This window comes from Dapis purpurea BLCC-M126 (assembly GCF_050015975.1).
Lineage (GTDB): Bacteria > Cyanobacteriota > Cyanobacteriia > Cyanobacteriales > Microcoleaceae > Trichodesmium.
This window is the reverse complement of sequence record NZ_JBNHER010000003.1, coordinates 1-57,671: the sequence shown is the minus strand read 5'-3', so window position 1 is coordinate 57,671 and position 57,671 is coordinate 1. Positions and strand designations below refer to the sequence as shown.

28 protein-coding genes and 2 pseudogenes (1 of these 30 running past the window's edge) are annotated in these 57,671 nt (G+C 38.3%); 3 read left to right on the top strand and 27 right to left on the bottom strand.

Going from position 1 to position 57,671, the window contains the following annotated elements; all coding sequences use genetic code 11:
- The 20 genes from ACP6PL_RS00830 to ACP6PL_RS00735 all read right to left on the bottom strand — a co-directional run.
- On the bottom strand, window positions 1-657 hold the 5' portion of the coding sequence (locus ACP6PL_RS00830; RefSeq protein WP_426541540.1) for a CmcI family methyltransferase. Its footprint begins 120 nt before the window's first position; only the first 657 of its 777 coding nucleotides appear in the window; it begins with the start codon at window positions 655-657; its stop codon lies beyond the left edge, outside the window.
- A 116-nt stretch (window positions 658-773) separates the two neighbouring features.
- A complete protein-coding gene (locus tag ACP6PL_RS00825; RefSeq protein WP_426541538.1) occupies window positions 774-2,087 on the bottom strand; it encodes an NAD(P)-dependent oxidoreductase in 1,314 nt (437 codons plus the stop codon).
- Between the two features lie 750 nt (window positions 2,088-2,837).
- Window positions 2,838-3,899, bottom strand: coding sequence for an alcohol dehydrogenase family protein (locus ACP6PL_RS00820; RefSeq protein ID WP_426541536.1), 1,062 nt, complete (start codon window positions 3,897-3,899; stop codon window positions 2,838-2,840).
- A 65-nt stretch (window positions 3,900-3,964) separates the two neighbouring features.
- Entirely contained in the window at window positions 3,965-5,029 is a 1,065-nt protein-coding gene (locus tag ACP6PL_RS00815; RefSeq protein WP_426541534.1) for an alcohol dehydrogenase family protein, read from the bottom strand.
- Between the two features lie 1,135 nt (window positions 5,030-6,164).
- Entirely contained in the window at window positions 6,165-7,235 is a 1,071-nt protein-coding gene (locus ACP6PL_RS00810) for an alcohol dehydrogenase family protein (RefSeq protein WP_426541532.1), read from the bottom strand.
- A gap of 40 nt (window positions 7,236-7,275) precedes the next feature.
- On the bottom strand, window positions 7,276-7,899 hold the full coding sequence (locus ACP6PL_RS00805) for a class I SAM-dependent DNA methyltransferase (protein WP_426541530.1): 624 nt from the start codon (window positions 7,897-7,899) through the stop codon (window positions 7,276-7,278).
- Window positions 7,900-8,080: 181 nt separating this feature from the next.
- On the bottom strand, window positions 8,081-8,779 hold the full coding sequence (locus ACP6PL_RS00800; RefSeq protein ID WP_426541528.1) for a glutamine amidotransferase-related protein: 699 nt from the start codon (window positions 8,777-8,779) through the stop codon (window positions 8,081-8,083).
- Between the two features lie 24 nt (window positions 8,780-8,803).
- Entirely contained in the window at window positions 8,804-9,517 is a 714-nt protein-coding gene (locus ACP6PL_RS00795) for a glutathione S-transferase family protein (protein WP_426541526.1), read from the bottom strand.
- A gap of 16 nt (window positions 9,518-9,533) precedes the next feature.
- Window positions 9,534-10,286 (bottom strand): O-methyltransferase, encoded by a 753-nt coding sequence (locus ACP6PL_RS00790; RefSeq protein ID WP_426541524.1) that lies wholly within the window; start codon window positions 10,284-10,286, stop codon window positions 9,534-9,536.
- 265 nt (window positions 10,287-10,551) lie between these two features.
- Window positions 10,552-11,256: a class I SAM-dependent methyltransferase gene (locus tag ACP6PL_RS00785; protein WP_426541522.1), complete on the bottom strand. Its 705-nt coding sequence runs from the start codon at window positions 11,254-11,256 to the stop codon at window positions 10,552-10,554.
- Between the two features lie 421 nt (window positions 11,257-11,677).
- A complete protein-coding gene (locus ACP6PL_RS00780) occupies window positions 11,678-12,604 on the bottom strand; it encodes an isopenicillin N synthase family dioxygenase (protein WP_426541520.1) in 927 nt (308 codons plus the stop codon).
- Window positions 12,605-13,011: 407 nt separating this feature from the next.
- On the bottom strand, window positions 13,012-13,692 hold the full coding sequence (locus ACP6PL_RS00775; RefSeq protein ID WP_426541518.1) for a class I SAM-dependent DNA methyltransferase: 681 nt from the start codon (window positions 13,690-13,692) through the stop codon (window positions 13,012-13,014).
- A gap of 291 nt (window positions 13,693-13,983) precedes the next feature.
- A complete protein-coding gene (locus tag ACP6PL_RS00770) occupies window positions 13,984-14,280 on the bottom strand; it encodes an HIBADH family dehydrogenase (protein WP_426541516.1) in 297 nt (98 codons plus the stop codon).
- Between the two features lie 199 nt (window positions 14,281-14,479).
- On the bottom strand, window positions 14,480-15,766 hold the full coding sequence (gene eno, locus ACP6PL_RS00765) for a phosphopyruvate hydratase (RefSeq protein ID WP_426541515.1): 1,287 nt from the start codon (window positions 15,764-15,766) through the stop codon (window positions 14,480-14,482).
- A gap of 576 nt (window positions 15,767-16,342) precedes the next feature.
- Window positions 16,343-16,792, bottom strand: a complete 450-nt coding sequence (locus ACP6PL_RS00760; RefSeq protein WP_426541513.1) for a hypothetical protein — start codon at window positions 16,790-16,792, stop codon at window positions 16,343-16,345.
- A gap of 1,584 nt (window positions 16,793-18,376) precedes the next feature.
- Complete coding sequence (locus tag ACP6PL_RS00755) at window positions 18,377-19,624, bottom strand: FtsX-like permease family protein (protein WP_426541511.1); 1,248 nt, start codon at window positions 19,622-19,624, stop codon at window positions 18,377-18,379.
- Window positions 19,625-19,821: 197 nt separating this feature from the next.
- Entirely contained in the window at window positions 19,822-20,634 is an 813-nt protein-coding gene (locus ACP6PL_RS00750) for a class I SAM-dependent methyltransferase (RefSeq protein WP_426541509.1), read from the bottom strand.
- Window positions 20,635-20,809: 175 nt separating this feature from the next.
- The gene (locus ACP6PL_RS00745; RefSeq protein WP_426541507.1) at window positions 20,810-21,784 is read right to left on the bottom strand and encodes a polysaccharide deacetylase family protein; all 975 of its coding nucleotides are present in this window, start codon (window positions 21,782-21,784) and stop codon (window positions 20,810-20,812) included.
- 347 nt (window positions 21,785-22,131) lie between these two features.
- Window positions 22,132-23,688: a bifunctional pantoate--beta-alanine ligase/(d)CMP kinase gene (locus ACP6PL_RS00740; protein WP_426541505.1), complete on the bottom strand. Its 1,557-nt coding sequence runs from the start codon at window positions 23,686-23,688 to the stop codon at window positions 22,132-22,134.
- Window positions 23,689-25,155: 1,467 nt separating this feature from the next.
- A complete protein-coding gene (locus ACP6PL_RS00735) occupies window positions 25,156-26,187 on the bottom strand; it encodes a septal ring lytic transglycosylase RlpA family protein (protein WP_426541503.1) in 1,032 nt (343 codons plus the stop codon).
- Between the two features lie 453 nt (window positions 26,188-26,640).
- On the opposite strand from ACP6PL_RS00735, the gene purM reads away from it, so the two are divergent.
- Window positions 26,641-27,636: a phosphoribosylformylglycinamidine cyclo-ligase gene (gene purM, locus ACP6PL_RS00730; protein ID WP_426541570.1), complete on the top strand. Its 996-nt coding sequence runs from the start codon at window positions 26,641-26,643 to the stop codon at window positions 27,634-27,636.
- Between the two features lie 1,283 nt (window positions 27,637-28,919).
- Window positions 28,920-30,713: an ABC1 kinase family protein gene (locus ACP6PL_RS00725; RefSeq protein WP_426541501.1), complete on the top strand. Its 1,794-nt coding sequence runs from the start codon at window positions 28,920-28,922 to the stop codon at window positions 30,711-30,713.
- A 713-nt stretch (window positions 30,714-31,426) separates the two neighbouring features.
- Here ACP6PL_RS00725 and ACP6PL_RS00720 read toward each other — a convergent pair.
- Window positions 31,427-31,765, bottom strand: coding sequence for a hypothetical protein (locus ACP6PL_RS00720; protein ID WP_426541499.1), 339 nt, complete (start codon window positions 31,763-31,765; stop codon window positions 31,427-31,429).
- A 373-nt stretch (window positions 31,766-32,138) separates the two neighbouring features.
- On the opposite strand from ACP6PL_RS00720, the pseudogene ACP6PL_RS00715 reads away from it, so the two are divergent.
- Window positions 32,139-32,741 (top strand): annotated as a pseudogene (locus tag ACP6PL_RS00715) (IS5 family transposase); the annotation flags it as partial.
- 57 nt (window positions 32,742-32,798) lie between these two features.
- Here ACP6PL_RS00715 and ACP6PL_RS00710 read toward each other — a convergent pair.
- The 6 genes and pseudogenes from ACP6PL_RS00710 to ACP6PL_RS00675 all read right to left on the bottom strand — a co-directional run.
- Window positions 32,799-33,215 (bottom strand): annotated as a pseudogene (locus tag ACP6PL_RS00710) (IS1634 family transposase); the annotation flags it as partial.
- Window positions 33,216-33,337: 122 nt separating this feature from the next.
- A complete protein-coding gene (locus ACP6PL_RS00705; protein WP_426541497.1) occupies window positions 33,338-34,837 on the bottom strand; it encodes a group II intron reverse transcriptase/maturase in 1,500 nt (499 codons plus the stop codon).
- An 857-nt stretch (window positions 34,838-35,694) separates the two neighbouring features.
- On the bottom strand, window positions 35,695-42,039 hold the full coding sequence (locus ACP6PL_RS00700; protein WP_426541495.1) for an amino acid adenylation domain-containing protein: 6,345 nt from the start codon (window positions 42,037-42,039) through the stop codon (window positions 35,695-35,697).
- A complete protein-coding gene (locus tag ACP6PL_RS31185; protein ID WP_473965210.1) occupies window positions 42,036-46,718 on the bottom strand; it encodes an amino acid adenylation domain-containing protein in 4,683 nt (1,560 codons plus the stop codon). The genes ACP6PL_RS00700 and ACP6PL_RS31185 overlap by 4 nt, the downstream gene beginning before the upstream one ends.
- On the bottom strand, window positions 46,715-56,785 hold the full coding sequence (locus tag ACP6PL_RS00680; protein WP_426541493.1) for an amino acid adenylation domain-containing protein: 10,071 nt from the start codon (window positions 56,783-56,785) through the stop codon (window positions 46,715-46,717). The genes ACP6PL_RS31185 and ACP6PL_RS00680 overlap by 4 nt, the downstream gene beginning before the upstream one ends.
- Window positions 56,782-57,671, bottom strand: an 890-nt coding sequence (locus tag ACP6PL_RS00675; RefSeq protein WP_426541491.1) for a beta-ketoacyl reductase, incomplete at its 5' end; no start/stop codon positions are given. The genes ACP6PL_RS00675 and ACP6PL_RS00680, both read right to left, overlap by 4 nt.

Genomic DNA, 57,671 nt, shown 5'->3' with positions numbered 1-57,671 from the left:
TGCTAATTTATTGTCTCCTCTCTCAAATTCTTCATTACTGATCCATCCTGCTTTTGGCTCTCCTGGTCTTTCTTCTCTCCAATGATTCCAAACAATAGGATTAGTATCTTCTATAATTAAATAGTCACCAGCCTGTAACCCATTGTTATGAAAATATTCACATAATCCGGCAGTGTCTGCATGGGTATCGTCAATTAACAACCAGGGATGAGGTAAGCTTTCTAAAAGCTCGGGAGGTAACACCTTCTCTATTTGGGTACAGTCACCTTCTATAAAATGAATCCTTTCATCCGATTTAGCTCTTTCATCGAGAAGAGATAAATCGATATCTACTGAATAAATTTCAGTTTTAACTCCAACAACTGATAAAACATCGGCGAACCAAACAACAGTACCTCCGCTTAACGCACCCAGTTCAATAATTGTTCTAGGTTGTAATTCATGGAGCAACATTTCATACATTGTTCTTTCGGCAATACCTTGATTAGAAAGAATACCTTTCCAAGTTGTTATATAACTGTTGCTACCGTATAAAACAGCCCATCCAGTTTGGTCGATATCGCTTCTGTCTTTTCTCTGAGAAATTTCAACAAAGCGATCTGGTCTCGATAAAACAGTTTCGTGTTTTTTGGCCTTAATTATCTCAATGTAACCCATTGTCAATATTCCTAGGGAACTGTAGAAGAAGATTTATTCGTTAAGGTTTCATGGTTGGCTATTTTTTTTATTGTTGAATAAGCCAACCACGATCTTAAAGTCTTGGAGAATTTTTTTTAATTACTCAGATGTGCCAGCATCTTTGTCATCACTGGAAGTTTTACTTTACTGCCAAAATCAAAGGATTTAATCTTCTCTACAATCTCTGGGTTTAGTTGATAAGTATCAGTATTATCAGATACCCAACAGGTTCCAACACTCCAACGAATCACATCTTCTAATAACTCATCAGTTAATCCCATACCTCTCCCTAGATCGTTAGCTTCTCCTAAGACTAAGTAATTGATATATGCCATAAAATCTGTGAGAGATTTAGCAATATCCATCAATTTCTCATCTTGTAATGGTTTCGGTGCTGCATATTGTAGTTGATAGGGAAGAGGTTTAATCCGCCCAAAACCATCAGTTACTCTTTCTTCCGAATGAATGTAACTCCGATCTAAACCATAAGGAGAAGGAGCCGTAAAATCAGGCAACCGCAAATCTAAATTATTGTCTTCTTCAATTAATTTTGTGACTTTCACATGATTATCATGGGCATCGTATTTTTGCCCGGCTTCTCGATATCTTTCTTCAACAATACGCCCTATAGGTAATGGAATATTTAATTCATCGGCTAATTTGACTGTTAAATCTGTGTCTTTCACCGTAATTTCCAAAGAACAGGAATAATCATAACTGCCGTCAAAAATAAAAGGGGTTACTTGTTCTGTTACCACACTATTACCTATAGAAGCTCGGATATAATCCCACATCCATAGCATAGGAATGCCATATATTTTACATATCATCATCGTTTCCCCTAATACCAACATTTGTGAATAAAATAACAAGTTGGTTAGGAGTTTTACTGTTTGGGCTTCTCCGATAGTGTTACTAACAAAAAAGGAAATTTTGCCGATCGCATCCAGGGTTTCTTTACTTAGATCGTAGCCTTCCCGATCTCCACTAACATAGTAACTAACATTACAAAAATCTACACCCATGTGAGAGAGATTACTCACAGGAGATTCTAAACTGAATATTCCTTTTTTGGCAGCTTCTCCTGCTATATGTTGGGTATTATGGTAGTCAGTTGTAGAAAAATCCATCCAAGTTGCACCAGTTCTCATCCCTTCTGCTGCTCCAGTTTCTCCCAACATATTTTCTAGTACATGATGGGGCAAGGGTAAATTGGTAATCACCAGATCTGCACCTTGGGCAGCTTCCTTGGGAGTATCTTTCCAAATTGCCCCTTTGGCAATAACTGGTTTTGCTGCTTCTGGATACTTATCATAAACTTGGACTTCATACCCATCCTTAAGCAGTTTATAGATGTTTTGTTTGCCCATCGCACCCGTACCGATGTAGGCAACTTTCTGTTTAGTCATAATTTTCTCTGTAGTTTGAATTTTTTCAGATATATGTCACTTTATCATGTAAAGTGACCTTAGTTTTCATTTGTCAATAGACTTCTTGCATAAGTCAGGGAATAGGGAATGAAATTGTTGATTTCAGAGCTGGCATTGATTTCATTTTTGATTTTTGGAGATGTCTAATACCATTTCTCAAAAACTTTTCTACATTTGATTGAAGTAGGGGAGTAGGGGAGTGGGGGAGTAGGGGAGAAGTAACAACAAGAATAATTAATGTTAAACTTGCTCAAACTAACAAAAAAGTAATTACCTTAGTTTAATTACTTAATAACTGAAGTGTTATCCAAGTATAGCGTTACTTTTGGGAATTGGTATAATATAGAATCGGGTTATATAGTAATTGCAAAATTACTTTCTCTTAATACAGATGTTCTACTGAATACAAATTTAAAAATTCAATAGTTCCAATCTTTTCTTTTTCCTGACTCCTGACTCCTAGAGCGATACGATAACTAATTCCCCGGATTCTATAGAACCCATTTGGGATCTATTTAGAGATGGGGAGATGGGGAGATGGTGAAGCAAGAAGCTGTTTTTCTACCTTTTTCCCTCCAACTGTTTCTCAATCTCCTGACGAACCGTTCCCTGACTCGGATTTGCTCGGGGTAGATTAACTCCTGACTCCTGTCTCCTGACTCCTGTCTCCAATGCCCAAAAATTCTCATTTTTGCTTAAAGATACACTTAGGGCTTCTATATAATACTTTTACTCAGGCGTAATTACAACTTTTCCAAAAAAGCTTTTACTTTGAAAAAATTTCTGAGCTTCTTGCATTTGACTCAAGGGGAAAATTTTAGCAACTGGAGGATTCAATAAACCTCGTTCAATATATCCGAGCAAGTTCTGAAACACTTCTGGTTCATAACGGTTGCCTCCTTTCATCTCCACATCCTTGTAAATCAAATCTCGCAAATCTAACTCAACCAGTGGACCAGCGATCGCCCCAGAAGTCACATATCTTCCCCCCACAACGAGACTTTTGAAGACTAGACTAAAATATTCTCCTCCCACCACATCAGCGCTCACCGTAATTTCATGCTTCGCCAAATTATCAGCGAGTTTTTCATCTCGAGGATAAACATAATCAGCACCCAACTCCTTAGCTAAATGTTCTTTGTTCGCTCCCACAATAGCAATAACTACTGCCCCCCGAATTTTGCATAATTGAATTGCTGCACTACCCACACCACCAGATGCTCCCGTAATAACTACTGTATCTCTAGCTGCAACTCTAGCTTTAGTTAACATATTTTCGGCTGTGGAATAAGCGCAGGGCAAAGTTGCTAATTGAGTATCGGGTAAATCAGAATTAATAGGATAAGCATTTGTTGCCGGAACCACAGCATATTCAGCAAAACCTCCATCAAGTTCGCTGCCCACATACTGATATTCTGCAAATTTAGCAGTACGCACCCAAGGATATACAATCACTCGTTGCTCCAGTATCTCTGGCGTAACACCTTCACCAACTTCGAGGACTTTTCCCACAATATCTGCTCCCTGAATTCGAGGAAATGTCACACCCAACTGATTCCAGGTTGCTTTTCCTCCCTCGTTAGTCTTAGTATCTTGCAAGATTTCTTGAAATCCTTCATCTGCGGCATACCATCCAGTGCGAGTATTTATGTCTGCATTATTGATGGAACAAGCTCCTACTTTGATTAATATTTCTCCTTTCTGGGGAGTAGGTTTAGGAACTTGAGTATAAACTAATTTTTCAGGTCCACCATATCCATTAAGGACAACCGCATTCATTAATTCTGTCATTGTTTTTGATTTTCTGAATTCAGGATAGTTGCTTCTATTTTAGCAAATTTACTATAGAGTTTAGATTAGCATATTGTAATCACAACTTTACTAAAAAAGTTTTTGTTTTGAAAAAAATTCTGAGCTTCCTTAACTTTACTCAGGGTACAAACTTTAGCTACTTGAAGTTTCAACAGACCTTTTTCAATATACTCAAGCAAATTCTGAAACACTTGAGGTTCAAAGCGAGTTGCTACGATCATTTCTGTATTTTTGTCAATCAAATTTCGCAAGTCTAGCTCAACTATAGGAGCAGCGATCGCTCCTGCTGTTACATACCGTCCCCCAATACTCAAAGCTTTAAAAATTATCTCAAAATATTCTCCGCCTACCATATCTAAGGAAACAGTAATTTGATGCTTCGCCAAATTTGATGCTAACTCATCGTTTCGAGGATAAATATAATCAGCACCTAACTCCTTAACTAAATGTTCTTTATTTTTACCAACAATTGCTATAACCGTTGCCCCTCTTATTTTAGCTAACTGAACGGCAGAACTCCCGACACCCCCAGAAGCACCCATAATTAAAACAGTATCTTTATCATCAACTCTTCCTTTTGTCAAGAGATTTTCTGCGGTAGAATAAGAACAAGGTACCGTTGCTAACTCCACATCTGACAGGGATGAATTTATCGGACAAATATTTATCGCAGGAATAGCAACATATTCGGCAAAACCGCCATTCAATTCGCTGCCTACATATAGATATTTTTCCAGATTTTCTCCTCGAATCCACGGGTCAACAATTACCCTTTGATTAAGAAATTTAGGCTCTACATCTGTACCTATTTCTACAACTTCACCGACAATATCCGCACCCTGAATTCTGGGAAATTGTATCCCAGTCTGAGACCAACCTGTAGATTTTTCCTCATCATTTTTCTTCGTGTCCTGGAGGATTTCTTGAAACCCTTCATCTGCTGCATACCATCCTGTACGGGTATTTATGTCTGTATTATTAATAGAACAAGCACCCACTTTAATTAAGACTTCTCCCTTCTCAAATGTAGGTTTAGGAACTTGAGTGTAAACTAATTTGTCTGGTCCGCCATATCCAGTGAGAACAGCAGCACTCATTAATTCTGTCATTGTTTTTTATTTTCTTAACTTTAGGATAGTCGTTTTTATCTCAACGTTGGTTGAAGACCCGCGCTCTCCATCCCCCCTAACCCCCCTTAGAAAGGGGCAGGGCTGTTTCATTCTTGATAGACACGGGGACACGGGGACACGGAGACACGGAGACAGGGGGATGGAGGCTTTTAAGCGGCGTTGAACCAAATATTCTCTCAGAGCTTAAAGACGCTTATTGGCTGAAAAATAGGCCAATTTTGGCAAATTTCACTGTTCCACTATCCCCATTACTCCTGTTCTCCTGCTCATCCTTAATCTACAATACTTTGAAACAGCCCTGCCCTTAGAAAGGGGGGGGAGCGACGCAATTGGAAAACCAATCAATGTTGCGGTTTTTCCAAAGCGTGTGCTCTGCTATCTAAAGGCTGCTGGGCTAGCAGTGTCAGCGCCAGTCGCTCATGGGGGAGACCCCCAAGACCGCGCTGTCTTGTCTGTGGAGCGACCGTAAGACCGGAAAGAGGCTTGACCTTGGAGGCTGGTGCATTGTTAGCGCAGCTCCTCTGTTAGCGTAGCTCCTCCGTTTGCGCAGCATTCCGCAGGAAAGGAGGCAAGAGGCAGCAGAAAGCCCAAATAGCGCGATGGTTAGGAATCCCTCGCTGTCACGCCAGTGCAGCGTCGGGAGGATGTCAATTGTGCAATTTTCTACAGAGTTATATCATGTCCGGATAAGAGCGTGATAAAAAAACTTTCTTCTTTTGATACTTTCTTTCTCCTCTCTTCCCTCCTGACTCCTGTCTCCTGTCTCCTGACTCCTTTCTCATTTATTTATAACTATTCAAGCGGACATGATATTATATAGAATCCTGATAATTACTATAGCTTACGTCATTGCGATTGGAACGGAGTGAAAGGAAGCAATCTCGGGAGTCTAGGAGATTGCTTCCTTTCATCGCAATGACAAGTGTTCAATTGGATTTTATATAATGTTCGGATAATCTACTTATAAAAAAACTTTTGGCCTTGAACCTTTCTTTCCCTTCTGCCTTCTACCTTCCTTCCTCCAAAGTGTAAGTATTCAACCGAACATGATATTATATTAGATTGAAGTTGAGAGATTGTTATAGTCATTAATAAATCATTTAATTTTCACTTATCAAGATTTGATTTTAGGTGTGATTACAACTTTGCCGAAAAAGTCTTTACTTTGAAAAAATTTCTGAGCTTCTTTAATTTCACTTAAAGGAAAAACTTTAGCTACTGGAGGCTTCAATAGACCTTTTTCAACATACCCCATCAATTGCTCAAATACTCCTGGATCGAGGCGAGTTGCTCCGATCATTTCTGTATCTTTGTAAATTAAGTCTCGCAAATCTAAGGAAGTTATCGGACCTCCTATTGCTCCACAACTCACATACCTTCCTCCAATACAAAGGCTTTTAAACATAAGATTAAAATACTCTCCTCCCACTGTATCTAAGCTAACAGTAACTCTATAATTCTCCAAATTTGTAATTAGTTGCTCATCTCGACGATAAACGTAGTCAGCTCCTAGCTCCTGAGCCAAATACTCCTTGTTCGCTCCCACAATAGCAATAACTTTAGCTCCCCGAATTTTGCATAGTTGAATTGCTGCAGTGCCTACACCACCGGAAGCTCCCATAATTAATACTATATCTTCTGCCGATACTCTTCCCTTGGTCAACATATTTTCCGCTGTAGCATAGGAACAGGGTAAGGTTGATAACTCCACGTCAGATAGGGGTGAATTAATCGGGTAAATATTAGTAGTCGGAACTACTGCGTATTCAGCAAAACCACCATCAAATTCACTACCTATATATTGGTAGTCTGCTAATTTTTCAGCACGAATCCAAGGATCGACAATTACCCGTTGCTTGAGTATTTCTGGATTAACATCTTCCCCAATTTCAACTACTTCCCCAACTATATCCGAACCTTGAATTAGAGGGAATTTGACACCTGTCTGATTCCAAGTTGCCGTTTTTTCATCGTTACTTTTAGTATCTTGGAGAATTTCTTGAAACCCTGAATCTGCTGCATACCAACCAGTGCGGATATTCAAATCTGCATTGTTAACCGAACAAGCTCCCACTTCGATTAAGACTTGTCCTTTCTGCACTTTGGGCTTAGGGACTTGAGTATAGACTAATTTTTCTGGTCCCCCATGCCCAGTAAGAACAACAGCATTCATTAATTCTGTCATTGCTTTTAATTCCGTTACAAATTAAGCTATCTGATTTCTATTAAACCTGATAAACCCACGCTTTTACATATACATCTGGTTCAGTTTTCGCAAAACATTTAGATGCTTCACTAATTTCAACCAGTTTCCACTTGCCAAATTCTTCTAGTGCAGACATTTTGGCTTTAAAATCACTCTGTTCATAAAAGTCAAGACGTAAGATAAAAATAATGTATCCGCTTGGTTTAGTAATCCGAATCAATTCATCAAAAGAGTTGCTTGGAGCGTGATTGTAAGTGAATGTACCAACGCTGATGATGGCATCAAAGGAGTCTGTAGCAAAGTCCAAGGATTCTCCTAAAACCATCTGGTAGAGACCATTGTAGACATTCTTGCTACGGGCTTCCTCCAACATTCCTAGGGATAAATCAATTCCTTCGATGTTGTTATAACCGCGCTGATTTAGAAGTTCCCCTATTAAACCTGTACCTGCACCAGCATCTAAAATTTTAGCAGGTTTAGGCACATATTTGACTAATAATTCTATGGCTGGCAGAGGAGCTAAATAACCATATTTTTCTTCCAATTCTCGCTCGTAATCCTTTGCCCACAAATTGTAATTTTCGCCTAATTCCTGATTATTTTGAGAATTATAAACTAATTCTACTTTGTTGTCTTCATTCATATTTTTTTGACTACAAGTTATGGGTGATTAATTAATAATTAATAATTAGGGTTTGCTGATTAAATATCAAAGCATTGAACAAAAAAATCAATGGGCAAAAGATCCGATTACCTCCTCTATAATTCCCATTTATCCTGACTCCTCCCTTCACTAATAAGACTTTTTCAGCAAGCCCTAATTATTAAACCAACCAAATAGAAAAAAAACGATCTAGCCAATTTTCCACCAATGGAGCATACTTTAAATGGTTTTGCATCTGCTGTGGCCATAATTGACCTCCTGGTGAATTCAATAATTTTTCTGTTTCTGGGTCTGTTGTTTCTATCCATTCGGTCAAAGTTTCTAAAGCCATCTCTGGGTGAAATTGTACGCCATAGACATTTTGACCATAAGAAAATGCTTGATTTTCAAATAGAGCGCCGGATGCTAATTTAATAGCACCAGCAGGAATTTCAAAACCTTCGGAATTCCAATGATAGAAACACAAATCAGAGTCAAAATACTGACTTCCAGTTGAGGTGGGTTGAACTGGATGATAGCCTATTTCCCTTATACCATGAGAATGTTTTACCACTTTTGCCCCTAATACTCGTGCTAACAATTGAGCGCCTAAGCAAATACCAAAGAAAGGTTTGCCCGAACTCAGAACTGTAGAAATCCAATCTAGTTCGTGACGAATAAATGGTAAATTTTCACTATCGTTAGCACTCATTGGCCCCCCAAAGCTGATGGCAGCTTCATAATCATCCATAGTTTCGGGCAGTAAATTTCCCTCACTTATTACTCGCACATCAATTTGATAACCCCGTTGACGTATAAGTTTGGCAACTGGACCTGGATTAGTGGTAGATTTATGGAAGACAAAGAGAATTTTTTTCACCGATTTTCTTAGGTTTACTATTTACTATAGAATATAGTTCTGTGCCACTCTCTCATAAAATCCAATTAAATCTTCAATTGGGTAAAGCTTCATAACTTTTTGTACTGCTGGACGTTCAGCAACTTTGGCTGCTACGCGGGTAATGTTTGGGAATTGCTCAAAGAAATCATCATAAAATAATGACGGTAAGTTGGGGATTTCATATTGGCGAGGGATGTGCCAGCGTGTCATCATAAACATATAAATATCGCAAGCACTAAAGCGATCGCCAATTAGCCAAGCTCGATCTTGCAGAGCATCATCAATGATTTTCCAATATTTTTGTAAATCTTGCGCCCCCAAATCTCTAATTCTCCCTCCATCAGCCTCGTCAGGCGAAAATTTTGCACTGTCATAACAACGAGTGTAAGTCTGATAAATTTGAAATGGAAGATAAAAAAGCCACTGGTTATAAAGATAACGATCTGGATCGGAAACTGCTGGAGCCAAACCTGAGGATGGATAGCGATCTGCCAGATACATAACCATACCACCAGATTCGTACATTGGACTTCCATCTTCTAACAACAATACTGGTAGAAAGCCATTGGGGTTAATCTGAAGAAAGCTTTCACTTTTCTGTTCCTTACCCTCAAAATCTATCCATTTTGCTTCATAATCTATCCCTATTTCTTCAAGAACTGTATGTGGAGCAAACGATACAGTAAAAGTATTCCAATATATTGTATAAGTTGCCATCTATGTTTTCTGAATTTTATTTTTTTTTCAAAACTGAATTCCAATTCTTTGAGCCGTTGTAACCATACATATCTAAATAATATGTATCTACCAAATATTCATCTTCATGGTTTGTTAACCAAGCTCTTAACTTAGGCATTTTCTGCCTGCCGTTTTCCATTTCTTGCTGATTTTCCCATCCTCCTCCCCAAGAATCCCAGACCCATTTGTTGGTATCTTCAATAATTATGTAATCTCCACTTCTTAATCCATTGTTGTGGAAATATTCTAGTAATCCTGTCACATCTACCATAGCAGTATCTTGGGTCACAAGCCAAGGATGTGGCAACTCAGAAAGCTTTTCTGGTGGCAACACTGTACCAAGGTTGTTGCCATCTCCTTGAATAAAATGAATCCGTGAATCATTTTTGGCTTTCTCATCCAGCATGGAAAGATCGATATCAACAGAGTAAACAGTTCCTTGAATTTTAAATATTTCCAAACAATCAGCTAACCAAATTGCGCTTCCACCTGTGAATGAACCGATTTCGATAATTGTTTTCGGTTTAAGTTCGCACAATAGCATGGGATAAATCCCTATTTCAGTAACTCCTTTGTTGAGAGCTATTCCATTCCAACTTTGTAAGTAGGAATTTGCCAAAAGAGGTTGCCAAATTGAATTAGGAAGATCTGATTTGTCTTCTCGCTCAGAAATTTTGGCAAAGCGATTTGGTTTTGAGAGTTCCTGCTGGTGTTTTGCTTGTTGTGCAATTATCTGATAGTCATTCATAGTTAAATTTGCCAGTTTATTAAGTTTTTACTCAACTCAAGAATGGGTTTTATATAGAATCCGGATAATTACTATAGCCAAGTCATTGCGACTGGAACGGAGTGGAAGAAAGCAATTTCATGGGTTTGCGAGATTGCTTCCTATCGTCGCAATGACGACTTTTCAACCGGATTCTATATTAGTCGTTGGGTATATTCCAATTTTTCTATTCTCCCATACCCAGTGATGAAAAACACCATTTATTTATTATTTCATAATTGCCGTATTATTTGTAGCTAACTAAAAACTTGCCATCAATAATCTGATATCCTTGCTTAAATCCAGCATTAGTCAGGATTTTATTTGTCTGTCGTCCATCAAAAACATAAAAGCGGCAAAATTGTTCGCTGATAATTTCTCCATTAGCTTCAGAAAACACATACCACTTATCAACATAATTTCCCTGTTTCTTGATTTTCTGCTCATAAAAAATCCCATCTTTGATTTCTTTTTTATAATTTGTATGAGTTCCCTGGATTCCTAATACTAATAATCCACCGTCATCTAACTGACTGTGTAACTTTGCCAGCAACTGCTTATTTTTTTGTGGATCGGTTATGTGGCTATAAATTCTATATTCTCCTTCTTCTTCCACTACGCAAATAACACCTCCAGTTGAAACTATAGCTTCAAACTTTTCTTCAGTTTCAAATTCTGTAATATCTTGACAAATCAACTTGACATCTGAATTTACTAATCTCTTCTTAGCAATTTCTAACATTCGTGGAGAAAAATCAACACCAATAATCTGATAGTTTGCCAAAGAAAGCATTTTTTCAGTAAGTAATCCAGTTCCTACACCAATATCTAAAACTTTTCTTCTAGTACCAAGTAAGTTGTACAAGGTATTGCTCAGGGAATCAAAGTCAAAGTATCCACTTGTTAATAAGTTGTCATAATAATTGGCTATCTCAACATATTCGTTAATCATTTATTCTCATTAATTATGTTGAATCTAAGCAAATTTATAGATAGGCATAATTATTAAAGCTTCAATAAATTAGTTTTAAGTAGTTTATTAAAGCTTTATTTGTAGAAACTCTTGAATTTTTACCCAATTAATTATTAATTAATTCTGGTTTAAAGCCTCCCCTTGGATAGGGGAAAAAAGCGGTCAAGGGATAGCGAGGTCTCCCGAAGAGTACGCTTTTCATGTCGGCGACATCCGTTTCGCGTTCCTACGGAATGCTAACGTAAACACGATATGAAAAGCGTTTGCGCCAGCAAAACGCCATATCCAATTGACCAACAGAAGAAATGATATTTCCTGATATTCAATTCCCGAACGGTTTTAACCAGAGGTAATTATCCATTATCAATTATCAATTATCAATTAATGAACTATCTCTAAATTAGACTAATTCTTTAGCCCTACCTGCTCCTTCACGGGTTTCCCAAATTGACACAAAGTTCTTCAACATTACTTCTTTTAAAATAATTTTTTCGCTCGTACCTAATGGTTCAATTATTGCATCAATATTCGGATAAACAAAGAAGGGAATTGATATTCTAGTTGCCTCAGAATTACGATGAATTACTTCATGGGGCGTACTGACAAACAAGCCATTTGTCCATGTTTGTAACATATCTCCTAAATTAATCACAAACGCATCTTCTACACAGGGAGCATCTATCCATTCTTCTTTAGTATGAACTCTCAAGGAAGGCTGAGGAAAATATTCTTGAATTAAAACTGTAAATATACCATTATCGGTATGTTTTCCTGCTTTTCCCATCCCTGACGGATAATAAATTGTGCGCTGGATTAATGTTGGATCTGTAAAAAATCTATCGAACCAACTGGCTTCTAATCCTAAAGCTAAGGCTAATCCTTTTAATAATTTAGGAGTTACCTTTGTCATAATTTCATTTTGTAGCTGATAATGAGAACTGGCAAAACCTGGAGCTATACTATCATCAGGTATAACATTGGGACCTGTAAATGGTTTCTCAGATAGGGGTCTTTCTATACCTAAATCGAAAATTTCTTTGGGATCTGCTTGTGCTCCATCTAGGAATTCTCCATACAAAGGAGAGTAACCTCTACAAGTTTTGGGATAAACTTTTTGGATATCTTGACGGTAGTTTAATTTAACATCTTCAGGTAGTTCAAAAAATTTCCGGGATACCTCAATAGTTTGATTGATTATTTCTGGAGAAACTTCATGTTCTTTTAGATAGAAAAAACCATGCTCGTAGCAAACATCGTACAATTTTTTTATTTCTTCAGGGCTAGCTTTTTCTAATTCTGATAAGGAGATAATTGGCAGACTTCTCATAGCATCAATACCTAATATAGTTTAATTTCCCATCTAAAATTTCCGCAACAAAAACTATAGAGTTAGCTGATTTTTGCTTTCCTCTATTGGTAGAAAATAGTTAAAGTTCCGGTAAAACCTAGGGAGTTGATTCTATCAGGTTTTTTGTTTGACTCTTTTACCCTATCGGGAAATAACAAGGGCTATTTTAAAATCCTAAAGACTAATTAAAAACAGTACCCAAGCGACACTTTTAACAACCTCCTGTTCATAGAGAAAAACAGGAATAGTGCTGCATAACTTTTCGAGATGGAAAAATTATCAGAATCAACATCCTAGGTAAAACTAGCTGCACCCGATCGCAAAAGCCATATATGTTTAGCTTTTACTAGCCTAGCTTTCGCTTTTTGCTCATAAAATTTTTTTAATTAGCAAACTACAAAAGCCCAATAATGTGCCCCTTCTTCGGCAATATAGGGACCATCTTTAACATGGTTGATCAATTTGACTTTACCTTCTTGTTGGTAGCGATCGCAAACTTCTTGGAAATTAGTGCTATCGTAATAGCTCTTGCGGGTGCTTACTACTACCCAGCCACCTGGTTTGGTAATCCGAATTAGCTCTAATAAAGCAGTTGGAGGAACATGACCTAAAGTAAATACCCCACAGCAAACTGTCGCATCATACTGATTGTCTTCATAAGCTTCATTTACTTTAGTGAGGTCAATTCCACTTTCCAGAACATTATAAGCACCTGTCGAACGGGCTTGTTCTACCATTCCTGGGGACAGATCGCATCCATCTACATTTTGATAACCTTTGTGCTTGAGGACTATACCCACTAAACCTGTACCACACCCTGCATCTAGGATTTCTATATTTTGATTACTAGCATCTATAGTTTTTAACCCATTATTGCTATTGGACTCTGTCAAGAAATTGACAATATATTTAGGACCTGTATACTCTTCGTTGGATACGTCACTATCATAGGCAGTTGCCCATTGATCGTAATATTCTTGTATCTTTTCAGAATCGCCTGACAGAACATGAGCTCCTTTAATGGCATCAAAACTATCGTTGCTTTTAGTTGTTACTGCTTGATTCATAATCTTTATTGTTCTAAACTACTTTTTTTCGTTTTTCGTTGTTACGACTTTCTCCTAGCTTCTGTTGTTTTCAACAACATTCTGCTAGAAGCGTTGAGGTAATATTAAGTGTTCGAGCCTTATAAAAATTGCTCTCCCTCAAAAAATTTCAAGCTTCCTTAAGCTAAATACTTAACTTCTCCTAAAATTGACACCATTTTTGTTGTTATGTATGGTATTTTTTTATTCTTGTCTAAATTCATCTGGTGAATTTTGGCTATCCTGGCAATATTTGGTTGATAACCTGACTTGTTATCGAAAATCCAAGACCATATTATCACATCTATAATAATATTTCTCTGTAGCGCCTTTGTTTATTCCTTGAATCGAACCAAATTTGCCAGATATATTTTTGGCAATTAGCACCCGAAAGTCTCTAGTTACTTGTTTTGAGTAATCTTCCCGTATTGCTCCTGATGCTACCACTGTTTCTTTATGGTTATACTTATCCTGAACTTTGAGCGTGTAGCCTTTCTCAAGTAGTTTGAATATCATTGGCCGACTCATTGTTTCTGTTCCAATGAATAAATCCTTAGTTTTATTTGTCATCAAAAATCTTTCTTGCTAAAGGTACAAAAAGTCCTATAAATTCAACATTAGTTGAGAAAGTGATTATAGTCAACAGTTAACTTTTGGCTTAATCCCTGAGAAATGGGAAGAAACTCTAGGATTAAGCCACTTGAGTTTCTATCCCTAACATTTTTGGTGTTATAGGTCAGTTTTTGCTAGTTTTATGCTATCACTAACTCTAACTTCTGCCTTTTGGCCCTAAACCTATTGCACCTGCATAGACGGCGCGATCGCCCAATTCATCTTCAATTCGCAACAGTCGATTATATTTGGCCACCCGCTCACTACGACAGAGGGAACCTGTTTTAATCTGACCTGCGCGAGTTCCTACAGCTAAATCTGCAATAGTTGTGTCTTCTGTTTCTCCTGAACGATGACTAATAACTGAGCGATAACCATTACGAGTAGCTAAGTCAATGGTTTCTAGAGTTTCGGTCAAGGAACCTATTTGGTTGAGTTTAATCAAAATTGAGTTACCGCCACCCATATCAATGCCTTTTTGTAGGCGGGAAGCATTCGTCACAAATAGGTCATCTCCTACTAATTGGATTTTGCTACCTAACTTTTGAGTTAGCTGTACCCAACTTTCCCAATCTTCTTCATGTAAACCATCTTCTATGGACACAATAGGATATTGATCGACTAAACTCGCTAAATAATCAATTAACTCACTGGGAGAATGAGTTGCTCCGTCATAAGTGTAGTTACCATCTTGATAAAATTCGCTAGCAGCTACGTCTAACGCTAGGGCAATTTGTTCTCCTGGTTTGTAACCAGCTTTCTCAATAGCTGCAATTAATATATCTAATGCTTCTTGGTTTGACCCTAAATTGGGAGCGTAACCGCCTTCGTCTCCTACTCCACCTAATAAACCTTTATCTTTTAAAACTCCACTGAGAGTGGCAAATACTTCTGCACCCCAACGTAATGCTTCTTTAAACGAGGCGGCACCTACAGGTACAATCATAAATTCTTGAATATCTACGTTATTCGCAGCGTGGGCACCACCATTAATGACATTCATTAGGGGTACTGGAAGTAGACTAGCTTGAGGGCCACCTAAATAGCGATACAAAGGCATACCAACAGAGTTAGCTGCTGCTTTTGCTGTTGCTAGGGAAACAGCTAGAATTGCGTTTGCTCCTAAGTTGCTTTTGTTGGGAGAACCGTCTATTTCGATCATTTTGCTGTCAACTAAGGTTTGGTTGAGAGCATTGATTTTGACTAGGGTGGGGGTAATTTGTTCTTCTACGTTTTTGACTGCTGTGAGTACCCCTTTGCCACTGTAGCGTCCCTTATCTCCATCTCGAAGTTCATGAGCTTCAAAGCTGCCTGTTGATGCGCCACTGGGCACTTGGGCTAATCCCATAATTCCATTGACTAGGTGGACTTCTGCTTCCACAGTTGGACGACCACGAGAATCAAGAATTTCTCTAGCGTGAATTGATTCAATAGCTGACTCCATATTTTTGATTCCTTATATTGTCAAGTTTAATGGCATTGGCTAAATTTAAGTGCTAGTTATGGTTGACTAGAAGTCCAGAATTTTTATCGTCTCTGGAGTTATCAAAATAATTGGGTCTAAAATTCTCCCTTTTAAGGCAAAATGTTTTTGGAGGGTTGCCCTAAATCCCTGTTACAAAAATGACCTCTGATTTATCACTTCTGAGTTCGTTCAAGGGAATTATATTTTTGGACCATAATTAGCAATTTTTAGCTATTCCATTGACAGAATAAGGGTTAATTTTGCTTTTTAGCTAGAGATCAAAAATGTTTAATAATTTTATTCGTTATTTTTATGGAATCTGATTACCACTGATAAGAAGTAAATATCAATAATTTTATATTTTTTTTATAATTAAGTTATTGTTTAATTTGTAAAAATTATTTGAGTTGATAACTTTTATAAAAAATCTATCCTAAGTATTTTTATAATTTGGCATCAAATTTAGCTGTCCTGAATCTAGCCCTTTCATAATGTTTGGACCCTAAGGTTTTCGGCCAGCCTTCAGACTCTTCTTTTTCGTGATTAATTTTTGGTTTAAGCAGATTTAGGATCAAAGCTAATTCCTGACGATGCCCAACTTTGCAAATCAGGGGCTAAACGAATTAATTTTTTATGAATTTCATCTGTCACCCACAAAACTAAGGGAAAATGAAAATTTCGGAAGTTATTTCTGACTAGGTTAGCTGTAGTTAGTAGTCTATCTAAAGTATTAACTGACTCTAAACTCTTAACCATCAAAGCTTTTGGGAAACTATTATCTAAATTTTGATTAATACTGGAGTAAAGTGTATCTGTGAAACTGTCTAATGCTAATTCTTGGTATTCCACAGGGTATTCTGCTTTGAATTTTTGGAGAATTTCTTCTCTTAGTTCTGAAGAATTACAACGGACTAAAATTAGGGAGAAATCACCCTCAGATAGAGTTATCGCTCTAGCTAAAGCTTGTAGCGATCGCTCGTTATGTCCAATTTGACTTTTTTTCATCTTAAAGTATTTCTTAATTATATATTTTTATTATCAGGTATTAGGGAGCGTTCAAAAGTTAATATTTATAACTTATAGTCGAATAGTTTCAGTATATTTTTTCAACAATGTAATGTTGATTTCTGGCAAAATAAATATCCCTTACTACTAAGTAATTTTATTATCTAAACATAATATATCTGTAATTATACAGTATAAATTTAGGGTTTAAGTTGGTCTTATAAGTAAGTGTTATCACGGTTTTTTTTTATAATTATCGTTATATTTGCTAGCCTTCATATTCCCAAAATTCATTATTTTTGTAACATATACATCTATTATCTAGTTATATTTACTTATTTTGTCAATTAAATTTACATTCAATACCTGTAAAAATACTTATATTCTATGTGATAAATATCATGGTATGAGTTATAGCATATATTTAATAATTATTTAATATTTTCCCAAGCAAATATATTTATTCTGACTACTGATACCTAGATATTTTCTGGGATAAAAACCGCTTGTTTGCGCACCATCACCTAGGAAAATTCAGTCTAGATAAAGTAATTACGTCAATGTCCTAAAATTTGTTAAAACCTCTACCTATGTATATTTGTGCTTATTGTCTACTACTATTTTTTGTAAGTCCTACTACTTAGGGGTTGCGCTCAAAAGTCTGATGGTGAAGGGAGAGAGTAGGGAGTAGTGAAAACTCAACACAGACAGGGAGTTATACAGGAAGTACTCAGAAAAATTATCCTTTGCTCCAACCTCTATAACTCTTACCCAAATACTAACTTTTTGAGCTGATATAGCTTACAATCTCCTACTTTTTCCGGACTTGAAAATGCTCAAACCTTTATCTGCCCATGCGAGCGAGATTTATTCAGCAAACCCTACTTAATTGATTTTATCTAAATTGATATCATCTCTAAAGCATTAGTAGTGTATTGTTTCATCTTAAATGTTGCGTTAGAAAATGGAGGGATGGGGTGATGGGGCGATGGGGGGATGGGGTGATTATGAAAAAAGCTAATGCACTATTTTAGATGAAACAGTCCAGTAGTCTCTGGATGGTGGTGCATAGTAATGGTATAGGGAGTGTGTGGAGTGCAGGAAAAAAATGTATATTCTCACCATTACGGGAGCAGGACTACTGCCTCTAAATAAATATATAATTCATATATATCAGAGTTATAAGTGCTACTAAAGTATGAAGGGGAGGGACAAGATGCAGGACTAAATCAAGATTACGGGAGCAGGACTACTGCCTCTAAATAAATATATAACTCATATATATCAGAGTTATAAGTGCTACTAAAGTATGAAGGTGGGGACAAGATGCAGGACTAAATCAAGATCAAAAAGCTGACAAAATTAAATAATAACTCTTCAACTAAACATGACACAGCTTTGTAGTAGAATCACTCTAACATTTACATCGAATAGGTTGTATAATTACTACCTCGACTAATTCATGGGGATTAATTTTAGGGATTTGCAGAACAAACCCCTAATAGCTACAGGTATAAATCTTCCCTAAGACATCTATTCTTAACTGACTAAATAAATATTATTTTGGGACAAGTCAAAATCCCCTTAAGCTTTAAATACGATCGCTGGATCGATACGAGTTACTTTTTGAATTGCAAAGAAAGCTGAACCCACACACATCACAACAGTTACACCTAATACCCCTAGTGCAGACCAAGGTGTAATCAAAATAATAATTCCCTTACTGGCCACCCAACTACTTAATCCTAAACAAACCAACATCCCAGGAATATACCCCAAAACTGCCATCCAGATTGCCTGCTCTACAATTACTGCGTATAATTCTTTATCCGATGCACCCATTGCTTTGAGAGTGCCAAACTCTTTAATATGGTCAGATACAGAAGAATACAAAATCTGAGCTACCACAACTATCCCCACAATTACACCTACTACTGCCCCCATTCCTAAAACTAAACCAATATTTGTTCTTGCTAACCAAAAAAATCTTGTTTTCTCAGATAATTCCTTTTTCGTATAAGCAGTAGTAGTTGGCATCTCTGCTTCTATTCTTTGCTTCAAAACTTGTAAATCGGCACCTGGTTTGGCTTTAACTAATATATAAGCGATCGGATCTGCTATTTCTAACTTTTTGGGTGTGGGTATTTCCTCTAACTTTTGAGTGGGATCTTTTTTCTCCACTACTTTTGTACATTGGAGATTTCCTGCTCCTACCACTTTGCAGTTCACTTCAGCGTTAATACCTGCGCTAATGTAGGTGTTGGCATTTTCCAGGGATGTAAATAATAAGGTACTTGATACAATTGACTGAGTACCTTTGGTTACTGCAACTAATTTGGCTGGTAGGGAACCGGCGATCGCAGTTGTTCCTATTCCTTCTGATAGCATACTGGATAACCTGCTTTGGTCAGCCATTACTGCAAAAGGTTCTTTTAGGTCTTTGACATTACCCTCAATAACATTTCCCGGATTGAATAGTTGTCCATCTGGGTTAAATCCAATTACCATTAATGGACTCATTTCTCCATTTTGAGGTCGCCATCTGACCCCTCCTAAAATTAAAGCTTCTGCTTGCTGGACACCCTCTATACTTTTGGCCTGGCTCAATTGGCCATAAAGTAGGGGATCTGTCAGCTCGAAGTTGACCATTTCATCAGAGGCGATCCAAATATCTGCATTGGATTTATCTATTAATAAGGTTGTGGAACGAGCAAACCCATTTAATATGCCTGTTTGAATTGTTACTAAGCTAACTGCAAATAATATCCCAGCTTGGGCTACTATAAACCGAGGAATATCTTCTAATAAATTTTTGCGAGCTATAGAAGCCATATTATGAATTTAGAATTTAGAATTTATGAATTTATAATTAAAATATGGTTATCTGAATTTAGAATGTGGAAGCTGTTTTCTAAACATTATAGAGTGGAAATTTTTTGGAGAGACTTACCAGAAAGATTTGGGGAATTTTGAGAAAGTTCATTCTCGTTATTCGCGTATTCTAAATTCTAAATTGATGACACCCCTAGTTAAAGCTTAGTTTCTACAATCATATAAGTATTACGAAAGTAGGGAAATTGGGTCATAAATCTCAAAAGTAATCTCCATGGCCAAGGCCAACGTTCTAGATATAGTTGATACATAGACCAAGAATTAACAACTTGTAATCCCATAGCTGTTAAGTCTTCTTGATTCTTAACGAACCACTTTAGCGGTGCTCCAATCTGAGTGAATATTTTATTGGATATTTTAGCAGAACGTCCTACAACTTCCACATCTAGAGTTGCACCTGGGAAAGAAGAGCGCATTGCAGATATTAGCTGCTTGACCTCATTTATCTCCAAGTACATCAGCAAACCTTCTGCAATAAATAAAATATTTTCTGGTGCTACGTTGGGCAAAGTATCCATCCAGTCAAAATCCATAACTGATGTACTAATAAATTGGTGTTGCTGTGTCTGTGTATCTAATTGATGACGTAATTTAGTTACTACAGGCAAATCCAGCTCTAACCAACGATAAGCATTTTGTCCTATCCGATGAAAACGACTAGATAATCCAGCTCCTAATTCTACAACAACAGGATGGGAATAGTTAGCAATATGACAAGATGCTATTTGGTCATGGTGATAAGTTCGGATAGCAGTCAAAATACTAAAAGCTTTACCAGCTTTACTATAAAGTGCGTCTAGTTCTCGATCCCAACCCACGAGTTTTAACCACTCAACAGCTAGTGGATCTTGAAAGAGAGGATTGAGATGAGCTTGTGCTTCAGCTCGTCCCCTGAGTGGTAAAAGTAAGGTGCGAGGTACACCAGTTAGTTCATTGACAATTTGAGACAAGAAGATTAAGTCCTATTTATCAAGTTCGGATAATTTAATTATTATAAGAGTCAGTAGCAAGTTAGAGGTTTAGTGTCTAAATCGTTAAACCACTGACTCAATTGAAACCTGTTTCCACAATTGCTTGAGGTTGAATGGCTATACTGTCACACCCAAGACCTACAACCTTTTTTAATTATTCTTTTTTACTTTGTTGTTGTTGTTTTGCTAACTCTTGCTGATGTAGTTCTCTATCTTTAATTGTTAGAAGTTCTGGTATTGTCACAAATTCATAACCTTGCTTTTTCAAACCAGCAATAATATTGGGTAGAGCTTCAACAACATGACCCCTTGGGCCACCACCATCATGTAGCAACACAATTCCACCGTTGCTAGCTCTATTCAAAACTTTTTTGGTAATTTCTTTAGCCGATCTATAGTACCAGTCAACAGAATCAGCAGACCATAAGACTACAGTTTGTTTCCGTTCTTTAGCATAGTCAGCTAAACCATTCTCTAGGACACCACCAGGAGGGCGAAATAGGTTAGTAGTCCTACCTGTGATTTTGTATATAAGGTCTGCTGTACGTCCAATTTCACTTTTGATGCGGTCTGGATTAATTTTACTCTTTTGAGCAGGATGGTTCCATGTGTGATTAGCAATAACGTGACCTGCTTCTACAATTTTTTGTCCTATTTCTTGACGTGTGTTTAAATGTTGGCCAACCACGAAAAAAGTTGCTCTAATGTTATGTTTTTTCAGAATATCTAATACTTGTTCTGTTGTTTTGTTCCATGGACCGTCATCAAAAGTTAAGGCAATAACTTTTTGTTTGTTTTTAAGACTAACATTTTTAACAGTTTTTCCTTGAAACCTTTTTGGTACACTAAAGTTAAATGTTTTTAATTCTAATTCCCTGAGTTTCTGTCGAGTTGTATTGATGTTTTTTGCAAGGACAGGACTAATTTTAATTACTTCTAATTGGTTTTGTTTGTTATTTGTTGGTTGATTAATTGTATTTGTAGTTACTGTCGTGCTTGCTTGTGTGGTTGCTTGTTGGTTTGCCCATATATCTAGGGGGAGTAGAATTCCTATTAAAAAACTGCCACTAGCTGCAATTATTGTTGCTAAAGATTTTCCTTGCCTAGATAATGCATTTAAGTTTGTCATTTTTTCCTACTTTCTACAAATATTTGAACTTGAGGGAATTATTCATAAATTTTAAAAAGTTAATTTTTTTAATTTTGGGGAGGATTATAAGTAGAGTAAACTCAAAAAAGACGTTGTATATTTAGTTATAAAATTACTTAAAGCACTGATATAACTGACTAGCCAATTTACATTTGATACATAGTGTACAAAATTTATCACTTTCTACTTACTTTCGTTATTACTATTAAGTAATAGCTCCTTTGATATTATTATGAATATATAGAAAATTTTTATTTATTTGTCATATTTTTTTCTCCTGACATAAATTTAACTAATCTTATTTGGTCAGTATTTTCTGGAGTTATTCAAATATTTTGTTTGTAAATATCGACAATTTTTTGAGTAACTTCAGCTATGCTTAAAGTATCTGTGCTAATTTCTATAGCATCTGAAGCTTTTCGCAAGGGAGAAATTTCCCGGTTACTATCTTTTTGGTCACGAAGAATAATCTCTTTTTCTACTTCTTCTAAGGTGATGTTGGTTTGACCTTTCTGCTGTAACTCTAGTACTCGCCGTCGCGATCGCTCTGTTACCGAAGCTGTTAAAAAAATCTTGATTTCAGCATTTGGAAATACATGAGTGCCAATATCTCGTCCTTCTGCTACTATTCCTCCTTTAGTTCCAAATTGTTGTTGTTGTTTTACCATAAAATACCTGACAGTAGGCTGGGCTGCAATAGTTGAAACATTATTTGTAACTTCCCTACTCCGAATTTCTACTGTGACATCCTGGCCATTGATAATGACGCAGTTATTTTCTGGCCGATTAAAGCTAATTTGGCATTGACTGACTAATTCTGCTACTTGGGCCTGGTCTTCAACTGGCACACCAGCTTGTAGTACCATCCATGTTACGGCGCGATACATGGCCCCTGTGTCCAAGTACAAAAGTCCTAGATTTTGTCCTACTAATTTAGTAACTGTGGATTTACCAGCACCAGCAGGGCCATCAATGGCAATTATGGGTTGACGGTTTTTCAAGAGTATATTATCTATTAAACGGCAAGGTCCAACATAAGCAGCGATCGCTAATAAGCCTGTATCTTGAATATTTTCTAAAGGTTGTAAACTTTCAGGGTCAACTATTTCCAAATACTCTAGTTTTACTGTCGGTTGAGATGCTAATTTTTCTTTAACGGCATTTTTAACTTTTTTGAGAATATTTAGTGTATTTCGATTCTTTAAAAATATTTGTCTACCATGAGAAAGAGAAGTATAAAGTATGGAAGCTTGGTGTTTTTGTTCATGAGTTAAATATTGATTGCGAGAACTAATAGCTAATCCTGAAGCTTCGCGAATTATTGGGCAACAAACAATATTCACTGGCAAACTTAGGTCTTTAACTAATTGCTTAATAATTGCTAACTGTTGAGCATCTTTTTGACCAAAATAAGCATTATTTGGCTGAACTAAATTCAATAATTTAGTTACAATTGTTGCTACTCCCTGAAAAAAATTAGGTCGAGAAACTCCACACATAATTGATGTCATTATAGAGGGAGGAACAATTGTAGTTGTAGAGTTTTGAGCATTAGTTGATAGTTCATTTTCCATACCCATTGTTTCAGGAGTAGGAGCAAAAATCACATCTACTCCCTCTTTTTCACAAAATTTTTTATCTGCTTCTAACTGTCGAGGGTATTGTTGAAAATCTTCGCTGGGAGCAAACTGTAAAGGATTAACAAAAATACTGACAACCGTAATTTTATTCTCTTCTCTTGCACGTTTAATTAAGCTTAAATGTCCTTCGTGCAAAGCTCCCATTGTCGGAACTAAACCAATAGTATAGGGAGATTTTTGTGGTTCATTTTGCAGTAAATTTAAGTAGCAGCGCAAACCGGCAATAGTAGTAAATAAACGCATTTTGTTTGGAAAATATAATAATTAAGCAGATTCAATAAGTCAGAAATCAGAAGTATCTTAGTTCCGCAAACTACAGCAGGGATAAGACAGATGTATGTATGTTTTTTTTTATTGAAATATCGTATTTAGTATAATATTCAGTTGAATAGTTATAAATAAATTGTGATAGAGAACATAAAAACATTAGCAGTCGCGAGAAAGTCAAGAAAAGGAGAGTAGGGAATAGAATTTTTTTATCACTAATTATCCGGACACGAGATAATAAGTTATTAGCTCTGGGGCAAATTTGAACATATAAGATGTTGAATATTTCAACTGTGATTAGCACTTAGGAATTAGATGATAGGTTAAAAACATTTTTCTGTTCCCTATCTCCTTTCTACATTATCTATTTTATTCCCAAAATCAAGATATACTAGCTTAACATATTTTGTTTATTTTTTTGAAATGAAAAATTATTGAGCCCACCTATAAATTAATACCATTCAGTTAAGGATTTTTTTTTGCAAATCTGTGATGTTTAATAGCTTAATCTTTAGGTTTTTGTGTAGATGCATTTTTGTCTTATCTAAACCGTATTTACTTATAACTAGGTCAATGTTAAAAATTATTGTAATTTACAAGGAAAAAGGGATTGAAATGCCAATCGTCAAATCAAACTTTTGTGCAGAGATAGAGTGATATTGCAAAACTTTATGATAGGTCTTTAAATAACCATTTTTGGAATTCAAAACTGCTCAATTCAAAGTTCAAAAATTTTGCTTCGTTCCTTAATTGCAACAATTGTTTAATTAAGGATTCAAGACTCGTTCTTCTACAGAGCTAAAAAATCAAAAATATTTTCCTGATTTCGAGGCTTTGACTTTAGGCAAAGGTTATAATGAGTGAATTAATAATTTTTAATTTAGAATTGATTTGACTTTAGTTTTAGTTAGATACTTAGTTTTTTCCCTTCTGACTGCAATAATTTTAATTAATAACCAATTTCATAAAATGTTCCAGAATCTGAGTTTGTTAGTAGGTGCTAAATATTAGATGATAAGAGAAAGACAAATATTTTAATAGTTTTACAGATGATTTGAATGTAATATCTTTTTTTGAATTTACTATCATACTTTGATTTGAAAGAAAAATGTGACAAATAACGATATAGGATGGTGAAAAACTTAATTTCTGATTCTAGTAAAATGAAGATTCACTGAATTACCTAATACCTAAAATTTATTTGTAGGAAACATTGATAAAACTAACATAACATCTAAAAAATAGAGGAAAAGATAGGCTTTTCCCCTGCCAATTTTTGCTCATTACCACCTTCTGATAAATTGAACGTAAAACTAACCGCTACCACATCAAAGCTTATTTATCAAAATAATTGGGTCACGCAAACATCCCTTTTAAGGTGAAATGTGTTTAGAAAGTTGCTCTAATCTTCGCAACAAAAACAACTTCTGACTTCTGACTTCGTTAAGATCCACGAGATTCGATAACCTCTACTTTGACAGGAGCAACTCCACTTTGAATCATACCTAAAATACCAGCCGCAGCAGATGATACATCAATAACTCTACCTGGAGTAAATGGACCACGGTCATTAATCCTTACAATTACTGAAGTACCATTATCTAAATTAGTCACTCGTACTTTTGTCCCAAAAGGTAGAGTTTTATGAGCAGCAGTCATTGCATATTGATCAAAACGCTCACCACTAGCACTTAAGCGACCATGAAACCCAGGACCATACCAAGATGCCCAACCTTGAAATTGGAAAGTAATTGGTCCAACAGCAACTTTTTGTGGTTCCGGTTGTGGTTTAGGTTTTGGTTTACCTGCTATTTCTTTTAAAGGAGGAGCATTATTAACTTGTCGCCGTAAGCGGTTAGTTGCTTGTAAAGTATCTGTTGCTAAGTCGTTGGTAGTATCTGGCAGAATAGTTTGCTCATTTATTTCTACTAATTTTTGCTCATTGGCCAGAATCATGTAACCTTCCCTGTCTACATCCCACTTTGCTGTAATCTCTAGATTAGGACTTTCCTGAATCAGCTGATTTAGTCGGGAGGCAACTAGTGATGCTCGCCAGACAGAATCTTTTTGTTGGTCTGAGTTGAAAGATTGAATAGTAGCTACTTTCACCGAAGAGTCTGAACTTTTATTATCGGCCTTCTTGTTAGTTTCCTCAGAGTCAAGAAAAGTAAGAACTGGAATATTACGAACATAGAGAGTTGCAGCTTGGCGACCAACGAGTTCATGGGCGAGAATTTTAGTAATAGTATTTTGCCCTTCTTGTGTGTTTAACTGGTACTCTCCAACTTTTAGAACATCTGCCTGCCTATTGGCAATGGCTTTCTTTGAATTATCGTTTGTGTCTGAACTTCTATCTATTGGTTCGTTTTGTTGATAAATTTTTCCTTCCTCTAAAGTATCGGCATAACAGTAAACTGCACCTAAACTAGAAAATATAAGGAAAGTAGTAAGACCAGTCCAAATTTTGTGCTTCATAAACTTATTTTTTTAGTAGCACTCGTTGAGTTGGATTTACCTTGGTATAGTCCAGAAATGACTATTCAGGATAACTCAGACTCTTCGATGTTTAAGTATTATTAAGGAACTGAAATAGGTTATCACAAACTTTTAAATTTGGGAAACAAATCTTAAAAATATTTTGGTTGATTTTCTACAAACAAGGCTGATGGTAAACTTATAGAAACTAGACATTGTTAAAAAAAGAGGGGGTCTACAAATTGCTTTTGCAAGAAAATAATCTTCAGAAAACAGTCCCTTGTATAGCAGAAGTCAGAAGTCGTAGGTGTGATTCGCGAATCACCCCTACACGAAGTTAGAAGTTAAATTCTTGCTGTGACTAAAATTGAGGGTTTGAGAATTTTCTAACCACCCTGGTGACTGCTGTATTTTGTTGTCTAGAACACAATCAAAGTTTTGGCCTAAGACATGATGGATTATAAACAAGCTGGTGTTGATGTTGAAGCTGGTCGTGAATTTGTTAATAATATTCGCAATATGGTTATTAGTACCCACCGACCAGAAGTTTTAGGAGGGTTAGGTGGGTTCAGTGGTTTATTTGCTTTACCAAGTGGTTACAAAGAACCTGTTCTGGTTTCTGGTACTGATGGTGTGGGTACAAAATTAAAACTAGCAAATACTCTGAATTGTCATCATACTGTTGGTATTGATTTAGTTGCTATGTGTGTTAATGATGTGTTGACATCGGGGGCGGAACCTCTATTTTTTTTGGATTATTTGGCAACAGGAAAATTAAATCAACAACAGTTAACTGAGGTGGTTTCTGGTATAGCAGAAGGATGTCGTTTAGCCGGGTGTGCTTTAATTGGGGGAGAAACCGCAGAAATGCCTGGTTTTTATCCCCCTGGTGAGTACGATCTGGCAGGTTTTTCTGTGGGAATTGTGGAAAAAAGTTTGATTTTGGATGGGTCTCAGGTAAAAGTAGGTGATGTGGCAATTGGATTAGAAAGTAGTGGAATTCATAGTAATGGTTTTAGTTTGGTTAGAAAGATTATTGATGAATGCAATATTTCTCTAAAAGATAGCCCAGATTTTTTGGAGCAAAAAAGTTTAGGAGAAGCGTTATTAACTCCAACAAAAATTTATGTTAAACCAATTTTAGCAGCGCAAAAAGCGGGTTTAGATATTCATGGTATGGCTCATATTACTGGGGGTGGTTTGCCAGAAAATTTACCTCGTTGTTTGCCAGAAGGAATGTCTATTGATGTCGATCAAAATAGTTGGGAAGTTCCTTCTATTTTTAGATGGATATCCGAAGTTGGTAATGTGGATCGGGAGGCGATGTTTAATACTTTTAATATGGGGATTGGTTTTGTGGTTTTGGTGCCACAATCTCAGGCAGAAATAACAATTAATTGGTTTACTTCTCAGGGGATAAAAGGTTATTGTCTAGGTAAAGTTAATTAGTATTTGATAATACATTGAAGAGATTATAGTTTGGGGTTTATTGATAGGAAATTAGGTGATAATGCTATGATTCACTGAAGCGATCTTCAATACAAGATATTTTCTAAATTATTAGTAAGCATTCAACTATTAGCTGTTAGCTATCAGCAACAATAACCTGTTCTTAAGGACAGAGTTTAAATGAATATAGATTTTGGAGCTAACTTTTGTTGTCAGATTTTTCTAGCTCAATTAATAAAACTTTTATCACCTACTAAAAGAAATAGCTGATAGCTGACGGCTGTTTGCGCAGCATTCCCTAGGAAATGCTTACAATTATTAAGACATACTAAACTTTCATTCCTAAGAAAAATCAAACCCTTCAATTATTCTTAGGTTAAATTTTACCTTCTATACTTTTATATTTGAAAAATAGTCTCAATCTATCTAATTTTTTATAAAGAAAATGTAAAGTATAGTGAGTAATTACTATTATAATGTCAGAATATAAACTGAAAACAATTTTGATTGAAAGAGTGGCTTTTACTATTTAAAAGAGTGGCTTTTACTATTTATATGTGTAGATAAATTTAGTTTATATATCATCCTAATTATAGCGATCAAAAAAAATATTTGATTCGCTCAATCTCGTCTAATTAATTCTTATATTTTTGACAAAAAATTATGTCTTAGGATTAAATAGGTAGGCATTAAAAATTATCCTGATGACGTAAGCATTCAGCTATTAGCTATCAACTCTCAGCAATAAAAATGAATGAAACAAGTACTCGTTTAACTTCTACTACATTTTCAACTATATTGAAAGAAATGTAGATGTGGCTCGCGCTTACTGCTAAGGTTAAGTAATGGTCTTTTCTTTTGCTCATACTTTTAATTCCAAAGCTGATTGCTGACTGCTGACTGCTGAATGCTTACCTGATGACAAGGCACAATCAGAAAAGTTTGTTTTGCAGTTTCTTACTTAGGTGTAATTTGTCTATGATTTAAGACTCACCAATTCTGTTGTGAATAGATTTTTAACTGTCTTAAATCCTGGGTTTTCTTGATGTAAAATTGGATCGGATTTTTGATATTTTAATCATCAGTAAACATAATAATTTTCTTGGTGAAATAAAATATAAATTACCGAAATATTGTGGTTTAAAGTCTCCCCTTTTAAAGGGATAATAAATAAAAATTTTCCTGTTCGTCAATCCTCTTCTTTTCAAGGAGAGGTAATTCTAAATTCTAAATTCTTAATTCTTGAAACCATTAATCAACAGTTTATCAGTATAGTTCAAAAGATGATCAATAAGAAGTATATCCCTACACCTATAATCGAGAAAAAAAACCGAAAAAAAGTCAAGGTAGTAGAGAATCTGGATAGCCGTCGTTTATCAACCCCCTATGTTATTTGGCGATTCATAGTTTATTTTGCAAGAATACAATATCGCAAGTTTACTGGTAAGTCAGATGTGCAAAAAACAGCTACCCAATTACGAGAAATCTTTGAAGAATTTGGTGGCTTTTGGGTAAAAGTAGGTCAGATACTAGCACTAAGAACAGACCTTTTTCCAGATGAAGTATGTGATGAATTACGAAGCCTGCAATATGAAGCTGTTGGGTTTCCTTTTGATCTAGCACGTTCAACTATTGAATCAGAATTAGGTGCCCCTATAGATAAAATCTTTGAGAGTTTTGATGAGCAACCTCTAGCAGCTGCATCTATTGCTCAAATTCATAGGGCAGTTTTATTGAAAAATAAAAACAAAAAGAAAAAGAAAATTTCTGTAGTTGTTAAAGTTCAGCGTCCTGGTTTAGCAGATACTTTCAAGCGAGATTTGGATATAATCAAGATTTTTGTTAACTTTTTGGTATCTATAAATTTTGCTACTTATTTCCGTTGGGATGAGTTTCTAGTAGAACTGGACAATACTTTCAAGGAAGAATTGGATTTCCGCTATGAAGCTGCTAACGGTCGTCGGATGAAAAATAACCTCAAATTCCATAAAATATATGTCCCAACAGTATATCAGAAATATTGTAAACGTAGAGTTTTAGTCATGGAATTTATAGACGGTGTTTTGATGTCCGACTACATTAAGGCATTACTGAGTGATCGCACCAGAGTGAAGCAGTGGGATGATGAAAACGATGTAGACCCCAAAGAAATTGGGGAAAAGCTCTACATATCCTTATTCCGACAAATCTTTGAAGATAATCTTTATCATGGAGACTTACACCCAGGTAATATAATTTTGTTACGCAAAAGTAAGTTTGTATTAATTGATTTGGGAAGTACGGGAACTCTGGAGAAAGAATTGAGAACCATTTACTTGAATTATATAAATGCTTTGTCAGAAGCAGATTTTACTAGTGCTTCTGATTATTATATGCGGTTTGGTACAGATGTTCCAAAAATAAACGTTTCTAGAGCAAGGGTGAAGATCGCTCGTGGATTTGATGCTTGGTCAGCTAAATCTGCACTCAAGGGATTATCATATCGGGAAAAGTCCTTGGGTGGGGCTAGTCAAGAAGTGACTAATGTAGCCTTTGAGTACAAAATACCAACTAACTGGGCATTTCTGAAAGTTAGTAGGTCTTTCTTAGCATTAGATGGCTCACTCCAATATCTCGTGCCAGAACTAAATACGTTCAAGATTATCAAAAAGTACAATAAGGAAGCCGATCGCCGTGCTTTGGTTAATAGTTTGCGTCCTGATAATATTAGGGCATCGCTTCAGAAATTATTGGATATTGTCAGTCAGTATAACGATCTGATTTTGCCTCAACTCCGACAGCGAACTGTACCTTTTGAGTTAACGGTTAACAGATCTGCTCTAACATTGGCAACAATTTTGCGTAGTTTGTCATCTATATTGCTGATAGGTGGGTTTGGTACATTGTATGTCTTCCTTTATCAGCAATATTTTGAGATTATTCAACCTATTAATGTTGAAGTTGTTGATGAAATTGTGAGACAGTTGCCATACATACCATATTTAGAGTGGGTAGGGATATTCATTGGTGGGGGATTAACTTTCAGGGTTTTATTAGCTTGTGTAAATATTCTGGAGCGTAAGGAGTTTGGGAATTAGAGAAGTCTAGCACTTTGTAAGTTTAATTGGGGTCTGCTGAAAAATCTTATGAGTGAGGGTAGGAGTCAGGAGAAATGGGAATTACAACTGTATATATAAGGAACTCCTAAGCTTTAGGCTACCAGAGGATATTAACTAGACTTTGAGATTTTTGATGCCAAAAATGGCATCAAACCCAGTAGTACCAGGGAAAATACCTGACTTGGCTTAAAATAGCTGTTTGCGTAGCATTCCGCAGGAAAACCTAGATATATCAAGAAAACAGTTAATTTAAGGTTAAAGTATTACAGTATAAGGTTTTGACCTTATTTTTAATCTTTATTTTTCCTAAATCCAGTTAACATCTACCGAAAAATTGGGTCTAAAGCCTCGCCCATAAGCGGGCAACTCTTTAATTGACTAAGCAAGAGGATATAGTATAGCATTATTGTCGCAAGTAGGCAATCCTCAATAACCTGTAACCCTTGTCGCTCACGGGGTGACAAGCTAGCTGAAAGCTATATATAGAGAGGTATTTGCGTTCATGGGCTGAATAATAATTCAACTAAAAGACAACGCTTATTGAAAATGAAGGGGTGTAATGCGTTCGCTCCGCGAACGCCTACACCACCCATCTTAATTGAATTATTATTCAAGTCATACTGGGTAATAATATTATGAAAAAACTCACTTTTATTAATCGATTATATCGATCATTAAGTAGAAATTACAGTCTAATTAAGCCGTTTATTGATCGTTTTAATTCCTCTTCGATAATATAGAGATTTATGAGGATTGAGCCTCATTAAAATTTCTACTAATTCCCACGTAAAATTATCATTTACTGCCCAATAAATACAAGATAATCCCAACCAATAACTACTGTTTCTTCTTTCTTTTCTACCTCTTTCATTAGTTCTTGATATATATTCTTGAATGCCTTTATTTTTAATTTTTTGCCCTTTAAAAGAACTAATTGTGTATGAAATAGCTATTAATAAAATTAAATTATTCAATCTCGTTTCATTGGCCTTCGCTGATTCTAGATTGTAACCACCAGTTTTATCCCACATTCCGCAGATGTGACTCAGATTATAGATATTTTTTAAAAATTCCAGCTAGAAAAATTTTATTCACCTAATTTTCTTGGATGATGTTAACTGTTTATGTCAAAAAATAGGAGGGATTTAGTAATTTAATTGAATGAGTTTTCACCTCGGGATGTTCTTGGGCAATAAAGGGAGTTATTTCAGTTAAAATAAACATGACAAGAGAGGGCGACAAATATTTTCATCGACCCTTAAATTTCTATTTAAAACTTTTCTGTATTACTTTTGACTTTTTTTTATTTCAAATTAACCAAATCAAATTATTAGATAATATTGACTACAACTCTTTCCTAAATACTTGACTATCTTTTGACGTTCCTCTGTTAAATTGCTGCAAGTAGATTCTACGGGAGTCAAAGTCTACGGTGAGGGGGAATGGAAAACCTGGATTCATGGTTGTCACGTAAACGCAGGACATGGCATAAATTACATTTAGGTGTGAATGAGGTCACGGGAGAAATTGTTACAGCAGTTGCCACAACTAATGATGTAAGTGACGACCAAGTATTTGGCGATCTATTAGATGGGGTAGAAGGTGAAATAACACAAGTGTCAGGTGATGGAGCTTATGATAAGCACAAGTGCTATGAAAAAGCCAGTCAGTTAGGGGCAAAAACGACAATCCCACCGCGAAAAAATGCAGTGATTTGGCAACATGGCAACTGTAGAGGAATTCCTCACCCTAGAGATGAAAATTTGAGGTGCATTAGGCAAGTGGGACGAAAAAAATGGAAGCGTGAAAGTGGCTACCATCGACGCTCCTTATCTGAAACCACTATGTTTAGGCTCAAAGTGATATTTGGAGGAAAGTTGCGACGACGAAAATTCGACAATCAAGCAGTAGAGTTATTTATACGCAGTAGAGTTATTTATACAATGTGCCATGCTGAACCGTATGATTCAAACAGGTAAACCCAAAAGCTACAAAGTAGCAATCTAGTTAACTCCCATCAGGGGAATCGTCGCGATCGCCACTTTCATGCAACAAAGCCCCTCCATATCCTGATTCTTTCACTGCTATTTTGTAACCTGATATTTGACTATCCTGCCATTCTTTCTCTTTGACATCTAAGATTTTATTTTGTGCTTCTTTAATACTGAGTGGTACTCTTGTTATCCATTGTAATTCTTTCATTGCTGCTAAATTATCTGCTGTATATAGGGCTCTATCTGCTACACATATTCCCTCAAATATCCATTGTTTTTTAAATTCTTTTAATCTTTCTACAAATACACTTTTATCACCTACATTTCCTGAGTCTATTTTTAAATATAATGGTATGTCTCCATCTCCTGTTACTATCATATCTATGATAAATTGTTTCAGGTCTGGTCTTTTATCTCTTGAGTATCCGTGGACTATTTCTATTGCTTTCATTTCCGAGTTGATTTCTAATTTCTCTTCTTCTTTTTCTTCTTGGGTTTCTTCTGTTTCTTCTGTTTCTTTTGTTAGAGTCGATGGGAGGTATTACCCTCCGCACCTCTCCTTCAGAACCGGACGTGCGACTTTCATCGCATCACGGCTCCTAGATAATCTTAGGCTTTTGGCCTTTTGCCCATGTGGATATAATCGTGGCATGACTCATGTACCGCTAAGAGATTCTTAGGGTTCCAATTATCGTGGTTGCCATTGACGTGATGCAGATGTACCTTTTCGTTGTTGTCTAGGTAGTATCCGCAGTGCCCACATTTATAGCCTTGCCGTTTTAGCGCTTTTGCTGTATGACCATCGTATAGGTTGGAATTTCTTTTACTCCAGTAGAGTAAGTCACCGTCATAGGGAGATTTTTCTCCTTTAACCATGACGAACTTATTTTCGGAGTACGGAACCGCCGGAAATGCTTGATTTGTGAGTTTTGTGGCTTCGTTTTTACCTTTGTTTTTGTCCTTGAGGAACTTTTTGAAGGTTGCATGGCTTAAGTGCCATAGTCTAAACCTTGACCCGTCCATCTTGCAATAACGGTGGTAATTTCTCCAACCCCTGATAATGGGACTTAGCTTTTTCGCTTTAGCGGTGGTGGCTAATGCAGAGTTGTTGACTATGGCTTTGACTTTCTTCCGGAATTTTTCGTAGTTTTCCTCTGAGGGGGTGCATCGAAATTTCCCGTTTTCTTGCACTTTGAAGTGCCATCCCAAGAAATCAAAGCCTGCCGTTGCCCGCGTTATCTTTGTCTTCTCTGTTGATATATTCATCCCACGTTTCGCTAGGAATTGCTGTACTTTTTCTAAAATCTTCTCAGCGTTGTCTTTTGGCTTTAAGAAAAATACCATATCATCCGCATATCTTACGGATGGGTGGATCTCCTCTATACCGTTTAATGCTATATTGGCTAATAGTGGTGAAACTACACCACCCTGGGGTGTACCTTGTTCTGGAAACTCAGGTGATACCCCTGCTTTTAAGCATCTCCACAACCCCGTTTTTATTTGTTGGGGGGCGGTGACCTTAGTCATAATCGCCTTGTGGTTAATTCTGTCGAAACATTTTTCAATGTCTAGTTCGATTACCCTCTTCTCGTGACCTTTGACCCGACTTTTTAGGTTATCAAAGACGTATTTTTGTGCGTCATGTGTACCTCTGCCTGGCCTAAAGCCGTAACTTCGGGCGTGGAATGTTACCTCGTGGGCGGGTTCTAAGGCATATTTGATAAGACATTGCCATGCCCTATCTGCGATGGTTGGGATTTTCAATGTTCGGATTTTCCCATTTTTCTTAGGGATTTTAACTTCCCTTAATTCCTCATGTTCCCAGTGGTTTGCTTCTTTTAGCTTTTGGGCTAGGTTAAGCCTTTGGTTGAAGTTTAAGGATTTTTGTCCATCGACCCCACAAGTTTTCTTCCCAGAGTTAAGCTGAGAGACTTGTCTTACAGCCAGCATCCTTGCAGCATGGGATTTCAGCACCAAACGTTGAAGACTCAGCACTTTACGAGTGTCTCCATTCTGCATGGCTTTGTAGATTCGTTTTTGGAGGCGGAACAGATTTTTCTGGAATTTCTTCCAGTCTTGGCTACTCCAGACTTCACTATGATTACTCATGTGTCTAAGCGTACTCTCTTACTAAATTTCACTACGCTGATTACCCTGCAAGCAATTTGCGCTTGCATCCTACCCGTTGGAGAGATTTCCGTGCTTTCCCACCTACTCTAGTTTTCGACCTTTCTAGAGACTCTCTCAACGTTTTTCCTCGTTCCGAGTTGCAGATTGTTTTGACGGTTTTAGGGCTGTCCAATTCGCCTACACGATCCCCAGGGATGCGTCTGATATACAAATTCGACGCGGGAATACTCGTGTGCGGTCAGGAGAGTTCGGAGTGCCTCCTTGCCGTGGAATAAGACGCTTTTTCAGGACATTCCGTAATGTACCCATGCCGTCTCCCCATTGCCCCCAGTGCGCCTATCACTCTTAGCTCTGGTTGGGGCCTGATACCAGCTTCACTCTGCTAGTGGAAAAGGTCTAGCTCGGTGTGGTCAGGTCGGGAGTCCGTTATCCCTTGACGGGTGAGACTTTCACTCACATCCGTAACTCAGTTATCCAACAGGCTCTTCTTTGGTGGCCTCGCTTATTGCAGGCTCTTCCGCTGTGTCCTCGTTGAACCCTATTCATACCCCTCTAGTTGCTAGAGGCTCCTAATAGGAGCGAGTCGCACTTGTACTCTCCATGTACACTCATTGAAGTTCCATCTAAATGAATACTCTGCTTTTCTATTTGGAATTTATGGGCTGCTTTTATAGCTACTGCTGTGAATATTTTTGTTGTTCCGTTATTGTAATATTTGTCCAGTTCCCTTACATATTTGTCATCATTTGTGAGTTAAAATATTCCAATGTATAGGTAAAGCCCTCTTTTTCCAAGCTAAACTAATCATTAATATATTAGTATTTTACCACTGACTCCTATCTAAAATTAATACTAATATCATTGGTAGGCGATATATACACGTGGGAGTCCTTCCATCGCTTCTGAGCAATTTTACGCTCTGTCTCATTGTCAGTTACTGGGAAATGCGCTAACGCTACTTCGTCTACTTTTCCTTTGTGAGTTAAAGGTAAACTTGATACAGGAACATAAGCTCCTGGCATCATGTATGGAGGTAACTGCTGTTGAATTTGAGAATCTAATTCTTGGGGGTTCCAGACTCCTGCCACCACAACATAAGCTACTAGGAATGTTTGATTAGCTAATACATAAGCTTGTTCTACTCCGGGAGCTGATAATAGGGCGGTTTCTATGTCCGCTAGTTCTATTCGCTTCCCTTGGAACCATGTATACCTTTGTTTTACACCGACTATTTCTAGATAACCTTTGTTGTGATAACGACCTATGTCTCCTGTTTGAAATAGTTTACCTAATTGGGGGTGTTCAATAAATTTCTGCGATCTCTGTTCCTGTTGATGCAGATAACCTCTGGCTAAACTGGAACCTCCAATATAGATTTCTCCTGGTACTCCTGTGGGAACAGGGTCTTGGTATTGGTCTAATACATAAACTGATAACCGACCAGGGTTGCCTACAGGTACATTTTCTCTGGGAGGTTCTTCTAGCCATTGCCAGTGAGTGACTTCTCCTGCTGCTTCTGGGATACTGTAGAAGTTATGTAATGAAACTGGGTAGCTTTGGAGAAATTCATTTGCTATCTCTGTTGATAGAATTTCTCCACTACTCAGGAGCGATCGCCAACTATTCAAAGATGCTGCCTGGTTATTTGTATTTAACCAGGTGGGTAGTTCTGACGGATATAGGTGAACTATCGTAACTTTGTGCTTGCCGATTAATTTCTGTAATTCTGTAGGCTCGTTATTTGTAGCTATAACGACAGTACCACCACTAATTAGAGGTAAACCTATTTCTAGAAGAGCTACATCTTGAGTCAGAGATGTTTTATGCAGTAGAAGATCTTGATTAGTGATTTTCAGCGTTTCTTGTAGCCATTGTAAACGTTTAAGTCCAGCCTGATGTTCTACTGGCGAGCAGGAACGCGCTGGGGTTTGATTGAGGATATAGGCAAGGTTGGTGGCTGTTGTTCCTGTATTTGGGTTGTCTGTATTCTGTTTGGCTATTGACTCCCACTCAGTATCTAGACACAGAATTTGAGCATTGGAGTCGGGAAGTTCTGATTTGAGGTCGTTTAGAGTTAAAATTACTGAAATTGACTGTAAATCCTGTGATTTGTCGGTTGGATCTATTGCGATATAAGCTCCTCCTGCTTTGAGTATTGCTAATAAACCAACGACTCTTTCTACAGTAGGGTCAATATATATGCCTATTGGTGTTTCTGGACTGATACCTAAAACTAATAGATGGTGGGCAAGTTGGTTAGCTTTGTAGTTGAGTTGGGCGTAGGTTAATTGTTGCTCCTCAAATATTAAAGCTACTGCATTTAGGTTCTTTTCAACAACATTCTCAAATAATTGATGGATACATTTGTCTGTTGGATAATCTATTTTGCTGTTATTCCATTCCTGCAGAATTTTCTGTTTTTCTGCTGCTGTTATTAGGGGGAGTTTTGAGATTTTTTCTTGGGGGTTGGCTACTATTGCTTCTAGTAAAGTTAGGAAATGTTCCATCAACCTAGCAATGGTTGCTCCGTCAAATATGTCTGTGTTGTAACAAACATAAGCTTCGTGTTCTGGTCCTGATGGTGCTTTCCATAGATATATTTCTAAATCCATTCTACTAGCAATGTCTGGATAATCTGCAACCCTAGGAGTCACTCTTAATCCTGGTAAATCCCAAGAGTCCAGTGATTTGATATTTAGAAAGTCAAAGTACACTCGCATTAGACGGTTTTCCTTAACTTCCGTACCTGGAATAAGTTCCTCTAATAGCTGTGGAAATTGTAAATCCTGATGTTTATAGGCATCTTCAGTTGTTTGTTTGACTTGAGTTAACAATTCGGTAAAGCTAGAGTCATCTGAGAAATGAGAACGAATTGGAAGGATGCTTGCAAACATACCAATTAATGGTTCTATTTCGACTCTGTTGCGGTTAGCAGTTATTGCACCTACTATTAAGTCAGACTCTCCACTATAACGATACAATAAGACAAAAACTGCACTCAGCATAGTCGTAAATAATGTTGTACCTAACTCTTGACCCAGTTGCTCAAGTTTCTGTATTAAGTTCTGATTGAGTTCCAATTTTTCAAATCTTCCCTCGCGACTTTGCACTTCTGGAGGTCGGCGGTCTGTTAGTAGGGGTAATATTGAGGAAGTTCCTGCTAGTTTGTGTCTCCAGTAGCTTAGATGTTCTTCTAATACCTCTGCTGTTTGTTGTCGTTGCCAGTGGGAGTAGTCGGCATATTGAATGGGTAGTTCTGGTAATGGGGGTGGGTTTCCTTGACTGTAGGCTTCATACAATTTATATAGTTCTGAGATTAGTATGTTTATAGACCAACCGTCATATATTATGTGGTCTATGACCAATATTACTACATGAGTTTCTGGGCTAAGTCGTACTAGGGTGACAGACAGCGGGGGGCTTGCTAGGTCAAAGTGTTTTTGGGCTTCAGTTCTTGCTAGCTGTTCGAGTTTGTTTATCTGTTCTGGTGATGATGGTAATTCTACTACTGACAGATTAATTTTGGCGACTGGAGAAATTACTTGTATAAGTTTTCCATCTATGGAGGGAAAAGTGGTTCGTAGGCTTTCATGTCGTCGGATGATTTCGTTGAAGCTTTGCTCTAAGGTTGCTAGATTGAGAAGACCATCTACGGTAAAACTATACATACCGTTCAACGGACGCCAGCCCAAAATAAATTCTTGAGGGTAAGAAAGGGGAATTTCCTGTTCCCTAGAAACCCTTAGAATAACTTGACTTTCCTTTGGTTCCAACTCTTGTTCAACTAAAACTTCTGCTAGTTGAGCGATAGTAGGATTTTGAAATAGCTTACTTATAGAGAACTCTACTGGCAATCTTTGTTGCACCCGAGACACAACCTGAGTGGCATTCATAGAATGGCCACCCAAATCAAAGAAGTTATCGTGTATACCTATCTGTTCTATACCCAACACTTCTCTCCAAATCTCTGCTAATGCCTTCTGTTTCTCCGTCTCAGGAGCTACATACTCCGTTGACACACTACTGATATTATCCGGTACAGGTAATGCCTTCCGGTCTACTTTTCCACTTGGAGTCAGAGGCAGTTGCGACAACACTACAAAACCGCTCGGTATCATATACTCCGGAAACTGCTCTTTCAGATACTGTTTCAATTTCTTGATTTGTTCTGCCTCTGATATCTCTTGGTTTGAGCTAGCTAGAGTTTCGGTTTCTAACACTATATACGCCACTAAACGTTTATTACCTAGGTTGTCTTCGGTGGCTAATACTACTGTTTCTTTAACTATAGTATGTTGAGTTAGGGTCGCTTCTATTTCCCCCGTTTCTACCCGGTATCCTCGGATTTTTACTTGGTTGTCTATCCGCCCTAAAAACTCTATGTTGCCATCAGCTAGATAACGACATAAGTCTCCTGTTCTATATAATTTTGTGACTTTTGAGTTATCAAAAGGATGAGGGATGAATTTCTCAGTTGTTAATTCTCCCCGGTTCAGATAACCATTTGCCAGACCGACTCCACCAATGTAAAGTTCTCCTGGAACCCCTACTGGCAATGGTTGTTGCTCACCACTGAGAACATAAAGTTGAGTATTGGCAATCGGACGACCTATCGGGGGGAGTTTCGGCCAGTTATCTGCATCTCCTTCTAATGTGTAAGCAGAAACTACATGGCTTTCTGATGGTCCATATTGGTTTTGCAGTCTACATTCAGGCAGTCGCTTCATCATCTCCACCAGGTCTGCTGTCACCTGCAATTGTTCCCCTGCTGTTATCACCTCACGCAATGGTGGCAGATTTTGGCATTGAGATGCCACTAAGGCCAACTGTTGTAAAGCTACAAAGGGTAAAAATAGTCGCTCTACCTGATTGTGAGTTAAGAATTCCATCAATGCTAGCGGATCGCGCCTTAGTTCTGAAGACACTAATACCAGAATCCCTCCCGAATACCAGGTGGAGAATATTTCTTGGAAGGATACGTCAAAACTAATGGGAGCAAATTGTAGAGTTTTTGCTCCTTGACCAACTATTGTTTCCTGCTGTTGCCAAAGGATTAGATTCACTAGAGAACCTTGACTCATAGCCACTCCTTTTGGCTTACCTGTAGACCCAGAGGTATAAATAACATAGCCCAAGTTCGATGGTTTGACTTCACTACTTAAATTGCCTTGAGAACAGTCTGACCATAGGTTGTCGTTACTATCTAAACACACTATCTGAGCTTCATGTTCTGATAATAACGTTACTAATGATTGCTGAGTTAGCAATATGGATACTTGGGAATCAGAAATCATATAAGCCAAACGTTCTGATGGATAATTGGGATCTAGTGGCACATAAGCTCCTCCAGCTTTGAGTATGGCGAGTATTCCTACTACCATTTCTACTGAACGCTCTACACATATTCCCACTAGGGTTTCTGGAACTACTCCCAACTTTTGCAAGTAATGTGCTAGTTGATTAGCTTTGCTATTTAATTGGCAATAGGTCAGCTTTTGTTGTTCAAATACTACTGCTACTGCATCTGGGGTTTTCTCTACCCGATCTTCAAATAATTGACGGATACACTTGTTATTTGGGTAATCTGTTTTCGTATTGTTCCATTCCACCAGTATTTGGTCTCGCTCTGCCTCTTTCATTAATGGCAACTTGCTCACAGGTCGTTCTGGAGTCTGTAGCGCTGCTGATAGTAAGTTTTCATAATGTGACATCATGCGACTAATGGTTTCGGCTTCAAACAAGTCTCGGTTATAGGCACAAAATCCTTTGATTTCTTCTCCTACTGGCCACAGATGTAACTCTAAGTCAAACCTCACTGTCATCTCAGCTCCTGCCCCTTCATACCAACCTACTTCCAAGTTGGGTAAGCTAAAGGATGATTTTAAGATTTCCTCCTGTTGAACGGCAAACATTACCTGAAACAAGGGGCTTTGCGATAAAGAACGTTCCGGTTGCAACTCTTCTACCAATTTCTCAAAGGGTATGTCTTGATTACCATAAGCTTCTAGAGCTGTTTGTTTAACTCGATTTAATATCTCTGTGAAACTAGGGTCTCCTCCTAGGTCTGTGTACATGACTAGGGAGTTGACAAAGAAACCGATCAACCCCTCTATTTCTCGGCGGTTGCGGTTAGCTATAGGTGAACCTACTGCTATACTTTCTTGACCACTGTAACGAGACATTAAGACTTTGAAGGTTGCTAACAGGGTCATAAATAGGGTAGTTCCCTGCTTTTGACTCAGTTGTTTAACTTTTGAGGTCAGCTCTGCTGGTATGTTTATGGGTATACCTGCTCCATTAAAAGTTTGAACTGGAGGTCGGGGATGGTCTGTGGGTAGTTGTAGTTGAGGTAAGTCAAGGAGCTTTTGCCTCCAGTAACTTAGTTGACTTTCAAGGGTTTCACCTTGTAAGTAGTTCCTTTGCCACACTGCAAAGTCCGCATATTGTATGGGCAACTCTGGTATTGGGGATGGTTGGTCTTGCACTATGGCAGTGTAAATAACTGAAAGTTCCTTGGGTAATACTGTAAGTGACCAGCCATCGCTTGCTATGTGATGTAATATGATTTGCAGTATGTGTTCTGCTTTTCCTAGTTTAAACAACTGAGCCCGTATGGGGGGGTCTACTTCTAGATTGAATGAAAGTTCATTTTCTTGTTGGAGTACTTGTTGCAGTTTGGTGGTTTGCTCAGATGCTGTTAACTCACTTAGGTCTTGTATAGGTAGTTCTAATTCAAAGGGGGATTGAATTATTTGTACTGGTGTATCGTTGATTTCACTGAAAGTTGTTCTCAGAGTTTCATGGCGAGCAATGATTTGGTTGAGACTTTTTTCTAGGGCTACATAGTCGAGTTTTCCTACTAGCTCTAGGGTTAATGGCATATTATAGGCATTCCTATTCAAAGCCATTTTTTCAATAAACCATAGCCTTTGTTGCGCAAAGGATAATGGCGGAGGATTGCCATTGCGCTCAATAGGATTAATTAAGTCTTCCTTGAGTTCTCTCTTTAAATTAGCTTGTTGCAAAAAAGTAATAATTTCCTGCTTACGATCGCTTAATTTAGTTCGTAGCTCTGATGTCAAAACTCCTTCTGGAGCATTGCAGCGCAAGCGTTGACCTTCAAGCCATAATTTGATATCTTGATTAGCGAGATCGTCTAAAAATTTTTCTAATGTTTTCATAGCTCTATTTCCTCCCGTTTTTCTGGATTATTAGAGGTTGTTTGTAGTCGTTGTGCTAGAGATACGTTAATATTACTAGTATTTTCAAGGTAAGTACTTAATTGTTCTATAGTTGAATATTCAAATATACTTGTTATAGGTAACTCAATATTAAAAGTATCCCGAACTCTAGACACAACCTGAGTTGCCATCAAAGAATGACCACCTAAATCAAAGAAGTTATCATGTATTCCCACCTTTTCTATTCCCAACACTTCTTGCCAAATCTCTGCTAAGTTCTTCTGTATCTCCGTCTCTGGAGCTACATACTCCGTTAACACACTACTGGCCACATCTGGGACAGGCAAAGCCTTACGGTCTACTTTACCGTTAGGAGTCAGAGGCAGTTGCGACAACACCATTAACCCTGATGGCACCATATACTCTGGCAACCTCGACTCCAGATACTCTCTCACCTGCGGTATCAATTCCTTTCTCAACTGGGAACTCAACGGATTATTCCCATAATTATTCCATTTACCTCCTATCACCGATTTTTGAGTCAGGGGTGTTAACACGATTCCCTCTGTTGCTAACTCACTACGCACAAATACCGCATCCATCAATTCCGGACTTCCTTGAGCTGACCAACACAACTCTAAGCTATACCCCAAAGATGCACTTAGTTCATATAACCTCTCTGGATCGATACCCTTGTTTTCGTTTGACTCTAACTTTCCTCTTAACTGCTGCACATTCTGTTTTGATTCTGGCTGTGATAGCAACTCTACCAACTCTACATCGTTAGCTACTCTGCTATTGACTAAACCACTAAAGCAAACTGATTCTGGCTCTTGCTCTCGCAGATAAGTTTCTATCTCCTGAGCACCCAGAGCTGCTGCACTTTCTACCGTTGGTGTTATTACTGTTCCTGGTTGAGCTTCTATATGCAACAGTACGCTATACCTATATTTATTCAGTTCATTATGTTCTGTTCCCCTCTGTAAACGTATTTGTACATGAGTTATTTCTGGATGTTTTTCTTTGAGAGCTACAAACAACTCTGGTGACACTAACAACTCGGTCTCGGTCTCCATTTTTCTGTCTATTTTGGCCTTGAGTTGTTCTAGCGATAGTGATGGAGTTCCTTGATACAGTTGCACCGAACTATGAAATGCTTTCATTAATGGAAAACTGCGGATATCCCCTAGGAAAATCGTTCCTCCTGGTTTGACTACCCTGATACTATTTTCTATGACTGACAACAAATACTCCACACTAGGGAAATACTGGACTATAGAACTCAGAAGTACCACATCGAAGCTATTAGGAGCTATATCAGCCATGTCTTCGGCTCGTTTCTGTGCTAAGGATACATGACTATATTTGTCTGGTTGCTCTTCTATTTGTTGTTTTATGTATTCTAATGATACCTTGGATATATCTGTACCATAATATTTTTCTGTCTGCGGTGCGATTTGAAATAGCAGCATTCCTGTGCCACAACCTATTTCCCACACACTCTCTGGCTTCTTGGCTAATACTTGAGTTACTATATCCCCAGCCCAGACGCGCATTTGCTCTACTGGTATCGGCTGGTTATCGTAGTTGCTTATCCATCCTCTGGTGTTGAATAGGGGGTCACTTACTTCACTTAGTTGGTCATATATTTGTTGGTTAAATATATCTTGCCAACTATCTACTTGGGTTTCTGACAGTTCGGGGTTGGAACTGGTTGTGCTTTCGGTTTCTGGTACTATGTATGCTACTAAACGTTTATCTCCTGGGTTATCTTCTCTTGCTAATACTACCGTTTCTTTAACTTGAGGGTATGAATTGAGGACTGCTTCTATTTCTCCTGTTTCTATTCGGTATCCTCGCACTTTTACCTGATGGTCTATCCGCCCGATAAATTCTATATTGCCATCATCTAGATAACGGCATAAGTCTCCTGTTTTGTATAATTTGGCTTTTTTTGATTCCTCAAAGGGATTAGGAATAAATTTCGAGGCTGTCAGTTCGGGGCGGTTGTGGTAGCCTATTGCTAAACCATCTCCTCCTATATGAAGTTCTCCAGGCACTCCTATGGGCACTGGTTGATTCTTTGAGTCCAGAATGTATGCCTGGGTGTTGGATATTGGCTTGCCTATGGGCAGATTTGTTGCTCCTTGTGCTACTTTAGTCACCTTGTACCATGAAGAGAATGTAGTGTTTTCTGTTGGTCCATACACATGAAGTAATCTTTCTGGTGCCCCTTTCTCTAGTACCTGTTTCACTGATTTCGGGTCTACTGCCTCTCCTCCAAATAACAAATGTTTCAAGGTACTGAATGCTTCTGGTACTGAGTAGGCTAACTGATTAAATAAAGCTGTTGTCAAAAACAGTGTGGTGATTTTTTCTTGTTTGATATAGTTGACAAACTGTTGAGGAGAAAGGAGTAGAGATTTGGTAATTACTACTACCACGCCTCCGTGTAATAAAGCTCCCCAAATTTCAAATGTGGCTGCATCAAAAGAGGTGTTGGAAACTTGAGCTACTCGGTCTGTTGCTTCCAGTTGCACATAGTTGGTGTTGCTAACAAGCCTAACTACTCCTTGATGAGGAATAGTAACTCCCTTTGGTTTGCCTGTCGAACCTGAAGTATAGATAACATAAGCTAACTGATTAGCTGTTATCTGATTTTCGGGTATTTCCTGACTCTGTTGATTAATAATTTTGGAATCTGTATCCAAACAAATTACTGATGCTTTTGTGTCCGATAGATGATGTTGCCATTTTTCTTGAGTCAAAATGATAGATAGTTGTGCATCTTCTACCATGTAATTGAGACGCGAAGTGGGATAATTAGGGTCTAATGGTACATAAGCTCCTCCGGCTTTGAGTATGGAGAGTATACCTACTATCATTTCTATGGAGCGCTCTACACATATTCCCACTAGGGTTTCTGGTTTGACTCCCAAGGTTTGCAAGTGGTGGGCTAGTTGATTAGCTTTGCTATTTAATTGGCAATAGGTCAGTTTTTGCTCTTCAAATACTACTGCTACTGCATCTGGGTTTTTCTCTACCTGCTCCTCAAATAACTGATGGATACATTTATCTTTGGGATAATCTGTTTTGGTATTGTTCCACTCCACCAGTATTTGGTCTAGCTCTGACTCTGTCATTAATGGCAACTGGCTCACAGGTCGTTCTGGAGTCTGTAGCGCTGCTGATAGTAAGTTTTCATAATGTGACATCATGCGACTAATGGTTTCGGCTTCAAACAAGTCTCGGTTATAGGCACAAAATCCTTTGATTTCTTCTCCTACTGGCCACAGATGTAACTCTAAGTCAAACCTCACTGTCATCTCAGCTCCTGCCCCTTCATACCAACCTACTTCCAAGTTGGGTAAGCTAAAGGATGGTTTTAATGCTTCCTCCTGCTGAACGGCAAACATTACCTGAAATAAGGGGTTTTGCGATAGTGCCCGTTCTGGTTGCAACTCTTCTACCAATTTCTCAAAGGGTATGTCTTGATGACCATAAGCTTCTAGAGCTGTCTGTTTAACTCGGTTTAATACTTCTGTAAAAGTTGGGTCCCCTCCCAGGTCTGTGTACATGACTAGGGAGTTGACAAAGAAACCTATTAACCCTTCTATTTCTCTGCGGTTGCGGTTGGCTATGGGTGAACCTACTGCTATACTTTCTTGACCACTGTAACGAGACAGTAATACCTTAAATACTGCTAACAGGGTCATAAATAGGGTCGTTCCCTGCTTTTGGGTGAGTTGTTTAACTTTTGATGTTAGTGCTGCTGGTATATTTATCGGTATTCCCCCTCCGTTAAAAGTTTGAACTGGGGGTCGGGGATGGTCTGTGGGTAGTTGTAGTTGAGGTAGGTCTTGCAGCTTTTCCTTCCAGTAGTTGAGTTGACTTTCAAGGGTTTCACCAAGTAAGTAGTTCTTTTGCCACACTGCAAAGTCCGCATATTGTATGGGTAGTGAGGGCAATGGGGATAGTTGGTCTTCCAGTGTGGCAGTGTAAATAGCCGAGAGTTCTTTAGGCAATACTGTCAGTGACCAGCCATCGCTTGCTATGTGATGTAATGTGATTTGCAGTATGTGTTCAGTTGTTCCTAGTTGAAACAACTGAGCCCGTATGGGGAGGTCTACTTCTAGATTAAATGTTTGTTCATTTTCTTTTTGGAGTAGTTGTTGCAGTTTGCTGGTTTGCTCAGATGCTGTTAACTCACTGAGGTCAATTCTGGGTAGTTCTAATTCAAAGGGGGGTTGAATTCTTTGTACTGGGGTACCGTTAATTTCACTGAAGGTGGTTCTCAGAGCTTCATGACGATCAATGATTTCGTTGAAACTTTTTTGTAGGGCTACATAGTCCAATTTTCCTACTAGACGTAGGATTAATGGCATATTGTAGGCATTGCTACTCAAGCCCATTTTTTCTAGAAACCATAGCCTTTGTTGTGCAAAGGACAATGGGATGACTTGCTCCCTAGAAACTGATTGAATGGAACTAGCTACAGATTTCTGAGTTATTTGTACTTCTCGAAGAAACTCTAAAATTTCTGTCTTGCGCTCCACTAGATTCTGTTTTAGCTCTGCTGTCATTGCTCCCTTGGGAGCATAACATTCCAGTTGCTCTTGCTCTATCCAAAGTTTAATACCCAGATTTTGCAGGTAAGAAATAAAATCAACTGTTTTCATAACACAAACCTCTCATATTCTTCTGTTTCTGAAATTAACGTAGTCTTATCTTGGGGTAGCTGACGCACCACTTCAATATTTTTAGCTATGCCAGCAATAGTTGGTGACTCAAATAAACTCTGTAAAGTCAGTTCATTGCCAAAACCCTGTCTTACCCGAGACACAACCTGAGTTGCCCTCAAAGAATGACCACCCAAATCAAAGAAGTTATCGTGTATACCTATCTGTTCTATACCCAACACTTCGGCCCAAATCTCTGCTAATATCTTCTGTGTTTCTGTCTCTGGAGCCACATACTCCGTTAACACACTACTTGCCATATCCGGCACAGGCAAAGCCTTACGGTCTACCTTACCATTGGGAGTCAGAGGCAGTTGCGACAACACCATCAACCCTGATGGCACCATATACTCTGGCAACCTCGACTCCAGATACTCTCTTAGCTGCGGTATCAGTTCCTTTCTCAACTGGGAAATCAACGGATTATTCCCATAATTATTCCAGTTACCTCCTACCACCGATTTTTGAGTCAGGGGTGTTAACACTATTCCCTCTGCTGCTAACTCACTGCGTACAAATACCGCATCCATCAATTCCGGACTTCCCTGAGCTGACCAACACAATTCTAAGCTATACCCACAAGAAGCACTTAGTTCATATAACCTTTCTGGTTCAATGCTCTTGCTTTCCTTTGACTGGAAAAACTGCCTCAACTGCTGCACATTCTGTTTTAACTCTGGCTGTGATAGCAACTCTACCAACTCTACATCATTAGCCACTCTGCTATTTACTAAACCACTAAAGCAAACTGATTCTGGCTTTTGCTCTCGCAGATAAGTTTCTATTTCTTGAACACCCAGAGCTGCTCCACTTTCTACCGTCGGAGTTATTACTTTTCCTGGTTTGGCTTCTATATGCAACAGTACGTTATACCTATATTTATTCAGTTCATTGTTTTCTCTTCCCCTCTGTAAACGTATTTGTACATGACTTATTTCTGGATATTTTTCCTTGAGAGCTACAAACAACTCTGGTGACACTAACAACTCGGTCTCGGTCTCCATTTTTCTGTCTATCTTTGACTTGAGTTGTTGTCCTGACAGTGATGGGGTTGCTTGATACAGTTGTACCGAACTATGAAATGCTTTCATTAAGGAGAAATTGCGGATATCCCCTAGGAAAATCATTCCTCCTGGTTTGACTACCCTGATACTTTCTTCTATTACTTGCAATAGATATTCCATACTCGGGAAATACTGCACGATGGAACTTAGTAGCACGATATCGAAACTGTTAGGAGCCACATCAGCCATGTCTTCGGCTCGTTTCTGTTCTAAGGATACATGACTATATTTGTCTGGTTCGGGTTCTATTTGTTTTTTGATGTATTCTAATGAGACCTTAGAAATATCTGTGCCTAAATATTTTTGTGTCTGGGGTGCAATTTGAAACAGCAGCATTCCTGTACCACAACCTATTTCCCACACACTCTTTGGTTTAGCCCCTAATACTTGAGTTACTACATCTCCTGCCCAGAGCCGCATTTGCTTTTCTGGTATGGGTTGGTTGTCATAACTGCTGCGCCAACCTGAGATGTTGAATAAGGGGTCAGTAATTTCTCTGTCCTCATTCTCTATTTGTTCATTGAATACTTCTTGCCAATTACTGAGTTGATCATTTGAGAGTTCTTGGTTCAAATTAGTTGCCGTTTCAGTTTCAGCTACTAGGTATCCTACTAAACGTTTATCTCCTGGCTGATCCTCTCTGGCAATTACAACAGCTTGTTGGACTTTGGGATGTTCATTTAAAATCCCCTGAATTTCTCCTGTTTCTATGCGGTAGCCTCGGATTTTTACTTGATGGTCTATTCTACCGATAAATTCTATGTTGCCATCAGATAAATAACGTACTAAGTCTCCCGTTTTATATAATTTTTTCCCCTGCCAAAAGATGAATTTTTCAGCGGTTAATTCTGCTTGTTTTAAGTAACTTCGTGCTAGTCCTTCTCCTGCTATGTGTAGCTCTCCTGCTACTCCTATGGGTACAGGTTGTTGATGAGCGTTAAAAATATATACCTGGGTGTTCGCTATTGGCCTACCTATGGTTGGTGACTTGGTTCCTCCTTTTTCCATTAAGCCATATGTTGAGTAGGTTGTGTCTTCACTAGGACCATAAAGGTTATATACTGCTTTAATTGTTTGTTGCTCATACAGTTGTTGAACCAGTTGATTATCTAGAGGCTCTCCTGCCAGGTTCACTATTTTTACTCCAGTGGGAATACTTTGGTTTCTAACTAATTCTCTGGCTGCTGATGGTACTGTGTTGATTAGGCTTACTTCTCCTGCTGCTGGTAATTCGGGTAGATGTAAAGCATTTTCAGCTAATATGACTTTTCCTCCCCAACTTAAGGGCACAAACAATTCAAATACTGATAGGTCAAAGCAGATAGAAGTGGAAGCTAATACTCCTGATAATTCCTCTTGGCTATATACTTCTCGTGCCCAATACAATAGGGACACTGGACTGCGGTGTTCAATTGCTACTCCTTTAGGTCGGCCTGTAGAACCAGAGGTATACAATACATAAGCTAGGTTCTGGGGATTAACATTACTGACTACATTAGCTTGTATTTCTACCGTATTAGCTTGGTTGATATGTATTATAGGTGTTTGGGTTTCTGGTAAGTGAAACTGGGAGTTGGAGTCACTTAATACCAGGTGTAACTCCCCATCTTCTAATATCTGAGCTAGACGTGAAGTTGGATAATTAGGGTCTAATGGCACATAAGCTCCTCCGGCTTTGAGTATGGCTAATAACCCGACTACCATCTCTACTGAGCGCTCTACACATATTCCCACTAGGGTATCTGGTTTGACTCCCAAGGTTTGCAAGTGGTGGGCTAGTTGATTAGCTTTGCTATTTAATTGGCAATAGGTCAGTTTTTGCTCTTCAAATACTACTGCTACTGCATCTGGGTTTTTCTCTACCTGCTCCTCAAATAACTGATGGATACATTTATCTTTGGGATAATCTGTTTTGGTATTGTTCCACTCCACCAGTATTTGGTCTAGCTCTGACTCTGTCATTAATGGCAACTGGCTCACAGGTCGTTCTGGAGTCTGTAGCGCTGCTGATAGTAAGTTTTCATAATGTGACATCATGCGACTAATGGTTTCGGCTTCAAACAAGTCTCGGTTATAGGCACAAAATCCTTTGATTTCTTCTCCTACTGGCCACAGATGTAACTCTAAGTCGAACCTCACTGTCATCTCAGCTCCTCCCCCTTCATACCAACCTACTTCCAAGTTGGGTAAGCTAAAGGATGGTTTTAATACTTCTTCCTGCTGCACAGCCAACATTACCTGAAACAAGGGGTTTTGCGATAGTATCCGCTCTGGCTGCAACTCTTCTACCAATTTCTCAAAAGGTATGTCTTGGTTTCCATAAGCTTCTAGGGCTGTTTGTTTAACCCTGTTTAATAGCTCTGTGAAACTAGGGTCTCCTCCTAGATCTGTGTACATGACTAGGGAGTTGACAAAGAAACCTATCAACCCTTCTATTTCACTCCGGTTGCGGTTGGCGATAGGTGAACCTACTGCTATATTCTCTTGACCACTGTAACGAAATAGCAATATCTTGAAGGCTGCTAACAGGGTCATAAATAGAGTTGTCCCCTGCTTTTGGGTGAGTTGTTTAACTTTTGATGTGACTGCTGCTGGTATGTTTATCGCTATACCCGCTCCATTAAAGGTTTGAACTGCTGGTCGGGGATGATCTGTGGGTAGTTGTAGTTGAGGTAGGTCTTGCAGCTTTTCCTTCCAGTAGTTGAGTTGACTTTCAAGGGTTTCACCAAGTAAGTAGTTCTTTTGCCACACTGCAAAGTCCGCATATTGTATGGGTAGTGAGGGCAATGGGGATGGTTCGTCTTCCAGTGTGGCAGTGTAAATAGCTGAGAGTTCTTTGGTTAATACTGTCAGTGACCACCCATCGCTTGCTATGTGATGTAATGTAATTTGCAGTATGTGTTCGGTTGTTCCTAGTTGAAACAACTGAGCCCGTATGGGGGGGTCTACTTCTAGATTAAATGTTTGTTCATTTTCTTGTTGGAGTAGTTGTTGCAGTTTGGTGGTAGCTTCTGATGCTGTTAACCCACTTAGGTCTTGTATAGGTAGTTCTAATTCAAAGGGGGATTGAATTATTTGTACTAGTGTGTCGTTGATTTCACTGAAAGTCGTTCTCAGGGTTTCATGGCGAGCAATGATTTCATTGAGACTTTTTTCTAGGGCTACATAGTCCAATTTACCTACTAGATTTAGTGTCAATGGCATATTGTAGGCGTTGCTACTCAAGGCCATTTTTTCGATAAACCATAGCCTTTGTTGTGCATATGATAACGGGGGAGGATTTTCATTTTCCTCCCTTGGTTGAATTGCTACGGTCTCTACTGACTGGCTTTGAGCTAAATATACCTCTATTTCCTGAGCCAGACTCACTAGCTGGGAATTCTCAAATAGCTTTGTGAGGGGGAACTCTATATTGAGGACTTGTCGCACCCGAGACACCACCTTCGTTGCTATCAAAGAATGACCACCCAAATCAAAGAAGTTATCATGTATTCCCACCTTTTCTATTCCCAACACTTCTTGCCAAATCTCTGCTAAGTTCTTCTGTATCTCCGTCTCTGGAGCTACATACTCCGTTAACACACTACTGGCCACATCTGGGACAGGCAAAGCCTTACGGTCTACTTTACCGTTAGGAGTCAGAGGCAGTTGCGACAACACCATTAACCTTGATGGCACCATATACTCTGGCAACCTCGACTCCAGATACTCTCTCAACTGTGGTATCAGTTCCTTTCTCAACTGGGAACTCAAGGGATTATTCCCATAATTCTCCCAGTTACCTGCTACCACCGATTTTTGAGTTAGGGGTGTTAACACTATCCCTTTTTTTGCTAACTCACTGCGCACAAATACCCCATCCATTAATTCTGGACTTCCCTGAGCTGACCAACACAACTCTAAACTATACCCACAAGAAGCACTTAGTTCATATAACCTCTCTGGTTCGATGCTCTTGGTTTCCTTTGACTCTAACTTTCCTCTTAACTGCTGCACATTCTGTTTTGATTCTGGCTGTGATAGCAACTCTACCAACTCTACATCGTTAGCTACTCTGCTATTGACTAAACCACTAAAGCAAACTGATTCTGGCTCTTGCTCTCGCAGATAAGTTTCTATCTCCTGAGCACCCAGAGCTGCTGCACTTTCTACCGTTGGTGTTATTACTGTTCCTGGTTGAGCTTCTATATGCAACAGTACGCTATACCTATATTTATTCAGTTCATTATGTTCTGTTCCCCTCTGTAAACGTATTTGTACATGAGTTATTTCTGGATGTTTTTCTTTGAGAGCTACAAACAACTCTGGTGACACTAACAACTCCTTCTCCTGCTGTATTTGTCTCTCTATCTTGGCCTGGAGTTGTTCTAATGACAGTGATGGAGTTGCTTGATGCATTTCCACCGAACTATGAAATGCTTTTATTAACGAAAAATTCCTGACATCTCCCAGGATAATTATTCCTCCTGGTTTGACTATCCGAATTGCCTCAGATATTGCTTGTAACAAATACTCTACATTCGGAAAATATTGAATTACTGAGTTGAGAATCACCACATCGAAGTTTTGAGCTGATATGTCACCTATCTCATGTGCTCTTTTCTGTGCTAGATTGACATGAGCATATTTCCCTGGTTTCTGGAGTATTTGTTGTTGGATATACTCTAGTGAAATACTAGATAGACAAACGCCATAATAGGCTTGGGTTTGGGGTGCAATTTCAAATAGTAGCAACCCGGTTCCAAAACCTATTTCACATACTTTTTTCGGTTTATGTGCTAAGACTTGAGCTACAATATCCCCTGCCCAAATTCGCATTTGCTCTTCTGGTAAGGATTGGTTGTCGTAACTGCTACTCCAACCTGAGATATTGAATAATCGATCTTTTACTTTACTTTTGTCTTCTTCAATTTGTTGGTTAAATAGGTTTTGCCAATTGTTGATGTGAGTATCTAAAATTTGTAAGTTAGAAGTGCTAAATGTTTCATTTTCTGCAAATAACCTTTGATAAAAAGGAGTTTGCTTAAACTGTTGTTTCCAGTGATAAGAAATGTGTTCAAAATCAATATCTTCTCCTTGTTGCCTGATAATACGTCCTTGGATAGCATAATCTGGATTCAGATTATTTTCACAAAGGTTTCGGCTACAAATAGCTTCAATCACATCTCCTTCACTCACATCAAGACCAGGCTCAAATACTGGAAAATAAACTGGTAACCAACAATGCTCATGTTCGAGAATATCTATACACTCACCTTCAATAGTATGCAAATTTAACCAGACCAGAAAACCATCTAATCTGCCTGATTTTTCTATCCTTAACTGAATTTGATGAGTCAAATCTGTATCTAAAGATTTATTAAAATCTAAATCCTCAAATATTTCTCGATTGGAAAGTAAATTTGCTTGAGGAAATCCTTTAATACAGACTCGTAAATCAAAAGGATACCCAACCTGTTCAAATATTTTCTGGGTATAATAACCAGAAACCTTTGTAAACCTGGGTTGATTAAGTAACGGTTCTGGAAGAGTTACTGCTGCAATCTTAGTTACACTTCTTTCGGGAATCATTGCACCATCTGGCTTCAAAAACCTTCTGGCATTATTAATAATTACTGCTGCTCCTTCAGAACCGCCTATTGCTCCCACAATTTCCGAAACACATACATCTGCTAACTCTGGTAGGTTAACCGTCATCGCATCTCCATGTATGATTTCAATTTGTGCCGATAATCCCAACTTATCCACGCTAGCTTTAGCTAACTCACTGGTTTGTTGGTCTCTCTCAATAGCATAGATTTTCTTAGCTCCTGCTTGTGCACAAAATCTCGCCAAAATAGCATCCTTACCTGTACCAATTTCTACTACTACTCTATCTTTAACAAGTTGATTAATTGCCACTTGATAACTTTGGTTTCGACGATGGTCATTAGTCATCGCATAGTACAATAACTCATCATAAACATAGTATTCTGCTATTGATGGCCAAAGTTCTATGCTTTCCATCTCCTGGACATTTTGTTCAAACTCTAGTTCGGGAACTAAGTATGCTACCAACCGCTTGTTCCCTGGAGTATCTTCCCTGTCAATTACTACAGCTTGTTGGACTTGGGGATGCCTCGTGAGCATTGATTCAACTTCTCCAGGTTCAATTCGGAAACCTCGTATCTTCACCTGATTATCTATGCGACCAAGAAACTCAATATTGCCATCCGGTAAGTAACGAGCTGAATCTCCTGTTTTGTAAAGCCTCTCCTCGGTTAAATTCCTCAAAGGATGGGAAATAAATTTTTCCTGTGTTAATTGAGGTTGGTTAAGATAGCCACGAGCTAAACCAACACTACCTATATAAATTTCACCAGGTACTCCTATGGGGACTGGTTGTAAATTACTGTCTAGGATGTATATTTGAGTATTGCCTATTGGCCTACCTATGGATGCGACTGAAGACTCTGGTGAGCATTCGGCCATAGTAGCACATACTGTTGATTCTGTTGGTCCGTAGGCGTTCACAAATTGTCGCCCCACAGACCACTGAGATATTAGCTCTGGTGGGCAAGCTTCTCCTGCTACCACTATGGTCTTTAAATCAGGTAATTCCTCTTTGGGCATCACTGCCAGAGCTGAGGGGGGTATGGTGATATGGGTGATTTTGTTGTGACGCAACCACTGACTCATACCCACTCCAGGCATTAAGGTATTTCGGCTGCCTAGATACAAACTAGCTCCTGAACCTAAAGCCATTACTATTTCCGAGATGGAGGCATCGAAACTTAATGATGCGAACTGAACGACTCTGCTGTTTGAGTTGACTTGAAATCCTTGCATTTGAACTGTAGCCAGATTACACAGTCCCTTGTGTTCTACCAAGACTCCTTTCGGTTTACCTGTGGAACCTGATGTATAAATTACATAAGCTAAATTTTGGGGGCTGACTTCACTCTCTACTTTTTCTGGTGTTTCAGTTGCTATTTTTTCCCAATCTCTATCTATAAAAACTACTTGGGCTTGATTTTGGGGGAGTTGAGCTAATAATTGTTCTTGAGTTAGTAAGACTGACACTAGGGAGTCAGCGAACATATATTCTAGGCGTTCTTGGGGATAGGCCGGGTCTAATGGCACATAAGCTCCTCCGGCTTTGAGTATGGCTAATAAACCTACTACCATCTCTACTGAACGCTCTACACATATTCCCACTAGGGTTTCTGGAACTACACCCAATTTTTGCAAGTAATGGGCTAGTTGATTCGCTTTGCTGTTTAATTGGGAATAGGTCAACTTTTGTTGTTCAAATACTACTGCTACTGCATCTGGGTTTTTCTCTACCTGCTCCTCAAATAACTGATGGATACATTTATCTTTGGGGTAATCTGTTTTGGTATTGTTCCACTCCACCAGTATTTGGTCTAGCTCTGGCTCTGTCATTAATGGTAGTACTGTTACTCTCTGCTGCGGATCGTTCACTATCCCTTCTAATAAGTTCTGGAAATGACCAACCATTCGAGCAATAGTTTGCTCGTCAAATAGGTCAGCATTGTATTTTAAGAACCCAACCAGAAATGAGTCCTCTTCAAACATTTCCAGTAATAAATCATATTGACCTTCATATTGATCTAGTACAAATGCTTCTACTTCAAGTCCGGCCCATTTCATCAAGGTTTTTTCCCTGCTAAAAAACACCTTTGGTTGATCTTGAGATTCCAGAAATTTTTGCAGTAGAAAGCAAGCCTGAAAAAGAGGGGAACGACTGGAGTCACGTTCTACCTTTAACTTCTCTACCAATAAAGTAAAGGGATAATCTTGATGAGCTAACGCTTCCATGACTGTTTGACGGACTTGAGATAGAAAATCTCTAAAAGAGAGACTCCCTGACAAATCTCCCCTCATCACTACTGCGTCAACGAAGTAACCAACAATAGAGGCAAACTCCTCTTTAGTCCTACCACCATATGTAGGCGATCCTACCAAGATATCCTCTTGACCTGTGTAACGATACAGAAGTACTTGAAAAGCAGCCAAAAAAGTCATATAAAGAGTTGCTCTCTCTGTTTTAGCTAGTTCCTTTAGTTGTTCAGTCAGCTTTTGAGATAACTTGAAGGAGTAGCTGCCACCATTATCAGTCTGTATAGGAAGTCGTGGTCTATCTGTGGGCAAATTCAATACAGGTAATTCTCCGCCCAATTTTTGTTGCCAATAGCTCCATAGTTGTTCTCCTTCTGGTCCTTCTACTAACTCCTGTCGCCAACTAACATAATCTTGATAAGAATACTGTAGTGGTGGTAAGGATACCTCAAGCCCATTTAGTTGAGATTCGTACAGTTGTGGCAGCTCTTGAGCAATTAAGTTGCATGACCAACCATCTAAAACAATGTGGTGTATTGTCAGTAACATAATATGGTTTGCTTCCGAGCAAGTGAACCACCTAACTCGCATCACTTGTTCTGTTTCTAGGTTAAAAGGATATCTGTGAGCTGCAACTACCTTTTTATTTAATTCCTCTTCACTCCAACTAGAAGCATCTATCTGTAAGAAGTCTAACTCTTGATGTTGATGTATTTGTTGGATTGGTTGTTCGCCCAAATTCGGGAATGTACTCCCTAGCAACGGATGCCTTTCCCTTAGAGCTTGAAAAACTTGTTGCCAAATAGTTATATCTACTTTGGAGTAGATCCTAATCGCAAATGACACATTATAATTATGGCTCTGGGGTGATAGCTGCCACAAAAACCAGAGACCTTTTTGACCATAAGACAGGGGATAAACTTGGCATATATCTGGATTTTCCTTTAGTAACCGTAATATTTCTGATTTGTACTGCTTTAGTTGGGCAATAACATCAGTGGTCAGTACTTCTTGGGAACCTCCAGTTCTTAACTTTCCTCCATCAGTCCATAATTTTACCCCTTTGAGGGAAAGGTCTTGTAAGAATTCAATTAAGTTCATAGTTCTACCTCTATCCAGTTATTTTCTTTAATGTTATCTGTGCTATCGCTTTGATTCAGTTGTTGATTTAGTTGATTTGAGAGAGCAGCAATGGTGATTCCTTCTATAAATTTTGTCATTGGAACATCCACTTCTAGCTCATTTTTAATTTTATGTCTTAGCTCGATTGACATTAGAGAGTCCAATCCCATTTCAATTAAAGGTTTGTGTATATCGATTAGATTATTTTTCATAGATAATAATCGAGCTGCTTTATTTTGGATATGAGAAATTAATATCTTTTCTCGTTCCATGAAGGAAACTGATTTTAATTGTTCTAAAAGGAGATTATCCTTTGTAGCTATTGAAGTAGTTATTTCCGACCAATCCGCCAAAAACTGCCACTGCACCACTCTCTCCTGCCATCCTGACCAATCAATAGGCATCACCCCTACTTCCACATCCGAACCACTCATCAATAGTTCCAAAGACTCCAATACCTGAGCCGGAGATATTACACCCATCCCCTGCTGACTTGCCCTCACATCTGCACCCCTTTCAGCCGCCTCTCCCACTTGAGAAACTGCTCCCCAATGAATACTCAATCCCGGTAATCCCATACTTCGACGATAATGAGCCAAACCATCAAGAAAAGCATTAGCTGCAGAATGATTTCCCTGACCAGATGAACCCAACAGAGATGCTGCCGAAGAAAACAGCACAAAAAAGTCCAATGATTGATTGAGACTCAATTGATGCAAATGCCAAGCACCCTGCACTTTCGGTTCCATTACCTGTTCAAAACTAGACCAAGTCTGGTTTTGCAGCACTCCATCTGATAACATCCCCGCCGAATGAATCACTCCTCCTAAGGGTCTGTTTGACTCCTCTATTCTCTGCAACACCC

Bases quoted from the DNA above. Each gene is read 5' to 3' on its own strand.
- ACP6PL_RS00825 (WP_426541538.1), bottom strand. From the start codon at position 2,087: ATGACTAAACAGAAAGTTGCCTACATCGGTACGGGTGCGATGGGCAAA.
- ACP6PL_RS00820 (WP_426541536.1), bottom strand. From the start codon at position 3,899: ATGACAGAATTAATGAATGCGGTTGTCCTTAATGGATATGGTGGACCT.
- ACP6PL_RS00815 (WP_426541534.1), bottom strand. From the start codon at position 5,029: ATGACAGAATTAATGAGTGCTGCTGTTCTCACTGGATATGGCGGACCA.
- ACP6PL_RS00810 (WP_426541532.1), bottom strand. From the start codon at position 7,235: ATGACAGAATTAATGAATGCTGTTGTTCTTACTGGGCATGGGGGACCA.
- ACP6PL_RS00805 (WP_426541530.1), bottom strand. From the start codon at position 7,899: ATGAATGAAGACAACAAAGTAGAATTAGTTTATAATTCTCAAAATAAT.
- ACP6PL_RS00795 (WP_426541526.1), bottom strand. From the start codon at position 9,517: ATGGCAACTTATACAATATATTGGAATACTTTTACTGTATCGTTTGCT.
- ACP6PL_RS00790 (WP_426541524.1), bottom strand. From the start codon at position 10,286: ATGAATGACTATCAGATAATTGCACAACAAGCAAAACACCAGCAGGAA.
- ACP6PL_RS00785 (WP_426541522.1), bottom strand. From the start codon at position 11,256: ATGATTAACGAATATGTTGAGATAGCCAATTATTATGACAACTTATTA.
- ACP6PL_RS00780 (WP_426541520.1), bottom strand. From the start codon at position 12,604: ATGAGAAGTCTGCCAATTATCTCCTTATCAGAATTAGAAAAAGCTAGC.
- ACP6PL_RS00775 (WP_426541518.1), bottom strand. From the start codon at position 13,692: ATGAATCAAGCAGTAACAACTAAAAGCAACGATAGTTTTGATGCCATT.
- ACP6PL_RS00770 (WP_426541516.1), bottom strand. From the start codon at position 14,280: ATGACAAATAAAACTAAGGATTTATTCATTGGAACAGAAACAATGAGT.
- eno (WP_426541515.1), bottom strand. From the start codon at position 15,766: ATGGAGTCAGCTATTGAATCAATTCACGCTAGAGAAATTCTTGATTCT.
- ACP6PL_RS00760 (WP_426541513.1), bottom strand. From the start codon at position 16,792: ATGAAAAAAAGTCAAATTGGACATAACGAGCGATCGCTACAAGCTTTA.
- ACP6PL_RS00755 (WP_426541511.1), bottom strand. From the start codon at position 19,624: ATGGCTTCTATAGCTCGCAAAAATTTATTAGAAGATATTCCTCGGTTT.
- ACP6PL_RS00745 (WP_426541507.1), bottom strand. From the start codon at position 21,784: ATGACAAACTTAAATGCATTATCTAGGCAAGGAAAATCTTTAGCAACA.
- ACP6PL_RS00740 (WP_426541505.1), bottom strand. From the start codon at position 23,688: ATGCGTTTATTTACTACTATTGCCGGTTTGCGCTGCTACTTAAATTTA.
- ACP6PL_RS00735 (WP_426541503.1), bottom strand. From the start codon at position 26,187: ATGAAGCACAAAATTTGGACTGGTCTTACTACTTTCCTTATATTTTCT.
- purM (WP_426541570.1), top strand. From the start codon at position 26,641: ATGGATTATAAACAAGCTGGTGTTGATGTTGAAGCTGGTCGTGAATTT.
- ACP6PL_RS00725 (WP_426541501.1), top strand. From the start codon at position 28,920: ATGATCAATAAGAAGTATATCCCTACACCTATAATCGAGAAAAAAAAC.
- ACP6PL_RS00720 (WP_426541499.1), bottom strand. From the start codon at position 31,765: ATGTGGGATAAAACTGGTGGTTACAATCTAGAATCAGCGAAGGCCAAT.
- ACP6PL_RS00705 (WP_426541497.1), bottom strand. From the start codon at position 34,837: ATGAGTAATCATAGTGAAGTCTGGAGTAGCCAAGACTGGAAGAAATTC.
- ACP6PL_RS00700 (WP_426541495.1), bottom strand. From the start codon at position 42,039: ATGAAAACATTAGAAAAATTTTTAGACGATCTCGCTAATCAAGATATC.
- ACP6PL_RS31185 (WP_473965210.1), bottom strand. From the start codon at position 46,718: ATGAAAACAGTTGATTTTATTTCTTACCTGCAAAATCTGGGTATTAAA.
- ACP6PL_RS00680 (WP_426541493.1), bottom strand. From the start codon at position 56,785: ATGAACTTAATTGAATTCTTACAAGACCTTTCCCTCAAAGGGGTAAAA.